Source organism: Microcoleus sp. S13C4 (genome assembly GCF_036700865.1).
Taxonomy (GTDB): domain Bacteria; phylum Cyanobacteriota; class Cyanobacteriia; order Cyanobacteriales; family Microcoleaceae; genus Microcoleus.
In genome coordinates this window covers 57,672-106,162 of the sequence record NZ_JAUBPS010000014.1, presented here as the reverse complement: position 1 = coordinate 106,162, position 48,491 = coordinate 57,672, and the positions used below count along the sequence as shown (strand labels likewise).

Sequence of the window (48,491 nt, the reverse complement as noted above, 5' to 3'; positions counted from 1 at the left end):
GTTTTTGAGTAACAGCTTGCCGGATATTCAAAGGCAGCTACTTTTGGCTGCAATCATTTTTTAGTCTAAACTACAGTTTCTCAAGCACTCCTTACCTTATTATGATAAGTATCTCTTGCGATTATTTAAACCCTCCAACTTCAAACCTTCTCCTGAACATTTTCTCCCAACAAGCCGCCTGGCCGAAAAGCCAAAATCACCACCAAAACCCCAAACACCCAAGCATTAGTCCAGCGGCTCGACAAATACTGATCGCTCAAAGACGAAAGCAACCCAATCAAAACCCCTCCTAACATCGCCCCGACAATATTGCCAATTCCCCCCAAAACCGCCGCCGTAAAAGCCCTCAAACCCGCTGTAAACCCCATCGTAAAAACAATAGTATTGTTGTACAAACCCACCAAAATTCCCGCCGAACCCGCCAAAGCTCCCCCAATCAAAAAAGTCAGAGCAATAATCTGATCCACATTAATTCCCATAATCTTAGCGGCATCGCGGCTTTGAGCAGTTGCGCGCATCGCCTTTCCGAGACGAGTGTATTGCACAAACACATGAAGCAAAACCATCAATACAACCGCCACCACCAACACAATTAAATCTTTCGTAGTAAATACAATACTTGTTTGAATTCCCAAAAACTTTAGAATATCAACTCGCGGTAACAAATCGGGAAAACTTTTCGGCGCAGCAGAGTTAGAACCCATCACCGGAATAAAAGCTTTCAATCCTCCCCAAAATAACCCCATATTTTGGAAAATAAAAGAAACTCCAATTGCTGAAATTAAAGGAGCCAAACGGGGAGCATTTCGCAAAGGCCGATAAGCGTACTTTTCCACAACAATATTCAGCCCAGCACAAAACACCGAACATACAATTAAAGCGACTAACATCACCGGTATAGCAATACCTAAAGGTGCGCCATCTTGCATCCCAAAAGCCCCGAACACGGTTAGGGAAGCAAAAGCGCCCAACATATACAAATCGCCGTGAGCAAAATTGATTAACTCAATAATGCCATAAACCATAGTGTAACCCAAAGCAATAATTGCAATCAGCGCGCCGTTGACCAGACCAACTAATAATTGTTGGATAAAAACTTCAGGATTGCTGACTATTTCTCCAAGGATTTTTGTCAAATCAAATCCGGCGATCGGGCCTAATAGCAAAACTATATAAACTACACCTAGATATAAGAGAATACTTTTCCAGTTTTTCATGTTTTTAAGTAATGGGAAATTAGGAATTGGAATTGGAAATTGGAAATTGGAAATTGGAAAAAGTTGAAAGATTTTTTTTCCTTCTTCCTTCTTCCCTCTTCCCTCTTCCCTCTTCCCTCTTCCTTCTGATTAATTATTCCGTCTTGAGCGCATTCACGAACTCCCACTTGGCGCCTTTAACAACATTTCCTGACATGGTAGTCAAGCTCGTGTCGCCGTTGGTGTCAAAACTCCAAGTGCCCAGTACCCCGTTAAAATCTTTAGTTGCCAAGACAGCTTCGCGGATAGCAGGGCGGTCATTTTTGCAAACTTTATTAATTGCGCCGATCGCAACTTTAGCAGCTTCATAGGCGTATGCTGCATAAGCTTCGGGTTCAGCATTATATTTTGCCTTGTAACTTGCGTACCACTTCGCACCCACACCAGTCAATTCTTGAGGAGGCAAGCCGCCAAAAGTAGCATAAACTCCTTCGGCATCTTTGCCTCCGGCATCAATTAAAGCTTGATCTTTAATGCCGTCCGGCCCCATGAACTTAACTGTATCAGCCGCCATCCCGACATTTCTCATGTCTTTAATTATTTGTCCGGCGTTGCTCTGAGTAGTGCCGCCGAAGTAAATCAGGTCTGGATTTAAAGCTTTGATCTTATTCATTAACGCCTTGTAGTCGCTAGCTTTAATATCAATTCCCTCTCTTCCGAGGACTTGAATTCCCAACTTTTTAGAAGTTGCTTCAAAAACATCAGCGATGCCTTTGCCGTAGAGTTCTTGGTCGTCGAGAATGTAGACTTTTTGCACGCCTAAAGATTTTGCCCAGTTGCCAGCTACAGCTCCTTGAAGGTCGTCCGCGGGGACAACGCGGGTGAAATTGCGAGTGCCTGCGGGATAATAAACGTTGGGTTCTTTGGGTTCGCCTTTTCCTGGTTTAGTCAGTCCCGGATAAGTGTTGGCCGGACTGATCATGACGATGTTAGCTTGGTTGAGCACGGGAATGGAAAGTTTGGCGGCACCGGAGTTATAGTGACCGATGACGGCAACTACCGCACCGTCAGCGACGGCTTTGTTGGAGTTGGACGTTACTTGGGCTGGGTCCCATTTGCCAGCGGCGGCGGTGGCGTCATCGAAAACTTCGTATTCGATTTTGATTTTTCCGTCGCAAGCTTTGGAGTCGGTTTCGGCAAGTGCTTGTTTGATGCCGTTGACCATTGTTTGAGATTGACCCAAGGCGCTACCTGTCATCGGGAGCATGGAGACAATTTTGACAGTATTTGGGTCTCCGGGGCTGCTGACTGCGACGGGAGTGGCTGCGGGACTGGTTCCGGGGCTGCCTCCGGGAGTTGTGGCGGTGGGTGCTTGAGGATTTTGACAGCTAGCGCACAGAGAGGCTATTCCGGCGGCAAAAAGTAATTTCCGCAATCCTCCGACGCCGAGATTCTTTGTTGAGTTGATTTTTGGGGATGTGGCACTTTTGCCCCCTGACTTCTGGGAAAAGTTCATAGGTTGGTTTGTTTGTTGCTTGCGTCTTAGCATATTTTCACTGTTTTAAGTATGTAGTCAAGAGTTAGCACAAGTTTAAAAAATTTGTGTCAACTATCAACAACACACCTAGAAAGGCAACATCAGGACTGGGGCCAGAACTCCTGTCTCAGGGGCGGCGGGGGCTGCCCGTACAATGCGTGAGTTCACGATTCCATCGCGGTTAACTAGATCCGCGATCGCAACTTCCAGTAAATGTGTTGACATTGTATATACAAAAAATTTACAATATGAATATTCTAGAGCTACTAGCTCTAATTAATGCTCTGTCTAGCCAGAAGTTACTATTATGCACCCGCCAGCATCTGAAGGGTCAGTCAGCCAGAACCGCGATGTTACAATCAACATTCGAGCTAAGCCGAATCAACGCGCTCTAATCGATCGCGCGGCGCAATTACAGGGAAAAAGCCGATCGGAATTCATGCTTGAATCAGCTTACCAAAAAGCTCAAGATGTGATTCTAGACCGCTGTTTTTTTGGGTTAGATGAACTTAAATTTAAGCAATTTTTGGCGCTTCTGGATGCACCGCCGACGCCAAATCAGAACCTAAACGCATTACTAAAAACAAAATCTCCGTGGGATTAGATCGAGATTTAGACCAACTCTGCCCGCCTGAAAAACTGAACTCGTTACATCAAATTGAGACCGTTGATTCAGGCAACAGTCAGTTAGATGAATGGCTCAAGCGTCGCGCTCTGAAAAATGAGTCAGAGGGGGCGTCACGGACTTATGTTTTGTGCGATCGCCAAGCAGTCATTGCGTACTATTGTCTTGCAAATGGAGCAATAGCACAAACTGCTGCAATGGGTAAAGTCCGGCGCAATATGCCCGATCCGATTCCTGTTATGGTGATTGGACGGCTTGCAGTAGATCGCAAGTGGCAAGGCTGCGGCATTGGACGCGCTTTGCTGCGGGATGCAATTCTTCGCACTTTGCAAGCTGCTGAAATTGCAGGGATACACGCAATTCTCGTACACGCTATCTCCGAAGATGCCAAGCAGTTTTACCAGAAGTGCGGGTTTACTGTTTCGCCGATCGATCCGATGACACTCATGGTGAAAGTTAGCGATGCCATTGCTTCACTTTAGCTCAGACCTTACTTGCTCTCGTTGGAGGTTTCCTCGCGCATGGTTGAGTTACAAGCTGATTTAGAATATGTGGTGAACGATCACTTAAAAGTCTCTTTAGATGCGATCGCTCGATGGCAAGCAGGAGCGAGAAAGGCGCAGTACCGAAGACATCGCCATTATTCCGGCAGGAGTTGCTCATCGCTGTAGTTGGGATGAGCCGACTCAATTTATAGTAAAATTGTAATCATGAGTTAAAGAGGGATAATCGGTGCTTGCTCAGGAAGATCTTCAAAAGAAAATTTGTGATTTTTTAGGAATCTTACAATATTCAGTAGAGTATCGAGGAGCGATCGGATTGCTGGATCAAAATTTGATTCTTCAATCTTTCATTGCCCAATTTCTCAATATTATATACGGGTACGATCTCATCAATCTAGATCGTGATGGACATAAATATCCTGCAATAGATTTAGGAGACTTTTATAGAAAAGTTGCTTTCCAAGTCACGGCTACCAAGACGCCAAGAAAGATTGAGGAGACTATAGAAATTTTCATTCGTCACAAGGAGTATGAAAATTTTAACAATCTCAAGTTTCTTATCCTGGAAAGGAAGCAAAATAAGTATTCACAGGTTTTTAACACTTACAATCTATTTGACTTTAATCCGCAAAGAGATATCCTTGATATCAAAGATATAGTACGCCAACTTCCTTCCCTAAAGTTGGAGAAACTTCTACGTTTGAGCCATTTGATTGATTCTGAGCTTTCTGGAACAGTCATATTTAAAACTACATATCAAATTCTTCACGATTCACATCATCAAGACTCTTTGCCTAGAGAAGAAGTTAAGCCCGATAATGTGGTTAGAACTGTTCGTTGGGTAGATGTGCCTTTATACTCCGATCCAGGCTGTCAACAGCGAAGACCAGATATGACTGGTGTGATCCTTGATAACCGACAGCACCCTGAAAACGTCTTTGCAGGATACACCATCCATCCAATCTCCCCTAATCTCTTTAAAGAAGGAGCGCAAGTGATTATTGTGTATAGTAGAAATAGTGTTTGTGATGAGTCATGGTATCGAAACCCAGAAACAAATGAAATAACTTATGCATGGACTGAGCACTCTGAGGTTATAGGTCGTATGGTTGAAGTTGCTTGAATACCATTACTAGACGGCAGGTAGTTGAAAATTATCCCAAACATCAAACTAATCTGATGATGGTTGATTTGCGAGACTTATCTGGAAAGTGTTTTTATGGAAAGTACCGTAGAGCGGCAGTGGGGAATTTTGGGGGAGGAATTTCGGAGAATTTCGATCGAGTTTCAGCACCTCCATCCCGAAATTGATTGGCGAAATGCGATTAACTTACGAAATATTTTGGTTAACCGCTATGACCAAGTGCTCTCGGAAGTTATTTGGAATATTGTTACAGGTGTTTTACCTCGTTTGCTGGTACAAGTAGAGGCATTATTGCCACCGTTACCTGATGATAGTTGAGCCATCGCCCACAAACAAAAGATGCACGTGAAGCGGAGCTATCCCGTAGGGAATCGCCCCATCGCCATAGTTCCAAAAATATCAACTAGACTGCGAAATCAAATCCGAATCCTTTTTTTCCTTTGACCGATCGACACTAAAATCTTCATAGTACGATCGCTCAGTATTCACATCCCACAAATCGTGCTTTTCCCCCAAAATGTTTCTCACAGCTAGCATCCCCGTCAGCATGGAATGGTCTTGGTTGTTGTATCGGTGCATACCGTTTCGTCCGATCGTCTGCAAATTCTCAATTCCCTTCACAAAACCTTCAAGTACCTGCAAGTGTCCTCGATATTCGCCATCATAGACTGGATAAGCCTTGGGCTGCCGTATGACAACTCCATCTTCAACATCGGCAGTTTCGGCTAACCCCAAACCAACCAACTCGCGAGTTGCTAATTCGATAAGTTGCGCGTCCGACATTTCCCAAATCTCGTCGCCAACGCTACAGAAATATTCCATTCCTAAACAACTTTTGCTGGCGTCGGGAACTAAAGCGGCGCTCCAATTTTTAAAGTTTTGAATGCGTCCCACTTTGACTTCGGGGGAGTGAATGTAAATCCAGTTGTCAGGAAACAAATCCTTGCGATTGACAATCAGCGATACAATCAAAAAATCTCGATATTTTAGCGATCGCGCGGCGTGCAATACCTCTTCTGGTGGCTGCGGTTTCATTCTTGCTACCAGCGCCGATATCGGCATACTCGTAATGAAATTATCCGCCGAATATTGAATTAATTCTCCATTTTGCTCCGCAGTAATACTTTTAATCTTATTACCTTCACGCTCAAAGCTAATCACTTTAGTATCCAGATAAACTTTGCCGTCTTTATTCTCCACAGCTTCCGCGAACTTTTCCCACATCATCCCCGGCCCCAAAGCCGGATAATCAAACTCTTTGATTAATGTTTTAGTGTCGTTGCTGCCAAACAAAGCATTAATAATTGCAGTCGTCAGCGACAATCCTTTAATCCGCTGCGCCGCCCAATCGGCTTGAATTTCCGAACAAGGAATGCCCCAAACTTTTTCAGTGTAAGTCTTAAAAAATGTTTTATACAAGCGTTCGCCAAAACGATTGATCACCCACTGTTCAAAAGTTTTTTCTTCCTGAAGCGGCCAAATTCTAACTTTTAGATAACTCAAAATAATTAGGGTACTCTCAATTATGCCCAAATTAAAGAGAGTATTGAAGGCACTGATCGGATAATTAAAAAATTTACCTCGATAAAAAATTCGCGACAATCGTGGCACTTTAATAAACTCATTTCCCAGTACCTCTTGCCACAACTGCTGCACGGCTTCAACTTTAGTATAAAAGCGGTGGCCGCCAATGTCGAAACGATAGCCTTTGTAGCTTTCGGTGCGAGCTATTCCCCCAACTTTATCACCTTTTTCTAGTACAACAGGGATAATGCCTTGCTTGACGAGCTCGTAGGCAGCAGTCAAGCCCGCAGGACCTGCACCGACGATCGCAACAGGATAATGTTTCACTCAGCCTACCTCCAGCTTTTTTATCGCAACTATACAGTTATTTATAGCTTGTCGAAGGGATAGATGCACCCGTGAATACCCTGAGAAACTCTCGCTCGACCTGATGTTTAAGCACAATTTGCCTTGATTTATTGAGCTGAGACTGGCAAGCTAACTTTGCCAGTCACAGGCTTTTTTTGGTATAAGTAGCGACCAGTGCCGATCGCAAATGCCAGCCCGCTGTAAAAGTAGAAAAGCCAGTGCCACGGAATAGTTCTCAGGGCAAATAGGATACCGTGTTTACGATGAAAAAATCGGTAAAGTGGTGCATTAATTGCTACCAGTGGTGCGGCCAGCAAACCAGCCACTAGCAGAAAGCTCAGCGACCAGCAGGTTCCCAAAATTGCCAGCAGGACTGCATAAGTTAAAATCACGCTGATGCGGTTTGAAACTTGCAAGTTGAGGTCGTTATTCAATTTGCGATCGCGCCAAATCAGTTCTGTCCAAGGCAGCGCTCGGTAGAAAAAGTCAGCTTTCACCATCCCAATCGGTTCCCACCGCTTTAAATGCTTCACCTGCAATGTTTTGCACAGCCGAATTTTATAACCTGCTTGTTTCAAACGGTAGCCGAACTCAATATCTTCGATCGAAGCTTGGCGGTAACTCTCATTAAAGCCGCCCATCTGCAAAAAAATTTCCCGGCGAATCACTCCGCAAGCTCCCCAAAAAGTTGAAGCTTCTTCGTTACCTGTTTGGTGCACGTAGTGGTGCAGCAAGTTCCTGTACTGCGATAGAAAACCGGGATCTCCAGGAGCATCGTCGTAAGAGCCGATGAAAGCAGCTAAGTAGGGATTATTTTTGAACACCGATATCGCATAGCCCACAGCTTCTGCACAAACAGCCACATCAGCATCCACAAAAAACAGAATATCTCCCTTTGCAGCTTGGGCACCCAAATTCCTTGCCCGCGCTGGCCCCCCGCATTCGGGAATCCTGATGACTTTGGCGCCGAATTCCTTGGCCAAACGCCAGGAACCATCGCTTTCGCCATCTGCTACTACAATAATCTCGATCGGTCTGGGCACAGCTTGAGCCAGTTTTGATAAACAGGTGCGGAAGTAAGCGCCCCCGTTGTGGACTGGGATAATGATGGATACAGTGGGATCGGCGGTAGAAATCATTACCTAAATTGTTTAAATTGCAGGGATCAAAATTTCCTTGAATTTTATTGTTGCTACTTTACGAAGGGTAAAATCAGCTCTACTTTTTTATTTATAACTCAATTGCTGTTTGTATTCAACTAAATTTTTGGCTGGCATTCTCGATTGGATTTTTCCCAATTCATACCTGTATTCTAGGCCATATCTTGCTGAGACTGACCTGATGCAGACCACAGCTTTACAAAATCTTTAAATATATGATTGTTTGTGTAAACTTGCGAAAAAGCACCAGCAGCATTTTTGGGCGGCTGTGTCGCACCGCACAAGACTGTGATTTTATAAGTAAGCACACCGTATAAAATCAAACATACTTTCGACGGAAACCCGCAGGCGGTCAGGACTTTTCCGGTACAGTTTCTTTTACAGACCTCATCCGCGAGTGACTCCTGAACCAAGTCTCTATCCCGACTTCGGCGTCAATTCACATTGTAGGACTTTTGGCAATATATTTTAAATATAGGTCTTAAAGTTTCCGACGGTGTACGATCGAGCTTTGGTAATTTGCTAACATACCCTTAGCTATGTCCCTGGGAGCAAAAAGTTTTACCTAAACCCTTTTTTATATTACATGAACACCTCCCCAAACCCTTTAAATCAGCCATTAGTTTCAGTCATCATCCCAGCTTTCAACGCTGACAAATTTATTGCTAAAACCTTAGAGTCTGTTTTATCTCAAACTTATCACAACATAGAAGTTTTAGTAGTAGACGACGGCTCTACAGATACAACACCCGAAATCGTCAATTTTTTTGTTCAAAAAGATAGCCAAATTATCTTATTGCAGCAGTCAGATGCAGGCGTCGCCGCCGCTCGCAACCTAGCAATTGAAAAATCAAAAGGCGAATATATTGCTCCCCTTGATGCCGACGATATTTGGTATCCCCACAACCTAGAAAAACAAGTCGAATGCTTAATTAAATCAGAACAATCTGTAGGAGTTGTCTATTCATGGTCACTTGATATAAACGAAAAAGACTTATTCACCGGTGGATTTTACAACTCCACCATCGAAGGAGAAGTATACAAAGCTTTAGTTTATAAATATTTTATGGGTAATGCGAGTTCATCTCTGATCCGCCGCATTTGTTTCGAGAGAGTAGGCGGTTACAATTGCCAATTGAAAGCCGAAAATGCCCAAGGCTGCGAAGACTTGGAACTTTTTCTCCGCATTGCTGAGCATTATCAATTTAAAGTAGTGCCAGAATTTTTAGTTGGCTACCGACAGATTTCCAGCAGTATGTCTTGCAACTATGCAGCAATGGCAAAATCTCACTCTCTAATTATTGCAGGTGTCCGGGAGCGGCATCCTGAAATTCCTACCCATATTTATCGCTGGTCTAACAGCAGTTTTTATATATACAATTTAGCCGTTAAAAGCAACCGTAATGGCAACCATCGCAGTACATTATTTTGGCTATATCGAGCTTTTCGAGAAGATTCATTGATGACTCTTTTACGCCATAATTTGTACATTCTCTCAATAGAAAGTATCTTAAAAATTTTAGTTTCATCAGTTACTCAATCTCGGTCAGACTTAAAATCAACATCAACAGAGACTGAAGGCAAAACAATTTCCACCATCCAGAGGCGAACCATGATTCATAAAATGCTCCCGTCCCAGGTTTATGAAAGAATGCGATTCAATAATTTTGTCAAGCGATAACCCGAATAAACCCAAGATAAAAAACCAGATTTCTTAAAGAAACCTGGTTTTTGAGGCAAGCTATGGAAGAGAGTTAAATAAACGGAAATAAATTTTTGCTTCGCTTCTTCCTTCTACTTATATATCTCTAAGCGTGAGAAGCTGTAGGAGTTTGAGCTTTTGGCTGCTGGCCGTCTGGCGCCAAGGATTCCCCTTCAATAAACGAGCGCAACATCCAAGCCATTTGCTCGTGCTGTTCCATCAAACCAGTCAAAAAGTCTGCGGTTCCGTCATCATTAAACTCTTCACCACACTGTTGGACGTGTTGGCGGAGATTGCGAATAACTAACTCGTGGTCATCAACTAAACGGGATACCATTTCCGTAGCCAAAGGCAAATCCCCGATATGTTCTTTAATCGAGCCATACTTCAGAAAACCCTCAGCAGTACCAATTGGATAGCCACCTAAAGTTCTCACCCGTTCGGCCATAGCATCGATGTTTACTGTTAACGCCTGATAGTGTTCTTCCCACAACTGGTGGAGCGATCGAAACTGTGGGCCCACTACATCCCAGTGATACTTTTTGGTTTTGATTAACAGCAGATAAGCATCTGACAGGTCGTGATTCAACAGTTCGATAACGCCTGCACGTTGCTCGTCAGATAGACCTATGTTTAACTTACGCATTGAAAATTGTTCCTTCAACTCTAACTTTACATTTATTAGAACAAATTTCGCCAGCCACTTACATCAACCCAGAGGACGATCGAAGACGATCGAACTTTAGTAAAATATCTGCTTTTCAGGTTAAAGTAATTGCAAGATTGATACCCTTAGATAGATGCAATGAAACTTATTGTTCGCGCTCACCTTTACTTGGTGAACACAGCGATTGGGCCGTCGGTGAGTTCCCTCTCAATCCTGCTACAGAAAAAGGCTGGAGTCTGATAGCCCGTACAAATCCAGGAATTTCTGCGGAAGTTAAGCAACATCCCACCGAAAGTTAACCAAAATGCACACCCTTAATTGTGGGGGCTGCTTTAAAGGACGGCATCAGGGACTTGCAATTAAATATAACCCTGTTATCCTAGAAGGCTAGGAAACAGATTTTCTGACATGAGCAGTTCTGACCTCTGTGATTGGGACGCTGGAAATGATATTGAGTGCAACCGCTGAATCGACGTTTAAGGATGCTGCCAAGAAACAGAGGGGCGATCGCCATCAAAACTTTATGGCCCAAGTGGCTGATGATTACTTTAATAGTTAAGTCCCGAAAGTATAAATATTTCTAGGATGGAACCCTTGATAGTGTTCAAATCGACTTACATGAACACAGATAATCTTGGGTTTGTTAAATAGCGATAAACCGAATCAAGAAGATGTATATCATGACCTGTGAGCCAGCCGATAATCGCCGATCGTACTTGCTCAACCCTCGATACTAAATTGAACCCACCAAAATTTTGTTCAACCAAGGCTCTTTTTTTCAGTAAAACAAAGCCTTGGATGTGCGATCGTACAACCACCTGAATAATCCATCCCAAGCTATCCATCATCGATTTGAGAAACCGTTGACCGCTGTCACCTCGATCGACTCTAACAAACAAATACAGCCACGCAACCCTTTGTCCCATCTAGTAGACCACCGGGAGAAGCTGTGTGCTCGCTTCACCTTGGGGAACACTTGCTGGTGTGACCCCCACAGCACTAAGCCGAAGCTATCAACGGCAGTGTCGCGTTTTCGCCCCGCCTGAAGGCTTTGTCAAACCCGACCCTCTGATGAATCACCGTTGCAGTACCAACTGTTTAAACCTAGTTTTTGGGGGATGGCGCGTCCAAGACAGATAAAAAAAGCAGTCTTCTGTGTTTGCACTCAAGAGGAGATCGAGGGCATTGCAATTTGTCCTCTCTGGGGAATACGGGGTAAAGTAGCAGTAGGAAAGATTTATCCATACTTTTACTAACTGTGCTACTTTCATTGTTAGCTGTAAACCATCATGCGGGAAATCTGCCAGAGCGTGGAAACCATATTTCAACTGCTGTTAGACGAACTCAAAAAGTCCACTCGCGCGTCTGAGCAGAGCTGCCAGGATGTAGCAGGGCGACTCGCAGCAGAAGTCAACAGGATATGCACTGAAAGCCAGCGGATTCAAGCCTCCGGAGATATAGAAGGTTCAGCCCAGAGCCTCGCTCAGCACCGCTTGCAACAATGCCTCCACTATTACAATTTAGGCTCTGGGCCCGGGCGAGTAGAATTGCACAGTACCCTCAGCGCGATCGTCTATCGCTACATCACTCCTCCGCAGGTCCAGTCTAGCTATCAGGCGCGAGTAGAACTGATCAAAGATTTTTTGCAAGGATTTTATCTCGAAGCTTTAAAGGCATTCCGGCGCGAAACCCAACTGCCACCTACCTACAGTCCCCGCACTCGCTTAGAACTAGCAGAGTACATGGCCTTTGTAGAGCGCTTCGGCAAGCGGCGCATTCCTTTACCTCGGAACCGCAGCCAGCAACTAATTATTTTACGGGCCCAAACCTTTTCCCAGCAGCAGCCCAAAGAAACCTCCGTAGATATGGAACAAGCCGCCGACGGAGGGGCTTCAGATTCCGACCAAACTTGGAACGACACCTCGGTGCACTCGGTGCGGGAAGCGATGGCGGGACAGGGTTCGGCGGCCATTCGTCCGCTAGGCGACGAGTCAGAATCTCTGCGGCAAAACGTGATTGACGAATTAGTAGCTTACTTGAAAGAGCGCAACCAACAAGACTGCGCCGATTACTTCGTGCTGCGCTTGCAAGACTTGCCAACTAATGAAATAGAGTCACTTCTGGGCATAACTCCCCGCCAAAGAGACTATTTGCAGCAGCGCTTCAAGTACCATTTGCTCAGGTTCGCCATGTCGCACCGCTGGGAACTCGTTCACCAGTGGCTGGAAGCAGACTTAGATCGAAATCTGGGTTTGCTGCCTTCTCAGTGGCAGGATTTTGGTGAGCAAATTGGCCCAGAAGGACAGCGTTTGCTAAAGTTGAAACAACAGGGTCTGTCAGAGTCAGCGATCGCCCAAACCCTGGGCAGCACGGTAGCCCAGGTACAGAAGCGGTGGTTTAAATTGCTGGAACTTGCGTGGGAATTGCGAAATCGTTCAGATTCCGGAGAAGGGGCATCTAGTGATGAATAACGAAACGAACAGGGATGCAGAGGCTTTCGATCGCCATTTTTTAGACTGGATATTGCAGGCGCCGATCGCGAATGCCTCTAGCGAAGATGAGGACAACCTCAATCCATCCCCTCGCTCAGAAGAGTGGGGCGACACAGAGGACAATTCCGGGGTGGAATACTGGGAATGGGACGAACCAGACCCGCTGGACTATCAAGTGGGGGCGCACAGCAATGCACCCGCACAACCGCTGATAATTGGAGAAATACCGACCGTGCAAGACCGTTTTCAGACCTTGTTAAAAGAAAGGCTTAGAGCCGAAATTGAATCTAACCCGCCGCTGTTCCCCTGGGAAACAGAATTCAAAAGCTACGACCACGATTACCCAGACGATGTAGCCCCGCAATGGGTTCCCCCCCTACACCTCTGGACTCCCCAACTACAAAATATCAGGTGGGGCCGCCTGCCAATTCCGATCGCCCAAAAGGTTTTTGCTCAACTGCTAGAACCTTGTCAGGAACTGGTAATGTCGTCGCTGCGGGAAGGCTCGAAATTAATTCGCGCTGTAGATGGCTTATTTCCCGGCCAGTCTCAGGAACTCAACGAATTAGCTAGTTTAGTGCTCCGAGGTTCTTTGCGGGGACTTCTAGATTTAGAAGATTTCCCGACTTACGAAGCAGCGAGTACCGATCAACAAATGGTGCTGTCGCTGTTGGCAGCCAGGGAAATCCTTGATTCTCTAACTTTGGATTGTCTTGTGAATCAGCCACCTGTTTCGCGGGAGTGGCTGACGGGTTTGGGTTCGCTGACTCTGGAGGCTCAATACTTGTCGAACCGCAACAGAGAACAACCAATGCCATGTTTAAGAGTTGACTGCCAATTTCCGGGGGCAGGAAGTTTGGAACTCAAGGGAGGAGATGCCGAAGCAACTGCACATCGTCCGAATTCCGGGCATTTAAGTGTGGAGTTGTTTGACCCACAACCGAACAAGACTTATGCTCTAGAAGTTCGATTCCAAAACTTCGAGACCAGACCTTTGATGTTTGCTATTCGTCCAATTTTGGCAACACAAGATAGCAACTAGAAAGGTCTAATTAGAGTAAATAACTTAGGTTTTTACTCGCTGGTTTGACCTCACACACAAACAAATGCAATTTCTCGACTTCTGTCGTGAAAAACGAAAAAGTTTAGATCTTAGTTAAAGCCCCCAGATTAATCTGTGGAGTAAATCTAAAATCTAAAATTTACAATCTACAATCTACTGGTCGTTGACTTGGATGGGTGCACATGACAACTGATAACCTGCGAAATATACCTGTTTTGGGTAAGCTGTGGGAGCAGATTGAGGCCATGCCTCCGCCGGTGATTGAGGATTCTTTACTGCTGCGAATCCTAGTTCAGTTGTTGGTAATTGTGGGAATTGTGGCTACTGACGTTGCTGCTGAAGAAGCCCTGAACCTTTGGGCTGTGCCTGTTAGTATTGTGGGAGCAACTTGGAGTTGGTACCGTCGCCGCGATCGCAATGTAGCTGCTAAGTTCTGCATAGCTATTGGAATGCTGGTGGCGCTGTTCGCTTTTTTTAGCCGCTTGGTGGGAGAATTGAATGATACGCGGTTAGTTTTGGCGCAACTGTTAATCCAACTTCAAGTGCTGCACAGTTTCGATTTGCCTCGCCGCAAGGATTTAGGCTATTCGATGGTAATCGGGCTAATTTTGTTAGGGGTGGCAGCGACTCTCAGCCAAACCTTGACTTTTGGGCCACTGTTGTTGGTGTTTTTGGCTTTAGCACTTCCGACTTTGGTGTTGGATTATCGATCGCGCTTGGGATTTTTGAAGCCAGAAGCCATTGGCGAAAAAGCACAAGGTAAAGGGAAAAATGAAAGCCTGTCGCTATTTGCTGCTACTTTATCCCCAAAGTATTTTGGTTGGCTGCTGCTGATAACTGTCGGGTTGGGGCTGACTATTTTTGCGTTTTTGCCACGCCTCCCTGGCTATCAGTTGCGGACTTTTCCCGTGAGTGCTCCTATTCAATATCAGGGGGAGTTTGACTCGCGCAGCATTCTGAATCCGGGGTATGTCAAAGGGGGAGATAAAAAAGGAACTGGCGGAGGAAGGGGGAGAAACCCAGACAAAGGGCCAGGAGAGGTGGACTCTACTTTTTATTACGGTTTTAACCAGCGCATTAATCAAAATTTGCGGGGGGAAATGAAACCCCAAGTCGTGATGCGCGTGCGATCGCAGGCTGCGGGTTTTTGGCGGGTGTTAGGCTTCGACAAATACACCGGTCAGGGTTGGGAAATTTCTCGCAACGAACAAGCTCAAAAGGTGAATAGACCTCGCTGGTCTTATCAATTTTTTCTGAATCCTTTTCCCAATGCGCCTCGCACTCAAGAGGTAATTCAAAGTTATACTATTGTTGCTCAGTTGCCGAATTTGATTCCGGCTTTAAACAAGCCGAGGGAACTTTATTTTCCGACGACCGATATTGCGGTTGATGCGGAGGGGGGGTTGCGATCACCTGTGGAATTGGCGGAGGGTTTGACTTATACGGTGATTTCTAATGTGCCTTTTCGCGATCGAGCTTTGTTGGGTAAAACTGGTACTAATTACGCGAAAAATATTCGCAAGTTCTATTTAGATGTGCCGCCAAAAATTGCCGCGAAGGTGCGGGCAAAAACTGAGGAAATATTGCTAGCAAGAACGAGAGTAGCTAAGTCTGATAGATCGATCGATTCTCCTTACGAAAAAGCTTTGTATTTGGCTCAATATTTAAAGCAAAATCCGAATTACAAAATAGAAAAAGCTTTGCCTTACTTAGAGGAAAGTGAAGATTTAGTCGAGGGTTTTCTGTTTGGCTACAAAAACACCCAGGGCGGCAAAAAAGTTACAGGTGGATATCCTGACCACTTTTCGACGGTACTGACAATTATGCTGAGGTCGATCGGGATTCCGGCGCGACTGGCGGGGGGTTTCGATACGGGTGAATTTAACCCGTTTACGGGTTTGTATGTTGTGAAAAATACCGACGCTTTCTTAATGACGGAGGTATATTTTCCCAATCACGGCTGGTTTGCTTTTAATCCGATTCCCGGTTATCCGCTGATTCCGGCTTCGGTGGAAGACAACCAGACTTTTAGTGCGCTGGAATCGTTTTGGAAGTGGATCGCGGGTTGGCTACCGACTCCTCTCAGAAGCGGGCTGGATTCAGTTATAGGTTTTGTAATTGGCTGGATCAGTTTGATTGTGGGCTGGTTTGTGGGACAGTTTGCTAAAGGTTGGGTGGGGTTATTTACTGGCTTGATTGCTGCGATCGCCTTTGGCTTTATTGGCTGGTTAATTTGGCAAGTGTGGCGCAAGTGGCGCCACCGCCGCTGGCTGGCGAAGTTGCCTCCGGTGGAGGGGGTTTATCAGGAAATGTTGAAGGATTTGGCGAGTCGGGGTTTTGCCAAGCAGAAAGCTCAAACGCCTTTGGAGTATGCTGAGGCTATGCGCGGTAATCATGCAACTGATGAAGCTGAGGTGATTGATGAAGTTTCGCAGGCTTACGTGCGTTGGAAGTATGGCGGCGAAGCGGGTAATTTGAACCAGTTGCGACAGTTGGTGGAAAATTTGAGGCGATCGCACTTGAAGAAACTCAAAAAGCGCTGGTTTTAAGCGATCGGGCATCCAACTTACTACAGATACTTCCAGTCGGGCCCGCACTCCGACGCTCAGAAACCGATTTTTTTACTCTGACCTGGGGCTAAAACGAAGTATTTTCGTCAAAAAACCCGGTTTCTAGCTACTACCCCGAATTCCTTTGTGACAATAATCTTCCATCCCCATCCAGCTAACCGGGTGTCGAATGTCAAATTATTTGTCCACTTGCCAAATTATTGACCGCTAGCTTTGACCGCTTCACAATCCTTATACAATAAGGCTTTAAGCTATTTTAATACCTTTCTTTGACGACGGGAGACTTTTGACAAATTAGTTGTCCGCTCTTCTATAATTGACAAATTATGTGTCTTTTCTTGAAAACGGCTATTTTTACGAGTTTTTTAAGGATTGACACATTATTGTCCTTTTGCCTTATAATACATAAATGTTTTAATCAAACATTTATGTACCAATCGTTATGCAGCAATTGCTTGGAGGTATAAATGCTTATCCCTTCCTCAGATGAAACAGCTAGCCCTGTTGAAGTTCAGGAAATAGTGACTGAACTCTCAGATGAAGCAAAGGTTAAGCAGGAGGTAATTCAGAGCCTTATGGAACCGTGCGATCGCCGCACCTATGGGCAAAGGCAAAGAGAAGCAGCCCAAAAGCTGGGCGCATCAGTGCGAACGGTGCGACGATTGGTTGCTAAGTGGGAGCAAGAAGGATTAGCAGCTCTTAACCAGGATCAACGCGCCGATAAAGGAAAGCATCGCATCGCCCCTGACTGGCAAGACTTCATCCTTAAAACCTACAAGGAGGGCAATAAAGATGGTAAACGCATTACCCCTGCCCAAGTAGCGATTCGTGTTCAGGCAAGGGCGCAAGAATTAGGTCAAGAAGATTACCCCAGTTACAGAACGGTATATCGCGTTCTGCAACCAATTATTGAGAAACAACAGCAAACCCAAACTGTCAGGAGTAAGGGATGGCGAGGCTCGCGACTATCGGTTAAGACTCGTGATGGCAAAGATTTATCCGTGGAATACAGCAACCATGTTTGGCAATGTGACCATACCCGTGCAGATGTGTTGTTGGTAGATCGAGATGGTCACACTCTAGCTCGTCCTTGGTTTACAACGGTGATTGATACCTATTCTCGCTGCATTGTGGGCATTAATTTGGCCTACGATGCACCGAGTTCTCAGGTGGTAGCGCTGGCATTGCGCCATGCAATTTTACCGAAGCAGTATGGCTCAGATTATCAACTCCATTGCGAATGGGGGACTTATGGCAAACCTGAACACTTTTATACAGATGGCGGTAAGGATTTCCGTTCTAACCATCTGCAACAGATTGGGGTGCAGTTAGGGTTTGTTTGTCATTTACGCGATCGCCCCTCTGAAGGTGGTATTGTTGAGCGTCCTTTTGGCACTTTTAACACTGAATTGTTTTCGATGTTACCGGGATATACGGGTTCAAATGTGCAAAAGCGACCAGAAGAAGCCGAGAAAGAAGCTTGTCTGACGCTGCGGGAATTAGAACAACTGCTGGTGCGCTTTATTGTTGATAAATACAACCAGAGTGTTGATGCCCGAATGGGCGACCAGTCGCGGTTTCAACGGTGGGAAGCAGGGTTGATTGCTGTTCCCAATCTAATTTCTCAGAGAGATTTAGATATTTGCTTGATGAAGCAGACGCGGCGCTCGATTTATCGAGGTGGCTATTTACAGTTTGAAAATTTGACTTATCGAGGCGAAAATTTGGCAGGATACGCTGGAGAAAGCGTGGTGCTGCGATATGACCCTAGAGACATTACAACAGTCTTGGTCTATCGAACTGAGGGCGATCAAGAAGTATTTTTAGCTCGTGCGTATGCTCAAGATTTGGAGACAGAGCAACTGTCTATAAATGAGGCGAAAGCTAGTAGCCGCAAGGTTCGGGAAGCTGGGAAGGCGGTTAGTAACCGTTCGATTTTGGCTGAGGTGCGCGATCGCGACACTTTCGTCACTCAGAAGAAAACGAAAAAGGAACGCCAAAAGGCTGAACAAGGTGAACTCCGTAAGGCAAAACAGCCTGTATCTATGGAACCGGAACCGGAGGAAGTGGTATCGAACAACAGTGAAGCTGAACCAGAAATGCCGGACGTATTGGATTACGAACAAATGCGCGAAGATTACGGGTGGTAAAAAATGACGAATCAAGAAGCCCAAGCAGTCGCTAAGGAATTAGGCGATATTCCCCTTAATCAAGAAAAAATTCACGCGGAAATTCAAAGATTGAACCGCAAGACTTTTGTGCAGTTGGAACAGGTTAAAATTCTCCATGACTGGCTCGAAGGAAAGCGACAGTCTCGGCAGTCGGGGCGAGTTGTGGGCGAGTCGAGGACGGGCAAAACTATGGGGTGTGATGCTTACAGGTTACGGCACAAACCTCTTCAGCAGCCGGGACAGCCGCCAACGGTTCCCGTGGCTTACATCCAAATTCCGCAAGAGTGTGGCGCGAAGGAATTGTTTGGGGTGATTCTTGAGCATTTGAAGTATCAGGTGGTTAAGGGAACGATCGCCGAAATTCGCGATCGCACGATGCGGGTGCTCAAGGGGTGCTGCGTGGAGATGCTGATTATTGATGAAGCCGATCGGTTTAAGCCTAAGACGTTTGCTGAGGTGCGCGATATTTTTGATAGGTTGGAAATTCCGGTGATTTTGGTAGGAACCGATCGCTTAGATGCGGTGATTAAGCGAGATGAACAGGTTTATAACCGTTTTCGGTCAAGTCATCGGTTTGGTAAGTTGTCGGGGGAGGAGTTTAAGCGGACGGTGGAGGTTTGGGAAAAGAGGGTATTGCTGTTACCTGTGGCTTCTAATCTTTCTAGTAAGGCGATGTTGAAGACCTTGGGGGAAGCGACTGGAGGTTATGTGGGGCTATTGGATATGATTCTCCGGGAGGCGGCGATTCGGGCTTTGAAGAAGGGGTTATCAAGGATTGATTTGGAAACTCTCAAAGAAGTTACTGGGGAGTACAAGTGATGGAAGCGATCGATATCCAGCCTTGGATGTTTCGGGTGGAACCGTTGCAGGGTGAGAGTTTAAGTCATTTTTTGGGGCGGTTTCGACGGGCGAATGAGTTAACGCCGACTGGGTTGGGTAAGATGGCGGGGTTGGGAGGCGCGATCGCCCGTTGGGAAAAGTTTCGGTTTAATCCGCCTCCTTCTCTTCAGCAGTTGGAGGCGTTGGGGGTGGTGGTGAGAGTTGAAAGGGAACGGTTACAGGAAATGTTACCGCCTCCTGGGGTGGGGATGAAGTTAGAGCCGATTCGGTTGTGTGGGGCTTGTTATGCCCAGTCGCCTTGTCACCGGATCGAGTGGCAGTTTAAAGAGATGCAGGGGTGCGATCGGCATGGGTTGATGTTGCTATCGGAATGTCCCAACTGTGGGGCTAGGTTTAAGGTTCCGGCTTTGTGGGTGGATGGGTGGTGTCAACGGTGTTTTCTGGGGTTTGCTGAGATAGCAAAGTATCAGAAGGCGATATAACGAAACTTAGTTGATCTCGTCTTCAGCAGGAACGATAGAGAAGCTAAAAAGCGACCCAACTAAACTAGCTCCGTTATAGGTGTAGCAGGCTTATGCCCATCTGGATAATTTTAAGGGCAACGCACAGCACAATCAGTTAATTGCTATAGTTTCACTTACAGGACTTAGGCACAGCCTCTACATTTGGTTTTTTGTGGGGCCATCCCCTCGTGTTTGCGTAAGTCCTGACTTATTCGTTGTTTTGGTGGTATTAATTCTAGTATCATTTCTTATGGCGATAATCTAAGGTACAATTTTTAAACTTGCTTTTTTAAACATCACTAAGTAAGGGAATGCTCCGAAATTTAATGAAGAACAAACGACAATGAGGTTTTTGCAGCGTAGAATGAGTGAAATACAATTGTGGACAATCCCTACAAATTGGCAATGGGCAACCATTGCAGATATTGGTGAAGTTGTATCTGGTGGAACTCCATCTACTAAGAATCCATCATTTTGGGGTGGTGCTATAAACTGGATTTCACCTGCCGATCTCTCAGGGTATAACAATAAATTCATTTTTAAAGGAGCAAAAAGTCTGACCGAAACTGGATTAGAGAACTCGTCAGCAAAGCTGATGCCAGCAGGCAGTATCCACTTTTCATCACGAGCTCCTATTGGATACGTCGTTATTTCTAAAACCAATATTTCTACAAATCAGGGTTTCAAGAGCGTTGTACCCGCCAAAGGCATATTTAACGAGTATGTTTATTATTTTCTTAAAAGCGCAAAACGAATTGCAGAAGAAAGAGCGAGTGGGACTACATTTAAAGAGCTATCAGGTAAGGCATTTTCTGAGTTACCAATACCAATACCACCTGTTGACGAACAACATCGAATCGTTGCAAAAATTGACGAACTTTTTTCTGAGCTAGATCAAGGTATTGAAAGTCTTAAAACCTGCCGTGAACACCTCAAGGTTTACCGCCAAATGGTACTAAAACACGCCTTTGAAGGTAAGCTAACTGAACAGTGGCGTAATGGTCATGCAGACCAACTAGAAACTGCCGAGCAATTGCTAGCACAAATTAAGGAGAAACGTGAACAACGCTATCAGCAGCAGTTAGAAGAATGGAAAAAAGCAATTCAAACGTGGGAAGAAGCCGGTAAACAAGACAAAAGGCCTAGTAAACCTCAACAACCTACACTCCCACCCCCACTTACAAAGCAGGAGTTAGCAGAACTGCCTCAACTTGCATCTGGGTGGTGTTGGGTTAGACCAGAAGAAGTGTCTTCACCAGAGAAATATTCAATAGGAATTGGTCCGTTCGGTAGCAATCTTAAGGTGAGTGATTACGAGCAGGGTGGAATTCCTCTGATATTTGTAAAAAATATTACAAATAATGATTTCACTTTAGACCTTAAATATATTTCTCAAAAAAAGTTCCAAGAATTACAAGCTCATACCGTAAAACCTCTTGATATAGTTATTACGAAAATGGGTGATCCGCCTGGAGATGTGGCAATTTATCCTAAGAGTTCTCCTGTTGCTGTTCTCACTGCTGATTGCTTGAAATTTAGAGTATGGTCAGATTTTGTAGAGAGAAATTATTTTAAATATTGCATCGAATCTAATTTAATCAAAAAGCAACTAGGGTTTATTACTAAAGGTGTTGCTCAAAAAAAAATAAGCACTGAAAGATTTAAAAGGTTGTGTTTCCCTCTACCTAATAGGGAGGAACAAAGCAGAATTGTTATGGAAATAGAGAAAATTTTTTCTACTGCTGACACCTTGCATATCGAGATAACTAATAATCTCGAAAAAGCCGAAATTTTACGCTATAGCATTTTAAAAAAAGCCTTTTCAGGTCAACTTGTACCACAAGATCCTAATGAAGAATCAGCAAATGTTTTATTACAGCTTATTCGTGCTGAACGAGAAGCTATAATAAAACCAACTCGTAAACCTTTTAAAAATAGGAAGAAGGAGATAGACACGGTGGCAGATTTAATAAGCGTACTTGAATCCGCGCCTGCTTGGTTAAGCGCTCAAGATGTCTTTCGTCAATGTGGCATTAGTGATGGAGCAGAAACAGAAGCTATCGAAAAACTGTATCTTGAGCTTCGTGATTTAGCGAAGGAAAAACTCATTGAAGTAGAACGGCGTGGTGATGAAGACTGGCTGCGTATTTCTCTAGTAAAGGAGTGAAATTATGCGTCTAGATCGGTTATGGATTGGCGAATTTAAAAACTTGCGCGATGTCTCGATAAATTTCGATGAGGGTCATTGGGTAACTGTCGTTATTGGTTGGAATGGTACGGGGAAATCCAATGTACTAGAAGCACTAGCAACCCTATTTCGCGATCTAATAGTAGGCAGTAACGAGAATAAAGAAGAAAACAAACCGTCTTTTTCCTATCGTATTGCATATCGTTGCAGAGGCAATTCTATCTATATAGATGCAGATCAAAAGCGGGTTAAGGATGCTTACAAAATCTATGTAAAACCTATTAGTGATAGCGAACAACCTACAAACCTGGTTCAAATGTCCTTGCTAGAAGATGAGCCTGAAAATTCAACTAAGAACTGGGGTAAGCAAATTGTTATAAGTCATTTTATGAGAGACAAAGAGCAATACTTACCAAAGTACATCTTTGGCTATTACTCAGGCCATAGTTCACGTATGGAAGAAGTTTTTCGTAAGTATTTAGCGGATTATGACAAAGCTCTTCGCAATGGTAAAGAGCCTGGACTAAGGAGATTATTCTATGCACTGCCGATACATAGCCAATTTGTATTACTTGCGTTCATTATTCAGCAAGATAACATTGTTCGTAACTTTTTAGATAACCAATTAGGTTTAGATCCAGAAAGCGGTATTGACTCAGTTTTGTTTGTATTACGCCAACCGCCCTGGAATTCTAAAGTTGGAGATCCTCGTTTTTGGAATGCACGAGGTGTAGTCAGTGATTTTTTAGCTCGACTTTACGATGTTTCATTAGCCCCAATTCGTATTAAACGTCGTGTTGATGCTTCTTTGTGGAATAAAAAGAGTATAGAATTTTTATATCTCTATGTTAAGGATATGGAGGCATTGCGAGAGCTTGTAGGAGAAAAACATCCTAGAGAATTTTTTCGTGACATAGAAAGCACTTATGTTTCTGAATTGATTGAAGAGGTAAGAATTCGAGTTAAGCTGCGGAAAAATGATGGCTCAGTTACATTCCGAGAGCTAAGTGAAGGCGAACAGCAACTTTTAACAGTTTTAGGTTTGCTCCGCTTTACAGCCGAAGAAGAAAGCCTATTTTTGCTTGACGAACCTGATACTCACCTTAACCCAGTTTGGAGTGTAAAATACCTAGATTATTTAAAGCAATTTGTGGGGATGGGAGATGTCAACCAAGAAACAACTCATGTACTATTAACTACGCACAATCCATTAGCAATCGCTGAGTTAGTTAAGGAACAAGTACAAATTCTTAAGCGCAATATGGATAACCTGGAGATTAATGTTAGCCCACCAGAAGAAGACCCACGCGGTATGGGGTATGCAGGTATTTTAACAAGTGATATGTTCGATTTACCAGCCTCACTTGACAATTATACATTGAGTTTGTTAGCTCGTAAAAGAGAATTGTCACTTGCAGAAACTCCATTAGACAATACTCGAAAAGAAGAGTTAAAAAAACTCAATGATGAGTTAGAAAGCTATGGCTTCCGACATGAAGCTCGAGATCCATTATTTACAGAATATCTTCGCGCTCGTCATGATTATCAAAAAGCTTTAGAAGAACAAAGATCAAAAGAAGTTTTACCTACAGAAGATCAGCGTAAGGTAGCATTAGAGCTTATGAAAAAAATTATGTCAAAGAATAAGGATTCCTAAAAAATTGTATGCGCTACATAAATATGGATTCAATTGTACTGCCTAATGAGTGGTTAGCTAACTCTCAAAAAGCAACTAGAGAAGTTGATCAAGGTGCAGACATAGATGATTTTTGTAAAGTTTGGCAGGATTTAAAGCCTGAGCTAGAAAAGCTTGTTGGTAAAAAATGCTGGTATTGTGAAGCAATTCAGTCCCGTTCTGATAAAGATGTTGAGCATTTTCGACCTAAAAAGAAGGTTTGTAACGTAAAGCCTGATCATGATGGTTATAGATGGCTAGCTTTTAATTACACAAACTATAGATACTCATGTGGATATTGTAATAAACGCCGCAAGGATTCGGGAAATAATAATAGATTAGGTGGAAAAGGCAACTATTTCCCACTAATAGACGAGAATAAAAGAGCCTATAAACCCGGTGATGAAGTTTACGAAAGACCTAAATTGCTAGATCCTTGTGTGGAAGCAGATGTTAAGCTATTGGACTTTAATGATGATGGAACTCCATGCTCTGTAACTTCAGCAAATCAAATTGACCGGGATAGAGTAGAAGAATCGATTAAGCTTTATCATTTGCATCACAGCGAAATAGTTGAAGAGAGAAAAAAATTAGCCCATATCTTATAACATTTTATAAGCGATGCTGAATACGATTTCCAAAAAATTGCTGTGGGAGATAAGGAAGCAATTGATAGGTTTGAAAAGAAGTTAAAATTTCTCAAAGATGCTATAAATATAAAAGCGCAATTTTCATTATTTGCCGAACGTTATATAGCAGGCAAACGTAATTTAGAATGGATTCAGTTAGTTATTGAGTAAAGATATAAAAATATTGCAAATGACAACATCACAAATCATTGCCAAAATTTGGAGCTTCTGCAATGTTCTACGAGACGCAGGTGTGAGCTACGGTGACTACCTGGAACAACTCACCTATCTCATCTTTCTGAAAATGGCAGATGAGTATGCCAAGCCGCCTTATAACCGCGACGTTGGTATTCCCGCTAAATATAACTGGCAAAGCTTAAAAACAAAACGTGGTGCAGAACTTGAAGGTCACTATATTGAGCTTTTGCGTGAACTGGGGCAGAAAAAAGGAATGCTCGCTCATATTTTTATTAAGTCCCAGAATAAGATTCAAGACCCAGCAATGTTGTCTCGTGTAATTGACATGATTGACAACGAAGCTTGGGTGACAATGGGTGCAGATGTCAAAGGCGATATCTACGAAGGACTCCTGGAAAAAAATGCTGAGGATACTAAATCGGGCGCAGGGCAGTATTTTACACCACGAGCATTGATCAAAGCTATGGTTGAGTGTGTCCGTCCAGAACCAAAAAAAACTATTGCTGATCCTGCTTGTGGTACAGGTGGTTTCTTTCTAGCTGCGTATGACTTCATAGTTAACCATCATTCACTTGATAAGTCACAAAAACAGTTTCTCAAAAATAAAACGTTCTACGGTAATGAAATTGTTCCCAACACGCGCCGCCTGTGCTTAATGAATATGCTCTTGCATAACATCGGTGAGATTGATATTGAGCCAACTATCTCTCCCAATGATTCATTAGCAGCAGATACTGGACAACCCTTTGACTATGTGCTAGCCAATCCTCCCTTTGGCAAAAAGAGTAGTATCACTGCTAATAACGAAGAAGGTGAGCAGGAGAAAGATGATTTTACCTACAACCGACAGGACTTTTGGGTTACTACTTCCAACAAACAGCTAAACTTCGTGCAGCATATCCGTACTATGCTAAAAACCAATGGTAAAGCGGCGGTAGTAGTGCCAGATAATGTGCTTTTTGAAGGAGGCGCAGGGGAAACTTTACGCAAAAAGTTGCTACAAAACACTGATTTACACACCATTCTACGCTTACCTACTGGCATTTTTTATGCACATGGCGTAAAAGCAAACGTGCTGTTTTTTGACAATAAACCTGCTCGTAAAGACCCTTGGACTAAAGATGTGTGGTATTACGATTATCGCACTAATATTCACCACACTCTCAAGAAGAAACCCTTACGCTTTGAAGACTTGAAAGACTTTATCCAATGCTATAACCCCTTAAAGCGCCATGAACGTATGCAAACTTGGCATCCAGAACACAGTCCTGACGGTTCTTGGCGTAAATTCAGCTATGAAGAAATTATGGCGCGAGACAAAACGAGCCTAGATATCTTTTGGCAGAAAGATAAGAGCTTGCTTGATCTTGATAACTTACCAGAACCAGACGAACTAGCATCAACAATAGCTGAAAATTTAGAAGCAGCATTGAACAGTTTCAGGTTGTTGATGTAATGATATCTAACTAGGGCTTGCTGAATAATGAGCTAAAGGTTTACACAGCAGGCCCTAGATGATAGCGCGCTCGAACCGCAAGTGCAAGAGAAACAGCTAAAATAGTACATAACCCTTGCACCACCGTTGACCAGAGTGTATAGAAAAGTTGACCCCGGCGGCACCGCACCAGAAAGTTTTGAATTCCCTCACGGGGGAAAATTAGCCTCAGACAACCGTTGGGTGATGATGGCTCAACTAATACCGTGGTCGGAATTTGAAGTAGAATACGCTCAAAATTTTGCCCTGTCTATGGCAAGCACTCTACCCCTTCACCTTTTCACGCAACCGCCCATAAATCACATCTAACCAAACCGGCACTACAAACTTACCCTCAGCCCAAGCTGCTACTACTTTTTCCACATCGAACTCTACCAACTTAGCCGCTCCTTCCTGTGATTCTTTGACAAAAATTAACCGTTTTTGCTCCCGATCGCTCAAAAGCCCCGGATACTGCTCCTTAAGCGTCTTCAGCACTTCCCGCGCCACCTCAAAGGTAAAACCCACCGACAGCCAATAAACCATCGCCGCCAACTCAACCAAATTTCCCTCAGAGTAGTAAATACTCCTCCCCGTCCCCGTTTCCGTAATCACAGGGACAACCATCCCACTCTCACGCCAATACTGCAACTGACGTAACGTACAGCCTGCAATCTCAGCCGCCTGCTTACTCGTAAAAAAGCGCTCTTCCATGAAACTCATTCTACAGGAGCGCTGATTTATACATTTATGTTAGTATTGAACCATTAATGTTAACAACAGCGATGAGTCAAATCACCATCCAGTGTCGCCTAATCGCCAACGAGCCCACCCGCCGTCAACTCTGGGAATTGATGGCAGACAAAAACACGCCCCTAATTAACGAACTACTGGCTCTCGTAGCCAATCACCCCGACTTCGAGACATGGCGACAAAAAGGCAAACTTCCCAGCGGTACAGTCAAACAACTGTGTCAGCCCCTCAAAACCGATCCCCGTTTCATCAGTCAACCTGGACGGTTTTACCTCAGTGCCATTACTGTTGTGGACTACATCTATAAAGCATGGTTAGCAGTGATGAAGCGGTTGCAATACCAACTAGAAGGGAAAATCCGCTGGCTAGAAATGCTCAAAAGCGATGCCGAACTCGTAGAAAGTAGCGGTGTCACCTTAGAAAATCTCCGCAGCAAAGCTACTGAAATTTTGGCTCAATTAACCCCCCAGTCCGACTCGGTTGCATCTCAACCACCAAAAGCTAAAAGTAAAAAAACGAAAAAATCCAAAGCCTTAGATAGCAAGCCGAATGTATCTAACATCTTATTTGATGCTTATCGCAATACAGCAGATATTTTGAATCTATGCGCCATCAGCTACCTACTCAAAAATGGCGGCCAAATCAACGATAAAGAAGAAGACCAAAAGAAATTTAGCAAACGTCGCCGCAAAGTCGAAATTCAGATTCAACGCCTCACAGAAAAGCTAACTGCTGGAATTCCCAAAGGTCGAGATTTGACCAATACTAGATGGTTGGAGACATTAGCCGAAGCTACATCCTGCGTTCCCCAAAACGAAGCTCAAGCTAAATCTTGGCAAGATAATCTACTCAAAGGATTTAGCCTCGTGCCATTTCCGGTCATTTATGAAACTAACGAAGACCTGACCTGGTTTAAAAAGGTTTCAGGTCGTCTCTGTGTTAAATTTAGCGGCTTAGGCGAACATACATTTCAAGTCTATTGCGACCAACGCCACTTGCACTGGTTCCAACGATTTTTAGCAGACCAAGAAATTAAGAAAAACAGCAAAGATCAACATTCCAGCGCCTTGTTTACTCTCCGTAGTAGTAACCTTGCATGGCAAGAAGGAGAAGGGAAAGGAGAGCCGTGGAACCTTCACCATTTAACCCTCTACTGTTCTGTGGATACCCGCCTGTGGACTGCCGAAGGAACAAAACAGGTAAAAGAAGAAAAAGCTACCCAAATCGCTAAAATCCTCACCAGAACCAAAGAGAAAAGCGACCTAACTCAACAGCAAGAAGCCTTTATCAAAGGCAGAAATTCCAGCTTAGCTAGAATCAACAATCCTTTCCCCCGTCCCAGCCAACCTTTATATAAGGGTCAAGGTAACATTTTAGTGGGCGTTAGTCTAGGCTTGGAGAAACCTGCAACCGTAGCCGTAGTAGATGCGATCGCGCACCAAGTTATTACCTACCGTAGCATCCGCCAGCTACTCGGCGAGAATTACAAATTGCTTAACCGACAACGCCAAGCAAAACACTCGTCATCCCATGAACGTCAAAACGCCCAAAGACGAGGCGCTTTCGATCAATTTGGAGAGTCTGAGTTAGGTGAATATATCGACAGATTACTAGCTAAAGAGATTGTAGCAATCGCGCAAAAATACAAAGCTGGTAGCATTGTTTTACCCAAGCTCGGCGATATGCGGGAAATAGTTCAAAGCGAAATTCAAGCCTTGGCGGAACAAAAATGCCCAGAATTTATAGAAGGACAGCAAAAATATGCCAAACAATATCGCGTCAGTGTTAATCAGTGGAGTTACGGCAGATTAATCGACTGCATTCAGACTCAGGCAAAAAAGCTTGGCATTGCGATCGAACAGGGGCAGCAGCCAGTTCGAGGTAGTCCCCAGGACAAGGCGGAAGAGTTGGCGATCGCAGCCTATGACTTACGTTCTAAAGCTTAATTGACAATGCCCGAACCTTGAAACTAGAATAGTAAATAGCGCCGCTGGTCATGCTTGCAAAAGCCTCTGAACAGTGATAAATGAGGGTTAGTTTGACTATAGGAACATGGTCTTGCTTTCTGGCCCTGGTAGCTGCCCACCCCGATGCTGCTGTCCCTTGGGGACAGGAATTAGGTGCGCCCCCAGTAATAAGGGTGCGGGTTTACCGCAGTGGTGGCTACTGAATCACCTCCGACCAAGGAGGAACCCACCTTATTTTTTTCGTGAATCCAAGCGGGAGCGAAATCCCCAAGAGGTTCACAAATCTTCTGAAATTGATAGCCAGACTAAGTTTGGGCTTTTTCTGGGATGGTCAACCCGACAAGTTACGACAGTTTCCGAAGCTTACGAAATTGTTTCTGGAACTAGCGTGCAGGTAAGGGTTTAAGCTCAAGTGAGTTTCAACGACCATCCCGACTAGGGGTGGGTTGAAAGTAGAAGCTCCAGTCGTTGCGGGTAAAGGTTGCAAGTTTCAACGACCATCCCGACTAGGGGTGGGTTGAAAGATTGGTATGTGACTGAGGCAAAACTAATGAACGATGGTTTCAATCACCATCCCGACTAGGGGTGGGTTAAAAGTTCTTCGACGAGTTTGATGCGATCGCCAGTAGTAGAGTTTCAACGACCCTCCCGACTAGGGGTGGGTGGAAAGTTCTATTATTGCGACTGAAGAGATCGCAGCAAGCCATCGGGTTTTTGCGATGGTTGTAGGTGGGTTGAAAGAAGGTTCAAGTTCTTTTTTACTCTCGTAACCAAAGTCGTCTATAAAAGTACCTTGTATTTGTCAAACGGACAGCAATCTGTCAACGCGGACAAATAATTTGTCAAACGGACAGCAATCTGTCAACGCGGACAAATAATTTGACACTCGACACCGGGTGGGGTTTTTGCTTTGGGAATACAATTTGCTATGCGGATAAAAGGACTTGAACCTTCACTCCTTTCGGAACCAGAACCTAAATCTGGCGCGTCTGCCAATTTCGCCATATCCGCATTTTGACATTCAATTACTATAGCACACAATAGAGCGATCGGTCAATCAATTTTAGATTTTAGATTTTAGATTGAAGGAAGCGACCCACGGATAAATTCCCAGGCTAATGACCAAATTGCTCGATCGCCCAACATCGAGAAACCCGGTCATTGTTGGACACCGGGTTCAATCATGAGTTATGGCCACAGCAATTTTCCGTATTTTTCACTCGTCACTTACTTTTGGCCCAGCGCTTTCCAGGTTGTTTCGTCCACCATGCCGTTAGCCGTCAAACCCTTAAATTGCTGAAAATTCTTGACAGCCATAGCAGTGCGAGCGCCAAAAATGCCGTCGATCCGGCCCGGATCGTAACCCTGTATTTCCAAACGCACCTGTAGCGTCTTCACCTTGGAACCGACAGCGCCTTTATTTAGAAGAGTTGGAGGATTGCCGGGAACAGCAGCATTGCTCAGAATTGGAGCATTGCTCTGCACAGCTTCAGGAGCTGGTGCCGGATCTGCTGCTAAAGCTGTCCAAGTTTCTTTGTCCACGATGCCATCTGCCTTCAACCCCTTAGACTCCTGAAAGGCGCTCACAGCCGATGTGGTGCGAGAGCCATAGGAACCGTCGATCGTCCCCACCTTGAAATTGTGCACCTGCAACCGTTGCTGTATGGCTGCAACTTCTGGCCCGTCAGCTCCCGCCGAGATAGTTTTTTCCTTTTTCACTGGCGGCTGCTCGCCCGCGTAAAAAGGCTTGTTAAACATATCTCCTTGGGAATTTCCCTCCGGCGATGCTGAGGCACCCGGATCGGCGGGAGCCGTAAAGTCTCTGCGGTACTGTTCCTGCACCAAGGGTTGGGACTCGAAAGCAGCAGTTGCCTTTCGAGTTAAGCCGGGAGCGAGCAGAGCGATCAAGCTGAAAATCGTAACAGTAGTCACACGCATAAATTTCATCCTGTTAGTGAGGTTTGACAAGGTTTCGCTATTTTCAAGTTTCTAAATCTAATTGTATTACCCGGACTGCTTTCTGAAACATATAGCAAAAGGAAGAAGGAACAAGGCCCTTTCACTTCGCGATCGGGTAACAAGAATTCCGAGAAAAGGGGTAATAGACCGCATTGGTTTGAGCCATTAAGAAAGGTCTAACCTTCTGGTGCGGTTGCTATATCTGCCCCGGTCTCTAAAATTTCGGCAATGGGGACACCAGCACTCAGAAGTTGCTAGTTGGAAGTTACCTGTTAGAAGTAGGGGCCGGTTCGCACTATTCCTAATAAACCCGGTTGATTCCGAGATGTTTTGTTACCAAAGCCCATATTTTCGTATAAACCACATCTTTTAGCCTCAGTCTTATGGTACAAAACCAGCCGTCCTTCACAAATCGTTAGAGGCATCTTTTGTACAAAGTTGAGCTATGAAAGGCGAAGCTTTTTCCTTTAATCCCCCCGTAATATCAACTCCGGTAGTATCGGAATTATTAAACCCCTCTTGACGCAGAGGATACAGAGAAAGGGAAGAGAGAGATGAATAATTCCGATACCAACGGATTTGATATATAGCAATCCTCGCATCATTTGTGAATTTCTTACTCCCTCCCCTTGATAAGGGGAGGGTTGGGGTGGGGTCAAAAATTTACGACTCCTGCAAGGATTGCTATAAAAAGCAAAACTCGGCAGTTATCGGCTGGCGTGTTCTGCCAATCAAGCCTTCGCTTTCGGCTTGTAAATCAGATAAAATAGCGATTCTATGTAGCGGAGCATATCTTCGCGGTTTTCCTTGAACGAGTAGTTCCAAAAACCGTAAGTCCGCGCCCGAGTCAGCAGCTTGGTAGTGTGAATTTTCCAGGTATATGTGCTGTAAAATCGGTCAATTCCGCGCGTTGAAATTTCATACCAAGAGTTGGGATTGTGTTCGCATTTAGATAAAAAATCTAGAATTTTTTGGGTAGTCTCCTGGTGGTTAGTCGGGTTGATATAAAACCCATTTACGCCATCTTGAATAATTTCCAGCGGGCCACAAAACTGGGTCCCGAAAGTGGGAATACTTGTAATCATTGCTTCGATAATTGTCAAGCCGAAAGCTTCAAATAAGGCTTTCAAATAAGGCTGGCTGAACAAATATACCTTGGGTGTCAGCGATTACCCGGTAGATTTCGCCGGACAGGCTTTTGGAAAGCCTCACTCCCAGCCAGCGAATTTTAGCGTGAAGGTTGTATTGGTCGATAATTGCGTAGAGCTTTTTAATTTCTTCGGCTTCTTCATAGTCTTCGGTTTCTTCGACCCGCAGCTTGCCCGCAACTAGAATTAAGTTGCATTTTTCTTGTAATTCCTGGCTTTTTCCAAACAATTCTGCTTAGCCTGTCATATTTTTAATGCGATCGAGCCTGGCCATCGAAAATAAAGGGCGCTTGTGCGGGTCGTCGAGTTTTCCAAAGACTTGTTCCGGGTCTTCTAGAGTAAACAGCAATTCGTTGAGCCGATCGCGATTGCCTTGCACCCGGTCTTCGATCCGCGGGTAGGGAAAGTACACACTTTCGTTAACTCCCGGCGGCACGACGTTGAATTTAGGGAAGATTGATAAAACTGTTCGGGCTTTTCGTATTTGGTGCAGTAGGCAACAAAAGTGTTAACTATATCTATATCGTTTCGTAGTAAATATTTATTCTCCAAGGCGCGCAAATCGCTGGTCAACTGTCGCAAGTCGGTTTTTTCGTCGCTGGCAATAACAGCCTGAAAGAGTTCTGACATAGGTAGCCTCTTAATTTTATATCTTCTTTGATATTCGCTCTAAGAGGGGGCGATACAAGTTAGTATCGCCTGTTTTTTTTAAGGTAATTTAAAAGCCTGCAATTTTACATTGCTATCCCTCAAATGACATAAAACTCCCCGTATTTGTGGCGAATGTAGCGGATAAATGGATCGATAGTTAAAGGTGAACCTGTAACGCGATCGATCAATTCTACGGCTGTGTATTTGCGGCCGTGCTGATAGATATTTTGTTTTAGCCAGTCGTGGAGTACGGTAAAATTGCCTTGTTCTATTTCTACGGGAATTTCAGGATTGATTTTTACTGCTGTTTCGTAGAATTGAGCGCTCATCAAGTTGCCGAGGGTGTAACCTTGGAACATTCCGCCGATCGTACCAACATACCAGTGAACATCTTGCATCGCGCCTTCGCTATCCGTAGCGGGGACAACGCCGAGGTCGGTTTTATAACGTTCGTTCCAGGCTTCGGGGAGGTCTCGGACTGCTAGTTTTCCCTCTACCATTGCCAATTCTAGGTCAAAGCGGATAGCGACGTGGAGGTTGTAGGTTACTTCATCAGCGTCGGTGCGGATGAGCGATCGCGAGACTTTGTTAATTGCCCGGTAAAATGCGTCAGTGGATACGTGTCCCAACTGTCGCAAAAATACGCCTTGGAGTTGCGGGTAAAAACATTCCCAAAAACCGCGGCTGCGCCCGACCAAATTTTCCCAAAGTCGCGACTGACTTTCGTGCACGCCGGAGGAAATGCCGCCTGCAAGCAGGGTGCCTTCAAATTCCGGGGAATTTCCGAGTTCGTAGAGGGCGTGTCCAGCTTCGTGGATGCTGCTGAACAGTGCTTGATCCAGGTGGTCTTCATAGACGCGGGTGGTAATTCGCACGTCGTCTATGGAGAAGTTGGTCATGAACGGGTGCAGGGTGGTGTCTTGCCGTCCCCGTTGGAAGTCGTACCCCATGCGTTCTACGACTTTGCGGGTGAATTCTAGTTGCTGGGATTCTGGGAAGTCTTGGTGCAAGCAGGAGTCGTCGGCGGGAGGTTGGGAGGTGATGGCTTCGACTATCGGCACTAATTCTTCACGCAGTTTGGCGAAAAGCGGGCGCAGCAGAGATACTTTCATGCCGTAGTCGCTACGATCGATCAACGGATCGGCGATGTGTTCGTAGCCAGGGAAAAAGTCAGCGTATTGCCTGCTTAATTCTAGGGTTTTTTCGAGATACGGCTCGACGGCTGCGAAGTTGTTGGCTGCCCTGGCTGTTGCCCAAACTTCGTAGCTGTCGGCTTGGTGGCGGCACAGTGCGGACATGAAGGTTGCGGGGACTCTGGCGGCGCGATCGTAGTCTCTGCGGGCTATGCGGATCAGGCTGGCTGCGGTGGAGTCGTAGGGGAGGGTTTGTTCGTAGAAACGCAAGTCTTCTAGGAGTTCACCTATTTTTGGATCGGTAAATTTTTCGTGGGATATTTGTTTGAGAGTAGCCAACTGGCGACCTCTGGCACTTGCACCTTTGGCAGGCATATAGGTTGCTTGATCCCAATGCAGTAGCGACGATACTGATTCGATGTCGTTAACTTCTCTGAGGTGGGCTGCCAATTGAGCAAATTTTGCTTGAGTTTTGTCTAGGGTTTGCATGATGGGGGTTTATGGTGCTGTTTTGCCTACAACGGTTGCAGTGCGGCATCCGTATCCATCAATCATTAGCTACCCTGAAATCAAGCTAAAAACCGCACTTCTTCCTGTATTGTACGCAATTTAGAGTCATTTTTGCACAATTTCCGGTATTTCTGCGGATTGAGTTCGATCGCTTTGGATAAGTTTTCGATCGCCAGCCGGATGCTGGTAGCTACAAGTTCCTGGCTGTTTGTGAGCTCGCCTGCTTGTTTTTCGAGGGCGTACACGCAAGCTTTTTGATAGTACAGGTTGGGATCGTCGGGTTTGAGTGCGATGATTTTATCGTAGGAGGCGATGGCTTCGCTAAATCGTTGAATTTTTTTGAGGGCTATGGCGCGGTTGTACCAGGCTTCGGTGTTGTCTGGCTGCAACTCTAGGGTTTTGTCCCAAGAGGCAATTGCTTCTTCAAAGCGTTGTAAGTTGGCGAAGGCTAAGCCGCGGTTGTAAAAGGTTTCGCTGTCGTTTGGGTTGAGTGCGAGGGCTTTGTCCCAGGATGCGATCGCTGCTTCAAATTCTCCCATTTGTGCGATCGCCGTGCCGCGTTTGTTCCAGGCTTCGGCGGAATTCGGCCGCAGTTGCAGGGTTTTGTCGTAGGAGGCGACGGCTTCCGGGTAGAGTTTTTCATCGGCTAGGGCTAAGCCGCGGTTGTACCAGGCTTGATGCAAGTCTGGTTTGAGTTCGATCGCTTTGTCGTAGGAGGAGATCGCCGCTGTATTTTGGTCTGATTTTCTGAGGGCAAATGCTTTGTTGTACCAAGCTTCGCAGTTGTCTGGTTTGATGGCGATGGCTTTGTCGTAGGAGTCGATCGCTTCTGATAATTTCTCTAAGCTGACGAGGGTGTTGCCGCGGTTCGTCCAAGCTTCGGGGTAGCTGGGGTTGAGTTCGATCGCCTTTTCGTAGGATGCGAGCGCTTCTGAGAGTCTGTTGAGCTTCCGCAAAACGTTGGCGCGATTATACCACGCTTCGGGATTGTTTGGTTTGATCTGTAGGGATTTGTTGTAGGCTGCGATCGCTTCTTCTAGCTGCCCCAATTTTTTGAGGGCTACGCCTTGGTTGTACCACGCTTCATAAAATTTTGGTTCGAGTGCGATCGCTTCTTCCCAGGATTCGATCGCAGCTTGGTATCGTCCCATTGCTTCTAGGGCGTTGCCGCGTTCGTACAAGATTTGAGCCTTTTGGGTGTTGACTGCTATGGATTTTTCCCCTGAGTCGAGCGGCTTTTCTATGCTGGCTAATTTTTGCAAGGGGTTTCACCTCATTATTTTCTGTCTAATTGATTCTTTTCTTTTTTATATGCGATCTTTTTCGCCTTTGAGTGCTTTTGATCGCGACTATTTGGTTATTTATGGCAATTTTACAGGAATTTGGGGACTTTTTCAATTTTTTTCATTATAATTTTAGACCGGGCATTTGTAAGTATAGATTAATACTAAATTTTTTATAGGACTGCGTAGAAAAGAGGAAAGGGCGATCGCGCTGAGGTGTCACAAACCTCACCCAAGATTTAATTTTCATGTAACCCTTTTGATGGATTGGCGGTTGAAACCGCGTCTTGTCAAGCGAAGTCTGCCTTTGCAGACTAATAAATAATAAGAGTGTTTTTGATGCTGTAATGGCGGGTTTTACCAACAATAATTGCCTCAAACCGACAATCTCATAAACCCGCCTCGCCCCGTCGGGCAAATCCCTATTCTTGAATCAAGGCTTGAAACCGAGTATGCGATCGTAGGCTGTTAAAATCCGAGTCAGTTTTTGCCATTTCTCGCCATTCGTCAGGATTCAGATTGATGGCTTGCTGCAAATTCTGAATTGCTTGGTCAATCTGACCGTGTAACGCATAGCAGCAAGCTTTATTATAAAATGTTGCGTCATCATCTGGTTTGATTTCTAAGGCTTTGTCGTAGGAGGCCATCGCTTCTTCCCATCTGCCTAAATCATCCAGTGCCATGCCCCGATTGTACCAGGCTTCGTGATAATCTGGTTTGATTTCTAAGGCTTTGTCGTAGGAGGCGATGGCTTCTTCCCATCTTCCTAAACCAGCCAGTGCATTGCCCCGATTGTTCCAGCCTGCGTCATCATCTGGTTTGATTTCTAAGGCTTTGTCGTAGGAGGCCGTCGCTTCTTCCCATCTGCCTAAATCATCCAGTGCCATGCCCCGATTTTTCCAGGCTTCGTGATCATCTGGTTTGATTTCTAAGGCTTTGTCGTAGGAGGCTATCGCTTCTTCCCCTCTTCCTAAATTACCCAGTGCAATGCCCCGAATGTACCAGGCTTCGTGATCATCTGGGTTGATTTCTAAGGCTTTGTCGTAGGAGGCTATCGCTTCTTCACGCCTTGCTAAACTATGCAGTGCAAGGGCCCGAATGTACCAGGCTTCGTGTAAATCTGGTTTGATTTCTAAGGCTTTGTCGTAGGATGCTATCGCTTCTTCAAGCCTTCCTAAATCATCCAGTGCAATGGCCCGAATGTACCAGGCTTCGTGTAAATCTGGTTTGATTTCTAAGGCTTTGTCGTAGGAGGCTATCGCTTCTTCAAGCCTTCCTAAACGATACAGTGCATAGCCCCGAATGTACCAGGCTTCGTGTAAATCTGGTTTGATTTCTAAGGTTTTGTCGTAGGAGGCTATCGCTTCTTCAAGCCTTGCTAAACTATGCAGTGCAATGCCCCGAATGCTCCATGCTTTGTGCTTATCTGGTTTGATTTCTAAGGCTTTGTCGTAGGAGGCTATCGCTTCTTCAAACCTTCCTAAACGATGCAGTGCAATGCCCCGATTTTTCCAGGCTTCGTGATCATCTGGTTTGATTTCTAAGGCTTTGTCGTAGGAGGCTATCGCCTTTGCATATTCTTCGGCAGAGTCATGCAATAAACCTTGTTCAAAAAACAATTCAGCTTTTTGTTTTGGTATTTGCCCATCCTCATCAATTAAAGCTTGCATCCTCACTAATTCCCATTTTCGTTCTTGGGGAGTCAAAGCTAGATAATCTTCTCGATTCCTTCTTTCGGAACAAGCTTGCATTGATTCTAGTTGCAGCAGTTTTTTATCCATTGACAACTTCAATAAACTGGATCGCCAATCAAAGAAATCCGGAGCCCGGTGAATAAAATAATTAACTGCAAAACGAGGCAAAATAAACACAAAACAAATCTTAAAATCATCTCTAAACCTTTCCCGCTGCTGGTTTAAATTAATTAAAACAGGCGGCACACCCCGCCAACTATAAGAATAAATATCCTTGCTTTCCCATCCGATCTCTTTTTTTTCTTTCTCATATTCATAAAGTGAATATTCTAAGCCTTTCACAAACAGAATATTAATTGCATCTCGTTCTGGCAAATCTTTAATTATCTTATAAAAATTATAAACCGATTCATCCAGCGGCAACACATCAATCTTTTTCTGCGGCACATCTGCTTGAACTTTCGCAATCAAGCGTTCCCCTTCCGCCGGCGAACACTCAACAAACAACAACCGGAAACCATCTGTCCGTTTCAGAGCGCTTACCAGAGTTTGATATTCTTCCTCTGGTTCTGCTGGCGGTAAATCGGCATCCCAATCAATTATTTCTGCTGTCATGGCTGAAGTATAGCGACTGCTTCCTTAAATTCCTGAATGCCTTTAATTAGCGGGTGAACGTCATACCAATTCTGCATTTCATCATCATCATCATAGTATCGATATTCCAAAATACAGCGGTTAAATAGCAAATTGCGGTGCAGTTCGTCATTGACTATCCGGCGAGAAACAGATACTTTCGCTAAAATTGACCAGTCATCTTTGTCGGCGGTTCTGCGGTAAATATTCCGCAAGTTCGTAATCGCCCTTTGCGCCGCTTTTGCAGTAATTGGCAACTCTTGGGTGCGATTTATAGCTTCTTGCAACATCGACAGCAAATTCCTGACATGACCCCCACTCATCAAGCACAGCTTTTCTAGCGTTTCTGTGCTGTCAAACCATTCTGTTTCTAATTCTAAAGATAAATCGGGAGCGGCTTGTTTCACCCGCTTTTCAATCACCTCTTTCATTTTAGCAAGTCCCTCTTGATTAACTTCACCGCTGGGATTTTGTAGCATAATCATCGGCAGCACTTGCGGAGCATTATTATAATTATTGCTCAAATCGGCGGCGCGGTTGGAATGCACCATCGAAATCGGTACGGTGTAAACGACGTGACAATCTAAAGCTTTGAGTTGTTCGCTGCGGTCTAAAAAAATTTCGTCAAGATTGCTGCGCGCCCCTCCGTCTTTAGAAAACGGCACAATCTTATCTAAATTATCGGCAATTATTGCCAGTTGCGAATATTTATCTGGCAACTTTTTTTTAGCATCCCGGATAAACTGATTCAGCGCCTCTATCAGCGTGGTGGTGTAGGGATTAACTTTTTCTCTAATTTTTTGGCGCAGACTCGGTTCTGTTTTCACATTCGCCGTCAGTTTGGAAAACTGAGCAATTTGCATTTCTAAGCTCAAGGTTTCAAAAGATACTTCTGTCAAAGCAAAATCTTTTAAATCGTTCCAGCGGTTTTTCATCCAATCGAGCAAAGGTTTCGAGTCAGCACCTTTAATTGTTTCTAACAAGTGTCTGGTACAAGTCAGCAAAATATCTGTATATTCAGTATCTTCGGGATTGATATCTTGTGCGTCAGCCGCGAAATAAACTACAAAATAACCTTGTTCAGTTAAATATTTTTCTAGCCTCAGCAATTCAGTTGATTTTCCCGCACCGAAATGTCCGGCATACAACTGACACGTCATCTCTTGGGAACGCTGAATATTGCGGCCCAAATCTAAAGTAATATTGTCATCTCCCCGCACTTCTCGACAGTCAACATATCGCGGGTCGCCTGCTGGCAAAGGATAATATGGGTTGCAAGCATTGAAGAGGTCTGTTAGTAATTTTTCGGAATTTTGAGTCATAATTTGATATTTATTTTATAGTATTTAATTTTTGTTTCAGCACTTACGCACTACGACCAAAGAAACCGGGTTTTTTACCGAATCTGCGCGTTATAACGAAGTATTTTTGTAAAAAACCCGGTTTCTTATCTCCCATGCCTAAGTCCTAAGAATGCTCCTGCACCCTATTTTTAAGCTTGATATTTTTTCAGAATAGCAACTTTTTCGGGGAAGATTTCGATCGCCATTTTGTCATCATCACGAGTCGCGAGCGATCGCCTCACCTCGCCCAAAAACAGCGGCTGCGACAGCCCAGGTTCAGGATGTACAACTGTACGAACCCGGATTGTCATGTAGTCTCTACCGCGCCCAGAGCGCCCTGGAGAGTACAAATCCGCAGCCGCTTGCTGCATCGTTGCTTCTAATTCCGATTCCGTGATCGTAGGTGGCACAGTAACTACTGTTTGAGCGCCACCAGTATCGTAAACTAAAGAATAGCGAACTGCACCCGGAATTTCTGTGCGAGTAAAGAGTCCCAAACCGAGACCGAATATACTCGCAGCAATCACGCCCATAAAGCTTGTCACTCCTACCAATCGGAAGCGAAAACCCCATTTGAAGATAAATGCTATAACTGTTAGAATAGCCAAGGCTACTGTTAGAATTCCCGCCCATTGAGCGTAGATTAAAAGGTTAGAATTTACGTTCATTTGATGATTTGTTGACTGTTGACTGTTGACTGTTGATATTAGTTACCGATACCCGATGCCCAATGCCCAATGCCCAATGATTAATTAAGCGTTTCGGGCCACAAGCAGATAAGTCATCATATCGCCTTTCCCCTTCACTGGAATCACGCCGCGCTCCTCAAAAACGTACTTATCTCGCAGGCGCTCGTAGGTAGCAACTGTCACCTGAATGCTGCCGGGGACGCCTTGAGATTCCATCCGGGAAGCTGTATTTACCGTATCTCCCCACAAATCGTAAGTAAATTTTTTAGTACCGATTACCCCAGCTTCTACCGGGCCTGTGTGGATGCCGATGCGGATGCTGAGCGGCTGACCTCCCTTGGTACGCATCTTAGTCATTGCTGCTTGAATGTCTAGCGCCATTTCGGCGATCGACTCGGCGTGGTCATCGCTGGGTGTCGGCAAACCGCCAACAACCATATAAGCATCGCCGATCGTCTTAATTTTCTCAAGTCCGTAGCGCTCGGCCAACTCGTCAAAAGCCGAAAAAATCTCGTTGAGCAACTCTACCAATTGGGCCGGCGATAAATGAGCCGAAAGCTTAGTAAAACCGACTAAATCGGCAAACATCACTGTTACCTCAGCGAAACTGTCGGCGATCGTACTTTCCCCGTGTTTGAGGCGCTGCGCGATCGCCTTCGGTAAAATATTTAACAGCAAACGCTCGGACTTTTCCTTTTCCTGCGCCAACTCATGTAAATATGCCTGTTCCTTATCCCGCAGTCGCTTCTTTTCCAGACAAGCGCTAATCCGAGCCTTGAGCAATACCGGATTGAACGGTTTAGAAAGATAATCCTCCGCCCCCAACTCTATACACCGGACGATACTGTCGATATCGTCCACCGCCGAAATCATAATCACCGGGATATGGCGCAACTTTTCGTCCGCCTTCAGACTTTCGAGCACCTGATAGCCGTTCATTTGCGGCATCATAATGTCGAGGAGAACTAAATCAAAAGGCTCTGTTCGCAACATTTCCAGAGCTTGCAGACCATCTTCAGCAACAGTCACCACATGGCCTTGACGCTGAAGTCGGCGGGCGAGCAAATCGCGGTTTACCTCATTGTCGTCAACAACCAGCACGCTGCCCTCATCACCTTTCATGTCAGGGCCTCTTTCAGAAGAGTTTCAATTTTACCCAAAAGTCGGGGAAACTCGACCGGTTTAGTGTCGTAGTCATTGCAGCCTGCGGCAAGACACTTTTCACGATCGCCCGCCATTGCGTGAGCCGTCAGCGCAATCACCGGAATCCTGCTAGTTTCAGGAGCCGCCTTAATTTGCTGCGTTGCTTGCCACCCGTCTAGAACCGGCAGACTCATATCCATCAGAATCAAATCGGGTACTTTCGCGAGCGCCATCGACACTCCCTCAGCACCGTCAACAGCAATAAAGACCTCATGTCCCTTGCGGGCCAGACGCCTGGAAAGCATATCCCTGTTCATTTCGTTATCTTCGACCAACAGGATTTTAGCCATTGGTGTTCTCCTTGCCTTTCGAGTCGTACCTGCGATCGAACCTGTCATTGACTATAGAGCGAACATCGTGCAACAAAGTATCGCAACTGTAGACTCCCTTTTGTAGCACCCGCTCGACGTAGCCGTTTAGTTGCTGGCTTTCGGCCGGTGTCAAGTTTTTCCCCGTGATCACAACAATCGGTATAGGATCTCCCGAATGGGATTTGCGAAGTTCCCCGATCAACTCAAAACCATCCATTTCTGGCAACATCAAATCCAGTAATATCAGGTGCGGGCGAGCCACTTTTAGCCGATCGAGAGCAGCGCGTCCGCTGTCAGCTTCCGTTACTGCCCAGCCTTGTGTTTCTAGTACGCATCGCAGTATTTCGCGCGTGGCAACGTCGTCTTCCACAATTAGAATCTGACAGGTCACATTGTTACTTGCAACGCCGTCTTGGTCGCGTCGGTACTTGTTCAACAAGGCAGCCAGCCGTTTGCCGTCCACTGGTTTGGTGAGGTAGTCCGAAGCACCCAATGCAAAGCCGAGGCTTTTGTTGCCCACAAAGGATAGCAGGATTACGGGAATTTCGGCAAGCTCAGGATCGGCCTTCAGCGCTGAGAGTACCGCCCAGCCGTCCATTCCGGGCATGATCACGTCTAGGGTAATGGCGTCTGGCCGTAGTTGCTTAGCGAGCCGGAGAGCTTGCTCGCCGCCGCCGGCGACTTCTACGTGCAGCCCTTGGCGACTGAGGGCGCGCTGGATTAAATCCCGCGAGATCGGGTCGTCGTCAACTACCAGCACCGTGCCGACAGCGGGGGCGTCCGGAGGGCTAGTGCTGTCATGGACTTTGTTGGGGATTTCCGGCTGTTTGATGACGCTGGGCAAGAGCACGGTGAAAGTGGTGCCTGCGGCCAAGGTGCTGCTGACCTCTATGCTGCCGCCCATCATCTGACAGAAGCGCTGGCTGATTGCTAGTCCCAAACCTGTGCCCCCGTACTCGCGGGTAGTCGAGGCATCAGCTTGGATGAAAGGTTGGAAAACTCGCTGCAATTGCTCTTGTGTCATGCCGATGCCGGTGTCGGCGACGCGGAAACTTAAAAATTCGGAGTTGGAAATTAAAATTTGGGAAGATTCCTCTTGATTTTTCATTTTTAATTGTTCATTTTTAATTCTTTCCACTCCGATCGCAATTCTCCCGTTTTGTGTGAACTTGGCAGCGTTGCTGAGCAAGTTAAGCAGCACTTGCCGCACTTTTGTCATGTCCGCGTGCATGGTGTCGAGGTTGTCTGGACAGTACACTTCTAGGGTATTACCATTTTTCTCGACCAGCGGCCTGGCCGTGGCAACAGCACTTTCAATTAAGGTATGAATGTCGAATGTTTCTAAGTAGAGATCCATTCGACCTGCTTCAATTTTAGAAATATCTAGAATGTCGTCAATCAGGGACAGCAGGTGTTTGCCGGCGCTGCAGATTTTTTCGAGGTCGGGGACGGATTCGCAACTGCCCAATTCTTCGGCTTCTTCTTTAAGCATTTCGCTGTAGCCGATGATGGCATTGAGGGGGGTTCTGAGTTCGTGGCTCATGTTGGCGAGAAATGTGCTTTTTGCCCGGTTCGCTGATTCTGCTGCTTCTAGGGCCAACTGCATAGCGGATTCTGCTTGTTTGCGATCGGTGATGTCTTGGACTGTGCCTTCGTAGTACAAAACGCTGCCGTTTTCGTCGCAGATGCTGCGGGCGTTTTCAGAAATCCAGATGGTGCTACCGTCTCGGCGGTATATTTGGGATTCAAATTTTGACACTTCGCGGCGCGCGGCTAATTGGGCCATAAACTCGGCGCGTCGCTTGGGGTCTACGTAAAATTGACGGTTGATATCGGTGAGTTCGGCGAGCATTTGAGTACAGGATTCGTAGCCGTAAATTCTGGCTAGTGCGCGATTGCCACTGAGATAGTGCCCGGTCGGTGTTGTCTGGAATATGCCTTCGACTGCGTTTTCAAAGATGCTGCGGTATTTTGTTTCGGCTTGTCTCAAGGCTGCTTCTGCTCGCTTACGCTCTAGGACATTGGCGAGCATTTCTCCTACCATTTTTAGCTGTGTGGATATTTCGGTTGCTCGACCTGCTGTTTGCTTTAAGCCATCGAATCCGAGAAATCCTACTATGTTTTTACTACAAATTAGGGGAATAATTATCAGCGATTGAATATTTATTAGCGGTTTTTTTAAATTTAAATTATGTATGGAAGCGCCACTTGAAGGTATTAAGGCGGTTGCTCTTTGATTGACTGTTTGGGATGGGGAGTCTGTCTGGAATTGGGCTGGATTTTGACCGATAAAATAGCCAATTTCGGCTTTGGCTGGGGGCGGGAGTTCGCCGATTTCTGGAATATAAAGGCATTCTGCGCGATCGAGCTTTTCTGCGATCCAAGGGATTTGTGCGATGTCTATTTGTTTGTCGGTGCTGTCTTTGACTGCCGCAATGCTTTCGTCGCACCACTCGTAGGTTTTGTGGGCGCGGGTTTTGTCTTCTGATAACAGGTAGATGTAACTGCGGTCAAACCCGCTCAAGGTGGCGATCGCTTCCAGGGTTTGATCGATGCCTTTGTCTATTTCTGATGAGGGCTGGCTGATGAAATCGGTTGACAAACGGGAAATCAACTGAGCGAATTCTATTCGATACTGCAAAGATTGTTCCACTTTTTTGAGTTGGGTAACATCTCGAAAGCTCCAGACTCTACCGACTGTTTTCGCTCTGACTTTTGAGGGCAAGGAATTTAATTCAAGAATTTTGCCGTCTTTAAATTCTAATAATTCGCTGATTTGAGTATCTGGATCTGCCGACACTTTGATCACGTTTTGGAGAAATCCTTGCGGGTCTTTTAATTGTTCCCTGTCGAAGGGGAATCCTGTTTTGATGGTTTTTTTGACAGTGCCGAAGGTCGCTCGGCTCAACTTTCCTTGGCTGGCGGACAACCCCCACAACTCTAGAAGTTTCTGATTATAATTACATATATTGCCGTTTCTGTCAACCGCCAGAATTCCTGCATCTGTAGATTTTAGAACTGCTTGCAGTATCGAGAGCGATTGCTTGTGTTCTCTAATGTCAAAAAACACCAAGACTGATATTTCGCTGCCCTCAACTGCCGGATGGAAAAAATAGGAAACTGGTAAAATCTTGCCATCGCGACACAAAAACTCGTCGTCCCAATTGTTGCAAGGTTGACCAGAAACGATCGCCTCTTGTAAATCTAGTGTAGGTGCGATCGTTGCATCTTCAGTCTTGCTTGGCGACTGTTTCGGAGCCGTCAAAACTTGGGATTTCTTGCCTTCCTTTTGCTTCCCGATGCGCTCTAGCAGGGAAACGCCTGCAAGTTCCGACTCTCGCCACCCCAGCAAGCGTTCGGCTTCTGGATTCACCGAGATTACACAGCCCTTCGCGTCAAGGATACACAATCCCGCCCCCAAACTGTTGATAATCCCCCGCAGTCGATCGAATTCTGAAGCTGTTGGAGATTCTTGAGGGAACTGGGGCGAGTCAGTTAAATCCTTTAATGCCACCGTCTCCAAGTTAAAGCAATCTTCCTGCTGAAGTTCTTGCTGAGTCTGAACTCGGTCATAGCTACAACTTACCTGCTCTAATAAAAGCTGCCACTGCTCAGCAGTGGGAGGGGGAGACTCGCCGACTAAACCGAGCTGTTCGAGTTGGCGCTGGAGGTGGGGGTGCATATTTTCTGGCGCTTTGTAGGCAACTTTCTACAGTATATCTTTTTAATTAATAGTATATATACGTAGGTATACCGTTAGGGGACAAGTACGCGATCGAAGTCTATCACAGGTTTTATTGAGAAGCCGAGGGATCATGTTTCCTCTCCAAAATCTTTCAAACTGCGCTAATTATATTAATTCTCAGAACTTTTAAGGGTTATCAACTAACCAATCCTCTAAATGTCGGCAGCAGGCTCCAAAATAATATAGCAATCCTTGCAGGAGTCGTAAACTTTTTACGACTCATTTAAGTTTACTCTATATTAGAAAATCTAGTAAAAAAACTGAGTTTATAATGTGATAAATTATTTACCCAATCTCCCTAAGTGCTAGCGAAATAATCAGCAATTGTCGGAGGCAAAGAAAATTTGCAGGCATCGAAAATAACTGTCAAAAAAAATATTATTCGTCAGACTTTTCGGTTGAGATCGAAAGGTCGGTGAACATAGCTGGCAGCCGAATGGTAAAGGTAGAACCTTTATCCAACTCGCTGAATGCAGTAATATCTCCGCCCATCATTTCGCAGAATTTCTTAGTAATCGTCAGCCCCAAACCAGTGCCCCCGTACTTCTTAGTAGTTGAGGAATCGGCTTGGGTGAAAGGCTCAAAGATTCTGGCTAACTGTTCGGGACTCATGCCAATGCCGGTATCTTTGACCGTAAAAATGATCCCCTCTTGAGCGGAAGATAAGAGAGACAAGCTATTTTCAGCTTTGTCACCTCCTCTATACGCTCCAAGTTTTTTGCCTTTCTTTGCAGCGTCGGCGGGGGTTTCGACGGATCGGGTAACGGCGAAGGTAATCGCGCCGGAGCAAGTAAATTTCGCGGCATTGCTGAGGAGGTTGAGCAGAGACTGCCGGAGTTTAGTTTTGTCGGTGTGCATCGAGCCAATATCCTCGGGGCATTGTATTTCTAGGATATTGCTATTTTTGTCTGCCATCGGCGCGATCGTGGCGACTACTTCCTCAACCAGAGTTGGAATGGTGAAGGTTTCGACGTGCAAGTCGGTGTGGCCTGCTTCAATTTTGGTCAAGTCGAGAATATCTTTAATCAGCGCGAGTAGGTGCTGGCCGGCCGTGTTAATTCTCTGGAGGTCGTCGATGAACTCTGCAGCACCGAGGTCTCGCGCGTCTTCTTGCAGGAGCTCGCTGTAGCCGATGATGGCATTGAGGGGGGTTCTGAGTTCGTGACTCATGTTGGCGAGAAAAATGCTTTTCGAGCGATTTGCAGCTTCCGCGGCTAATGCGGCGCGGCGGAATTCTTCGGATCGCAAGCGTTCGGTGATGTCGCTGGTCATGATTAAAACGCATTGAGTGCTGCCGAGGTCGATGAGTTCCCCTGACAGCAGCCAGTCGCGCACTTCGCCGCTTTTGGTGCGAATTTTGATTTCTTGGTTGCCGATCGAATTTTGTGCTTGCAAAATCTGGGCGAGGCGCCGCCCGTCTTCGGAATTGACCCACATTCCTAAGTCGGTGGGGGTGTAGCCGATAAATTCGTGCCGCGGCCAGCCTAATGAGCGCAAAAAGCTTTCATTGGCATCGAGGAAGCGTGCGTCTGTGAGGGTGCAGATGCTGATGCCAACTGGGGAGGCATGAAAAGCCTTGGAAAATCTTTCTTCTGAAGAACGCAGGGCGGCTTCGGCTTGCTTTCTGTCTGTGATGTCTTGGACGGTGCTGGTGATGTAGAGGGAGGTGACGGCGGCTTGCTCGTAGACTGTGCGGTTGCTGCCGTCGGGGAGTATGAGCCTGTAGTCGATGCTGTAAGGCTGTTGCTGAAATAAAGCGGCTTCGATCGAGGTTTTGACTAATTCTCTGTCTTCAGGGTGCACGTATTCCAAGAAGGCTTCCAGGCTGGGTTCAAAACTTCCCGGTTGCTGTCCCAGGATGCGGTAAATTTCCTCTGACCACCGCAATTGCTGGGCGTTGCGGTCTAAGTCCCAGTTGCCTAGTTGGGCGATGCGCTGGGCGTTGGCGAGGCTGGCTTCGCTGGCGCGCAGGGAGGCTTCTGCTTGGTGGCGTTCCGCGACGGTGGCGGCTAAGACTAAGCCGGTGACGGCTATGACGGCGATGAACGCTTGCAGGGATAACAGTGCTTGGGGGATGCTGCTGGCGTGTTTGAAAAAGGGGCCGCTGCTTCGGGCTATGCCCCAGATGGCGAAGCCGCAGAGGATGAGGTTGGAGAGAGCCGTGTAGCGCTGACCGAATCGAAAGGCAGCCCAAACTACTAGGGGAAATGGTAAGTATTCGAGGGGATAGCGGGCGTAGGCGGCGCGGGTGCGGGAGCAAAAGACGAGCCAGCCGACTGCTAGTAGCAGCAGCAGCCAAATCGCTCGTTCAGCTATCTTTTTGCGATGGGTGGGGATTTTGGGCAATTGTTGGCACGTCAGCAGCAGCGGGGCGACGAGCAAAATTCCCATAGCGTCTCCCACCCACCAAGTCCCCCAAATCGTGCCAAAATTGCTCCAGCTAGATAAACTGGTCAGGCATACGAGGATGCTGCCGATGGTGGAGTTGATCAGGGTAGATCCCAAGGCTGCTAGTCCGACTATTCCTAAAACGTCTTTGAGCCGATCGAGCTTGGCGCTAAAGTTAATGCGCTGTAGCAGATAAGTTCCCGTCCACGCTTGCAGGGTTCTGGCGCCGGCCGAGATCAATGCCGTGCCGATGTTGGCCGACGGTACGCTCATGCTGAACAGGAAGCCTCCGATCGCGATTCCCGGCCACAGTTGTCGCCCAAACAGCAGCAGGGCGACTTGGGCAATTCCTGCTGCTGGCCACATCGGGTAAATTTCTGAACTGAGGGTGAGGGTGGAAATTGCGAATTGCGACGCCCCATAGTAGACCAGGGCGATCGCGCCTACAGCGAGGAAGTACCGCCAGGAATGTCCTTTGATTGCATTAAGGAACTTTGTCTGCATGGTCGTTTGGGGAAAAGGTGGACGGTTGTTGGGGTCTCAGTAGGTGGCATGGGACAGGCAGAGGGTAGAGAAAATGTTTCTATTAGGTGATGGTAGGTAATGGGTGGTAGGTAGTGGGAGAAGCGTTTGAGCTAACTTTTTGTGGTGCCGTTGAGGGTTCGGTTTTTTTGTTGGATCACATCTGCCCATGAATTTCGGGAGTATCGCTTTTTTGTAAATATATCTCTAATGGCTAAGCAATTGGTTTGTAAATTTTTGGTTTTTGTTGAAAATTTATTACCGAGCGACAGCGGGTGTCTTTTTGTGTCGGGCGATCGTAACTATATTCACCCTAACATCTTGCATCATGCTCAATAATACCTAAAATA

38 protein-coding genes, 1 tRNA gene and 1 pseudogene are annotated in these 48,491 nt (G+C 45.6%); 19 read left to right on the top strand and 21 right to left on the bottom strand.

Annotated features, from left to right (window positions below; all coding sequences use genetic code 11):
• Positions 1–140 precede the first annotated feature (140 nt).
• A complete protein-coding gene (locus tag QT996_RS08770; RefSeq protein WP_333045894.1) occupies positions 141–1,217 on the bottom strand; it encodes a branched-chain amino acid ABC transporter permease in 1,077 nt (358 codons plus the stop codon).
• A gap of 133 nt (positions 1,218–1,350) precedes the next feature.
• Positions 1,351–2,712, bottom strand: coding sequence for a branched-chain amino acid ABC transporter substrate-binding protein (locus QT996_RS08765; protein ID WP_333045893.1), 1,362 nt, complete (start codon positions 2,710–2,712; stop codon positions 1,351–1,353).
• Positions 2,713–3,040: 328 nt separating this feature from the next.
• Between QT996_RS08765 and QT996_RS08760 the strand changes: the two genes are divergently transcribed.
• The 5 genes from QT996_RS08760 (at position 3,041) to QT996_RS08740 (ending at position 5,323) form a co-directional block, all read left to right on the top strand.
• Positions 3,041–3,337, top strand: coding sequence for a DUF1778 domain-containing protein (locus QT996_RS08760; protein WP_333045891.1), 297 nt, complete (start codon positions 3,041–3,043; stop codon positions 3,335–3,337).
• Entirely contained in the window at positions 3,328–3,840 is a 513-nt protein-coding gene (locus QT996_RS08755) for a GNAT family N-acetyltransferase (RefSeq protein WP_333045889.1), read from the top strand. Before QT996_RS08760 ends, QT996_RS08755 begins: the two co-directional genes overlap by 10 nt.
• A gap of 100 nt (positions 3,841–3,940) precedes the next feature.
• A complete protein-coding gene (locus QT996_RS08750) occupies positions 3,941–4,066 on the top strand; it encodes a hypothetical protein (RefSeq protein ID WP_333045888.1) in 126 nt (41 codons plus the stop codon).
• A 24-nt stretch (positions 4,067–4,090) separates the two neighbouring features.
• Positions 4,091–4,984: an SMEK domain-containing protein gene (locus QT996_RS08745; RefSeq protein ID WP_333045885.1), complete on the top strand. Its 894-nt coding sequence runs from the start codon at positions 4,091–4,093 to the stop codon at positions 4,982–4,984.
• A 63-nt stretch (positions 4,985–5,047) separates the two neighbouring features.
• Complete coding sequence (locus QT996_RS08740) at positions 5,048–5,323, top strand: HepT-like ribonuclease domain-containing protein (protein ID WP_333045884.1); 276 nt, start codon at positions 5,048–5,050, stop codon at positions 5,321–5,323.
• Between the two features lie 81 nt (positions 5,324–5,404).
• Here QT996_RS08740 and QT996_RS08735 read toward each other — a convergent pair whose 3' ends face one another.
• Together QT996_RS08735 and QT996_RS08730 are read right to left on the bottom strand one after the other, a co-directional pair.
• Positions 5,405–6,856 (bottom strand): NAD(P)/FAD-dependent oxidoreductase, encoded by a 1,452-nt coding sequence (locus tag QT996_RS08735; RefSeq protein WP_333045882.1) that lies wholly within the window; start codon positions 6,854–6,856, stop codon positions 5,405–5,407.
• A 128-nt stretch (positions 6,857–6,984) separates the two neighbouring features.
• On the bottom strand, positions 6,985–8,016 hold the full coding sequence (locus QT996_RS08730; protein WP_333045881.1) for a glycosyltransferase: 1,032 nt from the start codon (positions 8,014–8,016) through the stop codon (positions 6,985–6,987).
• A 607-nt stretch (positions 8,017–8,623) separates the two neighbouring features.
• Between QT996_RS08730 and QT996_RS08725 the strand changes: the two genes are divergently transcribed.
• Positions 8,624–9,718, top strand: coding sequence for a glycosyltransferase family A protein (locus tag QT996_RS08725; protein WP_333045880.1), 1,095 nt, complete (start codon positions 8,624–8,626; stop codon positions 9,716–9,718).
• Positions 9,719–9,845: 127 nt separating this feature from the next.
• On the opposite strand, the gene QT996_RS08720 is transcribed toward QT996_RS08725, so the two are convergent.
• Together QT996_RS08720 and QT996_RS08715 are read right to left on the bottom strand one after the other, a co-directional pair.
• The gene (locus QT996_RS08720; RefSeq protein WP_333045878.1) at positions 9,846–10,385 is read right to left on the bottom strand and encodes a Dps family protein; all 540 of its coding nucleotides are present in this window, start codon (positions 10,383–10,385) and stop codon (positions 9,846–9,848) included.
• 635 nt (positions 10,386–11,020) lie between these two features.
• Positions 11,021–11,332, bottom strand: coding sequence for a hypothetical protein (locus QT996_RS08715; protein WP_333045876.1), 312 nt, complete (start codon positions 11,330–11,332; stop codon positions 11,021–11,023).
• A gap of 363 nt (positions 11,333–11,695) precedes the next feature.
• On the opposite strand from QT996_RS08715, the gene hetZ reads away from it, so the two are divergent.
• From hetZ to QT996_RS08655, 12 genes and pseudogenes are all read left to right on the top strand, one after another.
• On the top strand, positions 11,696–12,877 hold the full coding sequence (gene hetZ, locus QT996_RS08710) for a heterocyst differentiation protein HetZ (protein WP_333045874.1): 1,182 nt from the start codon (positions 11,696–11,698) through the stop codon (positions 12,875–12,877).
• Positions 12,870–13,940 carry a hypothetical protein gene (locus QT996_RS08705; RefSeq protein WP_333045873.1) on the top strand — a complete coding sequence of 357 codons (1,071 nt, stop codon included), beginning with the start codon at positions 12,870–12,872 and terminating at the stop codon, positions 13,938–13,940. Before hetZ ends, QT996_RS08705 begins: the two co-directional genes overlap by 8 nt.
• Positions 13,941–14,143: 203 nt before the next feature.
• Positions 14,144–16,510, top strand: coding sequence for a DUF3488 and DUF4129 domain-containing transglutaminase family protein (locus QT996_RS08700; protein WP_333045871.1), 2,367 nt, complete (start codon positions 14,144–14,146; stop codon positions 16,508–16,510).
• A 488-nt stretch (positions 16,511–16,998) separates the two neighbouring features.
• Positions 16,999–18,681, top strand: coding sequence for a Mu transposase C-terminal domain-containing protein (locus QT996_RS08695; protein WP_333045870.1), 1,683 nt, complete (start codon positions 16,999–17,001; stop codon positions 18,679–18,681).
• Between the two features lie 3 nt (positions 18,682–18,684).
• On the top strand, positions 18,685–19,521 hold the full coding sequence (locus QT996_RS08690) for a TniB family NTP-binding protein (protein WP_333045869.1): 837 nt from the start codon (positions 18,685–18,687) through the stop codon (positions 19,519–19,521).
• Positions 19,521–20,024, top strand: a complete 504-nt coding sequence (locus QT996_RS08685) for a TniQ family protein (protein WP_333045868.1) — start codon at positions 19,521–19,523, stop codon at positions 20,022–20,024. The genes QT996_RS08690 and QT996_RS08685 overlap by 1 nt, the downstream gene beginning before the upstream one ends.
• Before the next feature lie 385 nt (positions 20,025–20,409).
• Positions 20,410–22,212, top strand: a complete 1,803-nt coding sequence (locus QT996_RS08680) for a restriction endonuclease subunit S (RefSeq protein WP_333045866.1) — start codon at positions 20,410–20,412, stop codon at positions 22,210–22,212.
• A gap of 4 nt (positions 22,213–22,216) precedes the next feature.
• Positions 22,217–23,890, top strand: coding sequence for an AAA family ATPase (locus tag QT996_RS08675; RefSeq protein ID WP_333045864.1), 1,674 nt, complete (start codon positions 22,217–22,219; stop codon positions 23,888–23,890).
• A 23-nt stretch (positions 23,891–23,913) separates the two neighbouring features.
• Positions 23,914–24,516, top strand: a complete 603-nt coding sequence (locus tag QT996_RS08670; protein WP_333045862.1) for a hypothetical protein — start codon at positions 23,914–23,916, stop codon at positions 24,514–24,516.
• 42 nt (positions 24,517–24,558) lie between these two features.
• Positions 24,559–24,708, top strand: coding sequence for a hypothetical protein (locus QT996_RS08665; protein WP_333045860.1), 150 nt, complete (start codon positions 24,559–24,561; stop codon positions 24,706–24,708).
• A 19-nt stretch (positions 24,709–24,727) separates the two neighbouring features.
• Positions 24,728–26,191 carry a class I SAM-dependent DNA methyltransferase gene (locus tag QT996_RS08660; RefSeq protein WP_333045859.1) on the top strand — a complete coding sequence of 488 codons (1,464 nt, stop codon included), beginning with the start codon at positions 24,728–24,730 and terminating at the stop codon, positions 26,189–26,191.
• Positions 26,192–26,326: 135 nt separating this feature from the next.
• Positions 26,327–26,491 (top strand): annotated as a pseudogene (locus tag QT996_RS08655) (IS5/IS1182 family transposase); the annotation flags it as partial.
• 3 nt (positions 26,492–26,494) lie between these two features.
• Here the strand turns inward: QT996_RS08655 and QT996_RS08650 are convergent.
• On the bottom strand, positions 26,495–26,923 hold the full coding sequence (locus QT996_RS08650; RefSeq protein ID WP_333045858.1) for a MerR family transcriptional regulator: 429 nt from the start codon (positions 26,921–26,923) through the stop codon (positions 26,495–26,497).
• Between the two features lie 56 nt (positions 26,924–26,979).
• Here QT996_RS08650 and cas12k point away from each other — a divergent pair, with 56 nt between their 5' ends.
• On the top strand, positions 26,980–28,908 hold the full coding sequence (cas12k, locus tag QT996_RS08645) for a type V CRISPR-associated protein Cas12k (RefSeq protein WP_333045856.1): 1,929 nt from the start codon (positions 26,980–26,982) through the stop codon (positions 28,906–28,908).
• Positions 28,909–29,858: 950 nt separating this feature from the next.
• Here cas12k and QT996_RS08640 read toward each other — a convergent pair.
• From QT996_RS08640 to QT996_RS08575, 14 genes are all read right to left on the bottom strand, one after another.
• Positions 29,859–29,940: transfer RNA gene (locus tag QT996_RS08640), tRNA-Leu, on the bottom strand.
• Positions 29,941–30,156: 216 nt separating this feature from the next.
• Positions 30,157–30,867 carry a peptidoglycan-binding protein gene (locus QT996_RS08635; protein ID WP_333045855.1) on the bottom strand — a complete coding sequence of 237 codons (711 nt, stop codon included), beginning with the start codon at positions 30,865–30,867 and terminating at the stop codon, positions 30,157–30,159.
• A 752-nt stretch (positions 30,868–31,619) separates the two neighbouring features.
• Positions 31,620–32,018: a glycosyltransferase gene (locus QT996_RS08630; RefSeq protein WP_333045853.1), complete on the bottom strand. Its 399-nt coding sequence runs from the start codon at positions 32,016–32,018 to the stop codon at positions 31,620–31,622.
• Entirely contained in the window at positions 32,002–32,265 is a 264-nt protein-coding gene (locus QT996_RS08625) for a hypothetical protein (protein WP_333045851.1), read from the bottom strand. Before QT996_RS08625 ends, QT996_RS08630 begins: the two co-directional genes overlap by 17 nt.
• 6 nt (positions 32,266–32,271) lie before the next feature.
• Positions 32,272–32,448: a hypothetical protein gene (locus tag QT996_RS08620; protein ID WP_333045848.1), complete on the bottom strand. Its 177-nt coding sequence runs from the start codon at positions 32,446–32,448 to the stop codon at positions 32,272–32,274.
• A 337-nt stretch (positions 32,449–32,785) separates the two neighbouring features.
• Entirely contained in the window at positions 32,786–34,309 is a 1,524-nt protein-coding gene (locus QT996_RS08615; RefSeq protein WP_333045846.1) for a carboxypeptidase M32, read from the bottom strand.
• Between the two features lie 80 nt (positions 34,310–34,389).
• Positions 34,390–35,592, bottom strand: a complete 1,203-nt coding sequence (locus QT996_RS08610; RefSeq protein WP_333045844.1) for a tetratricopeptide repeat protein — start codon at positions 35,590–35,592, stop codon at positions 34,390–34,392.
• Positions 35,593–36,035: 443 nt separating this feature from the next.
• The gene (locus tag QT996_RS08605; RefSeq protein ID WP_333045842.1) at positions 36,036–37,922 is read right to left on the bottom strand and encodes a tetratricopeptide repeat protein; all 1,887 of its coding nucleotides are present in this window, start codon (positions 37,920–37,922) and stop codon (positions 36,036–36,038) included.
• Entirely contained in the window at positions 37,919–39,262 is a 1,344-nt protein-coding gene (locus QT996_RS08600) for an ATP-binding protein (RefSeq protein ID WP_333045841.1), read from the bottom strand. Before QT996_RS08600 ends, QT996_RS08605 begins: the two co-directional genes overlap by 4 nt.
• A 170-nt stretch (positions 39,263–39,432) precedes the next feature.
• On the bottom strand, positions 39,433–39,951 hold the full coding sequence (locus tag QT996_RS08595; protein ID WP_333045840.1) for a Ycf51 family protein: 519 nt from the start codon (positions 39,949–39,951) through the stop codon (positions 39,433–39,435).
• Between the two features lie 84 nt (positions 39,952–40,035).
• A complete protein-coding gene (locus tag QT996_RS08590; protein WP_333045838.1) occupies positions 40,036–41,094 on the bottom strand; it encodes an adenylate/guanylate cyclase domain-containing protein in 1,059 nt (352 codons plus the stop codon).
• The gene (locus QT996_RS08585) at positions 41,091–41,465 is read right to left on the bottom strand and encodes a response regulator (RefSeq protein ID WP_015177895.1); all 375 of its coding nucleotides are present in this window, start codon (positions 41,463–41,465) and stop codon (positions 41,091–41,093) included. Before QT996_RS08585 ends, QT996_RS08590 begins: the two co-directional genes overlap by 4 nt.
• Positions 41,458–45,168 (bottom strand): response regulator, encoded by a 3,711-nt coding sequence (locus tag QT996_RS08580; protein ID WP_333045835.1) that lies wholly within the window; start codon positions 45,166–45,168, stop codon positions 41,458–41,460. Before QT996_RS08580 ends, QT996_RS08585 begins: the two co-directional genes overlap by 8 nt.
• A gap of 441 nt (positions 45,169–45,609) precedes the next feature.
• Positions 45,610–48,123 (bottom strand): MASE1 domain-containing protein, encoded by a 2,514-nt coding sequence (locus QT996_RS08575; RefSeq protein WP_333045833.1) that lies wholly within the window; start codon positions 48,121–48,123, stop codon positions 45,610–45,612.
• Between the last annotated feature and the right edge of the window lie 368 nt (positions 48,124–48,491).

What these genes read in the sequence shown, in the direction of transcription:
- QT996_RS08770 (WP_333045894.1), bottom strand. Translation starts at nt 1,217, where the DNA reads ATGAAAAACTGGAAAAGTATTCTCTTATATCTAGGTGTAGTTTATATA.
- QT996_RS08765 (WP_333045893.1), bottom strand. Translation starts at nt 2,712, where the DNA reads ATGAACTTTTCCCAGAAGTCAGGGGGCAAAAGTGCCACATCCCCAAAA.
- QT996_RS08760 (WP_333045891.1), top strand. Translation starts at nt 3,041, where the DNA reads ATGCACCCGCCAGCATCTGAAGGGTCAGTCAGCCAGAACCGCGATGTT.
- QT996_RS08750 (WP_333045888.1), top strand. Translation starts at nt 3,941, where the DNA reads ATGCGATCGCTCGATGGCAAGCAGGAGCGAGAAAGGCGCAGTACCGAA.
- QT996_RS08730 (WP_333045881.1), bottom strand. Translation starts at nt 8,016, where the DNA reads ATGATTTCTACCGCCGATCCCACTGTATCCATCATTATCCCAGTCCAC.
- QT996_RS08725 (WP_333045880.1), top strand. Translation starts at nt 8,624, where the DNA reads ATGAACACCTCCCCAAACCCTTTAAATCAGCCATTAGTTTCAGTCATC.
- QT996_RS08720 (WP_333045878.1), bottom strand. Translation starts at nt 10,385, where the DNA reads ATGCGTAAGTTAAACATAGGTCTATCTGACGAGCAACGTGCAGGCGTT.
- QT996_RS08715 (WP_333045876.1), bottom strand. Translation starts at nt 11,332, where the DNA reads ATGGGACAAAGGGTTGCGTGGCTGTATTTGTTTGTTAGAGTCGATCGA.
- hetZ (WP_333045874.1), top strand. Translation starts at nt 11,696, where the DNA reads ATGCGGGAAATCTGCCAGAGCGTGGAAACCATATTTCAACTGCTGTTA.
- QT996_RS08705 (WP_333045873.1), top strand. Translation starts at nt 12,870, where the DNA reads ATGAATAACGAAACGAACAGGGATGCAGAGGCTTTCGATCGCCATTTT.
- QT996_RS08700 (WP_333045871.1), top strand. Translation starts at nt 14,144, where the DNA reads ATGACAACTGATAACCTGCGAAATATACCTGTTTTGGGTAAGCTGTGG.
- QT996_RS08695 (WP_333045870.1), top strand. Translation starts at nt 16,999, where the DNA reads ATGCTTATCCCTTCCTCAGATGAAACAGCTAGCCCTGTTGAAGTTCAG.
- QT996_RS08690 (WP_333045869.1), top strand. Translation starts at nt 18,685, where the DNA reads ATGACGAATCAAGAAGCCCAAGCAGTCGCTAAGGAATTAGGCGATATT.
- QT996_RS08685 (WP_333045868.1), top strand. Translation starts at nt 19,521, where the DNA reads ATGGAAGCGATCGATATCCAGCCTTGGATGTTTCGGGTGGAACCGTTG.
- QT996_RS08680 (WP_333045866.1), top strand. Translation starts at nt 20,410, where the DNA reads ATGAGTGAAATACAATTGTGGACAATCCCTACAAATTGGCAATGGGCA.
- QT996_RS08675 (WP_333045864.1), top strand. Translation starts at nt 22,217, where the DNA reads ATGCGTCTAGATCGGTTATGGATTGGCGAATTTAAAAACTTGCGCGAT.
- QT996_RS08670 (WP_333045862.1), top strand. Translation starts at nt 23,914, where the DNA reads ATGGATTCAATTGTACTGCCTAATGAGTGGTTAGCTAACTCTCAAAAA.
- QT996_RS08660 (WP_333045859.1), top strand. Translation starts at nt 24,728, where the DNA reads ATGACAACATCACAAATCATTGCCAAAATTTGGAGCTTCTGCAATGTT.
- QT996_RS08650 (WP_333045858.1), bottom strand. Translation starts at nt 26,923, where the DNA reads ATGGAAGAGCGCTTTTTTACGAGTAAGCAGGCGGCTGAGATTGCAGGC.
- cas12k (WP_333045856.1), top strand. Translation starts at nt 26,980, where the DNA reads ATGTTAACAACAGCGATGAGTCAAATCACCATCCAGTGTCGCCTAATC.
- QT996_RS08635 (WP_333045855.1), bottom strand. Translation starts at nt 30,867, where the DNA reads ATGCGTGTGACTACTGTTACGATTTTCAGCTTGATCGCTCTGCTCGCT.
- QT996_RS08615 (WP_333045846.1), bottom strand. Translation starts at nt 34,309, where the DNA reads ATGCAAACCCTAGACAAAACTCAAGCAAAATTTGCTCAATTGGCAGCC.
- QT996_RS08605 (WP_333045842.1), bottom strand. Translation starts at nt 37,922, where the DNA reads ATGACAGCAGAAATAATTGATTGGGATGCCGATTTACCGCCAGCAGAA.
- QT996_RS08600 (WP_333045841.1), bottom strand. Translation starts at nt 39,262, where the DNA reads ATGACTCAAAATTCCGAAAAATTACTAACAGACCTCTTCAATGCTTGC.
- QT996_RS08595 (WP_333045840.1), bottom strand. Translation starts at nt 39,951, where the DNA reads ATGAACGTAAATTCTAACCTTTTAATCTACGCTCAATGGGCGGGAATT.
- QT996_RS08590 (WP_333045838.1), bottom strand. Translation starts at nt 41,094, where the DNA reads ATGAAAGGTGATGAGGGCAGCGTGCTGGTTGTTGACGACAATGAGGTA.
- QT996_RS08585 (WP_015177895.1), bottom strand. Translation starts at nt 41,465, where the DNA reads ATGGCTAAAATCCTGTTGGTCGAAGATAACGAAATGAACAGGGATATG.
- QT996_RS08580 (WP_333045835.1), bottom strand. Translation starts at nt 45,168, where the DNA reads ATGCACCCCCACCTCCAGCGCCAACTCGAACAGCTCGGTTTAGTCGGC.
- QT996_RS08575 (WP_333045833.1), bottom strand. Translation starts at nt 48,123, where the DNA reads ATGCAGACAAAGTTCCTTAATGCAATCAAAGGACATTCCTGGCGGTAC.